At 34.3% G+C, this 44829-nt stretch carries 36 protein-coding genes, 2 tRNA genes, 1 other RNA gene and 1 pseudogene; 18 read left to right on the plus strand and 22 right to left on the minus strand.

Annotated elements, in window-relative coordinates:
• Positions 1-76: 76 nt before the first annotated feature.
• The 12 genes from JR053_RS01860 to rpsL all read right to left on the minus strand — a co-directional run bounded on the left by JR053_RS01860 (position 77) and on the right by rpsL (position 15984).
• Positions 77-8596: a DNA-directed RNA polymerase subunit beta/beta' gene (locus JR053_RS01860; protein WP_416603354.1), complete on the minus strand. Its 8520-nt coding sequence runs from the start codon at positions 8594-8596 to the stop codon at positions 77-79.
• Positions 8597-8654: 58 nt separating this feature from the next.
• Positions 8655-9056 (minus strand): 50S ribosomal protein L7/L12, encoded by a 402-nt coding sequence (rplL, locus tag JR053_RS01865; protein WP_007301986.1) that lies wholly within the window; start codon positions 9054-9056, stop codon positions 8655-8657.
• Between the two features lie 26 nt (positions 9057-9082).
• On the minus strand, positions 9083-9601 hold the full coding sequence (rplJ, locus tag JR053_RS01870) for a 50S ribosomal protein L10 (protein ID WP_010406822.1): 519 nt from the start codon (positions 9599-9601) through the stop codon (positions 9083-9085).
• 12 nt (positions 9602-9613) lie between these two features.
• A complete protein-coding gene (gene rplA / locus JR053_RS01875) occupies positions 9614-10267 on the minus strand; it encodes a 50S ribosomal protein L1 (protein ID WP_010406826.1) in 654 nt (217 codons plus the stop codon).
• A 4-nt stretch (positions 10268-10271) separates the two neighbouring features.
• On the minus strand, positions 10272-10712 hold the full coding sequence (locus JR053_RS01880) for a 50S ribosomal protein L11 (RefSeq protein WP_010406829.1): 441 nt from the start codon (positions 10710-10712) through the stop codon (positions 10272-10274).
• 2 nt (positions 10713-10714) lie between these two features.
• Positions 10715-11551 carry a transcription termination/antitermination protein NusG gene (gene nusG / locus JR053_RS01885; RefSeq protein WP_010406831.1) on the minus strand — a complete coding sequence of 279 codons (837 nt, stop codon included), beginning with the start codon at positions 11549-11551 and terminating at the stop codon, positions 10715-10717.
• Positions 11541-11750 carry a preprotein translocase subunit SecE gene (secE, locus tag JR053_RS01890; RefSeq protein WP_012481857.1) on the minus strand — a complete coding sequence of 70 codons (210 nt, stop codon included), beginning with the start codon at positions 11748-11750 and terminating at the stop codon, positions 11541-11543. The genes nusG and secE overlap by 11 nt, the downstream gene beginning before the upstream one ends.
• A gap of 10 nt (positions 11751-11760) precedes the next feature.
• Positions 11761-11833, minus strand: a tRNA-Trp gene (locus tag JR053_RS01895).
• 12 nt (positions 11834-11845) lie between these two features.
• The gene (tuf, locus tag JR053_RS01900) at positions 11846-13018 is read right to left on the minus strand and encodes an elongation factor Tu (RefSeq protein WP_010406834.1); all 1173 of its coding nucleotides are present in this window, start codon (positions 13016-13018) and stop codon (positions 11846-11848) included.
• 12 nt (positions 13019-13030) lie between these two features.
• Positions 13031-15106, minus strand: a complete 2076-nt coding sequence (fusA, locus tag JR053_RS01905; protein WP_010406835.1) for an elongation factor G — start codon at positions 15104-15106, stop codon at positions 13031-13033.
• A gap of 21 nt (positions 15107-15127) precedes the next feature.
• Positions 15128-15604, minus strand: a complete 477-nt coding sequence (gene rpsG, locus JR053_RS01910) for a 30S ribosomal protein S7 (RefSeq protein WP_006014699.1) — start codon at positions 15602-15604, stop codon at positions 15128-15130.
• 5 nt (positions 15605-15609) lie between these two features.
• Positions 15610-15984 (minus strand): 30S ribosomal protein S12, encoded by a 375-nt coding sequence (gene rpsL / locus JR053_RS01915; protein WP_010406837.1) that lies wholly within the window; start codon positions 15982-15984, stop codon positions 15610-15612.
• Between the two features lie 433 nt (positions 15985-16417).
• Here rpsL and prmC point away from each other — a divergent pair, with 433 nt between their 5' ends.
• Both prmC and JR053_RS01925 read left to right on the plus strand, forming a co-directional pair.
• Complete coding sequence (gene prmC, locus JR053_RS01920) at positions 16418-17269, plus strand: peptide chain release factor N(5)-glutamine methyltransferase (protein WP_139686898.1); 852 nt, start codon at positions 16418-16420, stop codon at positions 17267-17269.
• 81 nt (positions 17270-17350) lie between these two features.
• Positions 17351-17774, plus strand: a pseudogene (locus tag JR053_RS01925) (transposase); the annotation flags it as partial.
• Positions 17775-17985: 211 nt separating this feature from the next.
• On the opposite strand, the gene JR053_RS01930 reads toward JR053_RS01925, so the two are convergent.
• Positions 17986-18585, minus strand: a complete 600-nt coding sequence (locus tag JR053_RS01930; protein WP_010406846.1) for a BON domain-containing protein — start codon at positions 18583-18585, stop codon at positions 17986-17988.
• Between the two features lie 256 nt (positions 18586-18841).
• Here JR053_RS01930 and JR053_RS01935 point away from each other — a divergent pair.
• From JR053_RS01935 to lon, 5 genes are all read left to right on the plus strand, one after another.
• Positions 18842-18923: transfer RNA gene (locus JR053_RS01935), tRNA-Leu, on the plus strand.
• A gap of 155 nt (positions 18924-19078) precedes the next feature.
• Positions 19079-20422, plus strand: coding sequence for a trigger factor (gene tig / locus JR053_RS01940; RefSeq protein WP_010406848.1), 1344 nt, complete (start codon positions 19079-19081; stop codon positions 20420-20422).
• Between the two features lie 11 nt (positions 20423-20433).
• Positions 20434-21060, plus strand: a complete 627-nt coding sequence (gene clpP, locus JR053_RS01945; protein ID WP_029237688.1) for an ATP-dependent Clp endopeptidase proteolytic subunit ClpP — start codon at positions 20434-20436, stop codon at positions 21058-21060.
• Positions 21060-22337 carry an ATP-dependent Clp protease ATP-binding subunit ClpX gene (gene clpX / locus JR053_RS01950; RefSeq protein WP_010406852.1) on the plus strand — a complete coding sequence of 426 codons (1278 nt, stop codon included), beginning with the start codon at positions 21060-21062 and terminating at the stop codon, positions 22335-22337. The genes clpP and clpX overlap by 1 nt, the downstream gene beginning before the upstream one ends.
• A gap of 15 nt (positions 22338-22352) precedes the next feature.
• Positions 22353-24809: an endopeptidase La gene (gene lon / locus JR053_RS01955; RefSeq protein ID WP_010406854.1), complete on the plus strand. Its 2457-nt coding sequence runs from the start codon at positions 22353-22355 to the stop codon at positions 24807-24809.
• 99 nt (positions 24810-24908) lie between these two features.
• Here the strand turns inward: lon and JR053_RS01960 are convergent, their stop codons facing one another.
• Both JR053_RS01960 and JR053_RS01965 read right to left on the minus strand, forming a co-directional pair.
• Positions 24909-26465 carry a penicillin-binding transpeptidase domain-containing protein gene (locus tag JR053_RS01960; RefSeq protein ID WP_010406855.1) on the minus strand — a complete coding sequence of 519 codons (1557 nt, stop codon included), beginning with the start codon at positions 26463-26465 and terminating at the stop codon, positions 24909-24911.
• Positions 26420-27256, minus strand: a complete 837-nt coding sequence (locus tag JR053_RS01965; protein ID WP_010406857.1) for a polysaccharide deacetylase family protein — start codon at positions 27254-27256, stop codon at positions 26420-26422. The genes JR053_RS01960 and JR053_RS01965 overlap by 46 nt, the downstream gene beginning before the upstream one ends.
• Positions 27257-27376: 120 nt before the next feature.
• Here JR053_RS01965 and JR053_RS01970 point away from each other — a divergent pair, with 120 nt between their 5' ends.
• From JR053_RS01970 to JR053_RS01995, 6 genes are all read left to right on the plus strand, one after another.
• Positions 27377-28888, plus strand: coding sequence for a YifB family Mg chelatase-like AAA ATPase (locus tag JR053_RS01970; RefSeq protein WP_010406860.1), 1512 nt, complete (start codon positions 27377-27379; stop codon positions 28886-28888).
• 77 nt (positions 28889-28965) lie between these two features.
• The gene (locus JR053_RS01975; RefSeq protein WP_010406862.1) at positions 28966-29487 is read left to right on the plus strand and encodes a hypothetical protein; all 522 of its coding nucleotides are present in this window, start codon (positions 28966-28968) and stop codon (positions 29485-29487) included.
• A 234-nt stretch (positions 29488-29721) separates the two neighbouring features.
• Positions 29722-30906 (plus strand): cell division protein FtsZ, encoded by a 1185-nt coding sequence (ftsZ, locus tag JR053_RS01980; protein WP_010406864.1) that lies wholly within the window; start codon positions 29722-29724, stop codon positions 30904-30906.
• Positions 30906-31304, plus strand: coding sequence for an EVE domain-containing protein (locus JR053_RS01985; protein ID WP_010406865.1), 399 nt, complete (start codon positions 30906-30908; stop codon positions 31302-31304). Before ftsZ ends, JR053_RS01985 begins: the two co-directional genes overlap by 1 nt.
• A 339-nt stretch (positions 31305-31643) precedes the next feature.
• Positions 31644-32102, plus strand: a complete 459-nt coding sequence (gene ybeY / locus JR053_RS01990) for an rRNA maturation RNase YbeY (protein WP_010406869.1) — start codon at positions 31644-31646, stop codon at positions 32100-32102.
• 54 nt (positions 32103-32156) lie between these two features.
• The gene (locus tag JR053_RS01995) at positions 32157-32945 is read left to right on the plus strand and encodes a succinate dehydrogenase iron-sulfur subunit (protein ID WP_211908529.1); all 789 of its coding nucleotides are present in this window, start codon (positions 32157-32159) and stop codon (positions 32943-32945) included.
• A gap of 3 nt (positions 32946-32948) precedes the next feature.
• Here JR053_RS01995 and JR053_RS02000 read toward each other — a convergent pair whose 3' ends face one another.
• From JR053_RS02000 to JR053_RS02015, 4 genes are read right to left on the minus strand one after another with little or no spacing between them, the layout of a single operon-like run.
• A complete protein-coding gene (locus JR053_RS02000; RefSeq protein WP_010406874.1) occupies positions 32949-34085 on the minus strand; it encodes a hypothetical protein in 1137 nt (378 codons plus the stop codon).
• Positions 34086-34120: 35 nt separating this feature from the next.
• Complete coding sequence (locus tag JR053_RS02005; RefSeq protein ID WP_416603368.1) at positions 34121-34912, minus strand: GNAT family N-acetyltransferase; 792 nt, start codon at positions 34910-34912, stop codon at positions 34121-34123.
• On the minus strand, positions 34902-35384 hold the full coding sequence (locus JR053_RS02010) for a phosphatidylglycerophosphatase A family protein (protein ID WP_029237689.1): 483 nt from the start codon (positions 35382-35384) through the stop codon (positions 34902-34904). The genes JR053_RS02005 and JR053_RS02010 overlap by 11 nt, the downstream gene beginning before the upstream one ends.
• Before the next feature lie 19 nt (positions 35385-35403).
• Positions 35404-36381 carry an NAD(P)H-dependent glycerol-3-phosphate dehydrogenase gene (locus tag JR053_RS02015; protein WP_010406880.1) on the minus strand — a complete coding sequence of 326 codons (978 nt, stop codon included), beginning with the start codon at positions 36379-36381 and terminating at the stop codon, positions 35404-35406.
• A 323-nt stretch (positions 36382-36704) separates the two neighbouring features.
• On the opposite strand from JR053_RS02015, the gene JR053_RS02020 reads away from it, so the two are divergent.
• The gene (locus JR053_RS02020) at positions 36705-37475 is read left to right on the plus strand and encodes a response regulator transcription factor (RefSeq protein ID WP_010406882.1); all 771 of its coding nucleotides are present in this window, start codon (positions 36705-36707) and stop codon (positions 37473-37475) included.
• Between the two features lie 338 nt (positions 37476-37813).
• Here JR053_RS02020 and rnpB read toward each other — a convergent pair.
• Both rnpB and JR053_RS02030 read right to left on the minus strand, forming a co-directional pair.
• Positions 37814-38163: RNase P RNA component class A (gene rnpB / locus JR053_RS02025), an RNA gene on the minus strand.
• 157 nt (positions 38164-38320) lie between these two features.
• The gene (locus tag JR053_RS02030; RefSeq protein ID WP_416603372.1) at positions 38321-38731 is read right to left on the minus strand and encodes a hypothetical protein; all 411 of its coding nucleotides are present in this window, start codon (positions 38729-38731) and stop codon (positions 38321-38323) included.
• Between the two features lie 42 nt (positions 38732-38773).
• Here JR053_RS02030 and JR053_RS02035 point away from each other — a divergent pair, with 42 nt between their 5' ends.
• A complete protein-coding gene (locus tag JR053_RS02035) occupies positions 38774-39862 on the plus strand; it encodes an IS481 family transposase (RefSeq protein WP_416603176.1) in 1089 nt (362 codons plus the stop codon).
• Positions 39863-39891: 29 nt separating this feature from the next.
• Here JR053_RS02035 and JR053_RS02040 read toward each other — a convergent pair whose 3' ends face one another.
• Positions 39892-40356 carry a hypothetical protein gene (locus tag JR053_RS02040; RefSeq protein ID WP_416603375.1) on the minus strand — a complete coding sequence of 155 codons (465 nt, stop codon included), beginning with the start codon at positions 40354-40356 and terminating at the stop codon, positions 39892-39894.
• Positions 40357-40945: 589 nt separating this feature from the next.
• Between JR053_RS02040 and JR053_RS02045 the strand changes: the two genes are divergently transcribed.
• The 3 genes from JR053_RS02045 to tgt all read left to right on the plus strand — a co-directional run bounded on the left by JR053_RS02045 (position 40946) and on the right by tgt (position 44813).
• The gene (locus tag JR053_RS02045) at positions 40946-43009 is read left to right on the plus strand and encodes an ankyrin repeat domain-containing protein (RefSeq protein WP_416603378.1); all 2064 of its coding nucleotides are present in this window, start codon (positions 40946-40948) and stop codon (positions 43007-43009) included.
• A gap of 97 nt (positions 43010-43106) precedes the next feature.
• Positions 43107-43607: an NADH-quinone oxidoreductase subunit NuoE gene (nuoE, locus tag JR053_RS02050; protein WP_010402402.1), complete on the plus strand. Its 501-nt coding sequence runs from the start codon at positions 43107-43109 to the stop codon at positions 43605-43607.
• Positions 43608-44813 carry a tRNA guanosine(34) transglycosylase Tgt gene (tgt, locus tag JR053_RS02055; RefSeq protein ID WP_416603381.1) on the plus strand — a complete coding sequence of 402 codons (1206 nt, stop codon included), beginning with the start codon at positions 43608-43610 and terminating at the stop codon, positions 44811-44813.
• Positions 44814-44829 lie beyond the last annotated feature (16 nt).

Consider the following 44829-nt stretch of genomic DNA (forward strand, 5'->3'; position numbering starts at 1 on the left):
TTCTGTCAGTTAATTCATGCTTGTCAGATCAAGTCTAAACTATTACAGATTAAACATACTACCTCATTAGCTATATTCAATTTGACTGATCATAGTGCGATGCCACCACACTCTCTTCTTCATCAGAATGTAATTGATAACTATTATCACTCAGCAATTTTTCGTCATAAGTCTCAATATCAAAATATTTTTCATATTTATCTATATTTTCACAAAGCGAAAGTGCTTTCACCTTATTCATAATCAGACCCGTACCAGCAGGAATTAACCTTCCTACTATAACATTTTCTTTTAACCCACTCAAAGGATCACTCTTTCCGCAAAATGCTGCTTCCGTAAGTACTTTTGTTGTTTCTTGGAAAGAGGCAGCAGAAATAAAGGAATTAGTTTCAAGGCTTGCTCTAGTAATTCCCTGCAGAATAGGAAGATAATGAGCAGGTCGTTTTCCAGAGTTATTCATAGCATCATTTTCTCTATCAATTTCCAGCCTGTCGATATTTTCTCCAATTAAGTACATAGTATCACCAGGATCGGTAATTTCTACTTTTTGTAGCATTTGCTTTAAGATCACTTCTAAATGCTTGTTATCTATGCGCACACCTTGCAATCTATAAACTTGCTGTATTTCAGAAATCATATAGTGTGCTAACGCTTCTAACCCAAGCACACGTAGAATATCATAAAGATCAGGATCGCCATCCATCAATAAATCACCTTTACGCACAAAATCACCTTCATTGACTATTACATGCTTACTTCTTGATACTAAATACTCAACTTGAGAAGCTTGCTCATCTACAGGTTTAATTACTACACTGCGTTTTCCTCTACGGTCTTTTTCAGAGAACGTTACATAGCCATCTATTTCACTAACGATAGCATGCTCTTTAGGACGACGTGCTTCAAATAATTCTATAACCTTAGGCAAGCCACCAGTAATATCACGAGTTCTAACTGACTCTCTCGGCGTTCTTGTGATAACATCACCTGCATGAACCTTTTGGCCATCCTGTACATTAAGCACTGCACCAACTGGTATAAAGTAACATGCTTCCACACCACTTGAAAGTGTTATTACTTTTTCATTATCATCAAGCAGTGCAATACGAGGACGTAAATTAGCTACACCAGAGTGCAATTTCCAATCTTTTACTACTCTATTTGATATTCCTGTAGATTCATCCATCACTTCAGTGATTGAAATTCCATCTTTTAAATCCTGGTAAGATATTGTACCACTCTTTTCCGTAATAATAGGTAGTGTATACGGATCCCATTCCGCAACTTTATCACCAATTTTTACTAACTCACCCTCATTTACATAAAGTTTAGCACCATAAGGCACACTGTGCTTCAATTTTTCACTACCAAGGCTATCAATTAAAACGACTTCACAGGAACGGCTTATCACAATTTTATTTCCGTTTTTATCTATAATTATATTACTATTGTTTAGTTTTATTCTAGCATTAATAGAAGCTATAATATTTGAGGACTCAATACCTCTAGTCATTACCCCACCTATATGGAAAGTACGCATCGTTAACTGAGTACCTGGCTCTCCAACAGATTGAGCAGCGATAACACCAACTGCTTCACCTATTGAAACAATTTTACCAGTTGCAAGGTCTCTTCCATAACACAAAGAACACACACCAGGACTTATTTCACAAGTTAAAGGCGATCTAATTTTTATAGCATCAAGACCTGCAATGTTGATTTGCTTTACTTTACCTTCATCAATTAATTCCCCTGCTTTTAATAATAACTCTTTGGTTACTGGGTTATATATATCATTTGCAGCTGTTCTACCCAGTACAACACTCTCTAGAGATGCAACTATAGTACTACCTTCAACTATAGCTCTTACAATAAGGCCATTTTTCGTTTTACAGTCATGTTTTGTAACTATGCAATTTTGAGATACATCAACCAAGCGACGAGTTAAGTATCCAGAGTTTGCAGTTTTAAGTGCAGTATCAGCTAAACCTTTACGCGCACCGTGAGTAGAATTAAAGTATTCAAATACATTTAATCCTTCGCGAAAATTAGAAATTATAGGTGTTTCTATAATTTCACCAGAAGGTTTGGTCATTAACCCTCGCATTCCTGCTAACTGCTTCATCTGGGAAGTAGAACCTCTTGCACCTGAGCTAACCATCATATATATTGAATTGTACTTACTATTTTCATCATACACAGATATCGCTTTTAACATATCATTCGCTATTATATCTGTGCACTTAGACCACTCATCTATAACTTTATTATACCTCTCACTTTTAGTGATTAGTCCGTCTTGATACTGTGCAGAAAATTTCTTAATTTCACCCCTTGTATAATCAACGTGTGTAGCTTTAGTTTCAGGTATGACCATATCGCAACGACTAAAAGAAGTACCAGAAAATGTAGCATACTCAAAGCCAAGTGTCATCAATTTATCAGAAAATACCACTGTAGCACTTTGACCGCAGCTACGATATACTAAATCAACAATACTAGTTATTTCCTTAACTGTTAATACCTGATTTATTAAATCGAAGCTTAGATTCTCATGTTTAGGAAAAATCTGCCATAATATTAAACGTCCAGGAGTTGTACAAATAGTTTTATACTGAATGTTTCCATCGCTATTGATGTGTTCCATTTTGTACTTTATATGAGAATGAATATGCAGAGTACCGTTGTTTAAGGAATGCTCAACTTCACAAAAAGCACAAAAAAGTGGTAAATCATCCTTCTTAAGTTGCTGTAAAGTTAGGTAGTATATACCAAGCACTATATCTTTACTAGGAACTATAATCGGTCTTCCATTAGAAGGACTTAAAACGTTATTAATTGACATCATCAACACTCTAGCTTCAAGTTGAGCTTCCAATGAAATTGGCACATGTACTGCCATTTGATCACCATCAAAGTCAGCGTTAAATGCTGTACAAACAAGTGGATGAAGCTGTATTGCTTTACCTTCAATAAGGACTGGCTCAAAAGCCTGAATACCAAGCCTGTGTAGCGTAGGCGCTCTATTTAGTAAAACAGGATGCTCTTTTATTACTTCTTCAAGCATATCCCAGACTTCTGGCTTTTCTGCTCTTATTAACTTACTAGCAAATTTAATAGTTGGAGCGATTCCATATATTTTAAGCCTTGAGTAAACAAAAGGCTTGAATAACTCAAGAGCCATTCTTTTCGGTAATCCACACTGATTTAGTTTTAAAGTTGGACCAACAACTATTACAGAACGTCCAGAATAATCTACCCTTTTTCCTAAAAGATTCTGACGGAAACGACCTTGCTTTCCTTTCAGCATATCGCTAATAGACTTTTTATACCCAGTAGCGCCAGCTTTATTTACCAGAGCATTACGACGACTATTATCAAAAAGAGAATCAACTGCCTCTTGTAACATTCTTTTCTCATTACGAATCATAATCTCAGGAGGATTCAAACTTAACAATTTTCTCAATCTATTATTTCTATTAATAATAGTTCTATAATGATGATTTAAATCAGAAACTGCAGGTCGACCACTTTCAAGCGATACCAAGGGACGCAAGTCAGGTGGTAAAATAGGTATAGCTGTAAGTATCATCCACTCAGGTCTGTTTCCAGACTTGATAAAATTTTCAACAATACGTAATCTCTTTATAATTTTCTTTCTTCTCATTTCAGAAGCAACAGACTCTAACTCCTGTCTTAAATTCTTCCTAATTTCATGTAAATCAAGGCGTATTAGCAATTCTCTTATAGCTTCAACACCTTGCATAGCTATAAAGCTATCGACCCCATAGCTATCTTTAGCTTCATTATAAGCTTTCTCACTAATAATTTCACCTTTTTCAAAAGAGGAAACAAGAGGATCTATTACAACATAATTATCACTATATAAAATACTTTCGATATCTCTAAGAGACATATCTAATAATGCTCCAATTCTTGAAGGAAGTGACTTCAAAAACCATATATGAGCAACAGGAGATGCAAGCTCTATATGACCCATTCTTTCTCTTCTTACTTTAGAAGATGTAACTTCTACTCCACATTTTTCGCATATACGGCCCCTATGTCTTCTTTTTTTGTACTTTCCACATAAACATTCATCATCATTGACAGGACCAAAAATTTTAGGACAAAATAATCCACCTTTCTCAACTTTGAATGTACGGTAGTTTGCAGTTGAAACATCTGTTATCTCTCCATAAGACATACGTTTAATACTTTCAGGGCTAGCAATGGAAATGCTAACCTCATTAAAAGATTGTGCGATATTAGTGTGAGATATATCTTCAATTACTATGTCATTTTGCTTCAAATCCACATTAAAACACAAGGAACGCAACTCTTTTATCATGACATTAAAGGATTCAGGAATTCCACATTCAAAGTTACTGTCACCTTTTATTACCGATTCATAAATCTTAACCCTGCCATTAATGTCATCAGACTTCACAGTTAACATTTCCTGCAAAGTGTAAGCAGCACCGTAGGCTTGCAGTGCCCAACATTCCATTTCACCAAAACGCTGACCACCAAAATGAGACTTTCCTCCAAGAGGTTGTTGAGTAACCAAACTATAAGGTCCTACTGAACGCGCATGAATTTTACCATCTACTAAGTGATGCAACTTAAGCATGTACATGTAACCAACTGTAACTTTGCGATCAAACTTCTCACCCGAGCAACCATCATATAATACAACTTGCCCAGAGTTATCCAATCCAGCAAGTTCAAATAGCTTTACTATTTGTTCATCTTTTGGACCTTCAAATACAGGTGCAGTAACAGGAATGCCATCACGCAACTTATACGCAAATTCAATGAGGTGATTATCATTAATATCGCGAATGTTATTACAAATAGATAAATTACTGCCACAACTATAAACCTCAATCAGGAAGTGACGTAAACTACTGTGTGCATCTTTACAAGAGTTGAAATAATTCTCTACTAATGTAGTCAATTCATTATTTAATTCATCCTTATTAGGCGTATCTAAAATAGAAGCCGTTATTTCATCATCATTAATATCCTCAAATTTTTTATTATCAAGATATAATGCTGCAAATTTTTCAAAATCATCATCACTGAGAGATCTAATTGCCTCACAAAAAGCACGTTTGATTTTATTGATCTCATCAAGAATATTGCCTACTTTTTCTCCTAATTTTTTACAAGCCCAACCTACATGCGTTTCCAATATTTGACCTACATTCATTCGCGAAGGAACGCCAAGAGGGTTAAGAATAATATCAATAGGAGTACCATCTTCTAAATAAGGCATATCTTCTACTGGAACAACTCGAGAAATCACACCTTTATTTCCATGTCTACCAGCCATTTTATCCCCTGGCTGCAAACTATGTTTTACAGCAATAAAAACTTTTACTGACATCGACACACCTTGAGGTAGATCATAGCCTTCATGCAATTTTTCTACTTTTCGCTTAAAGTTTGCTATCGCATGTGATACTTTTTCATCAAAATCTTTTTTTAAGCTCTCAACTTGCTTAGAAATAGATTGGTTTTTCAATCCTATATCCCACCATCCCTCACGTTCAATAAAATTAATACTTTCTCGATCTTGCGAGCCAGAATTAATAAGAATTTTTCTTAATTCATCATAGAAATATTGATTAATAACATTGATTATATGGTCCCGCTCTTTCTCAAAATCATTTACCTCTTTTTGCTTAATAAGAAACGCCCTTTCGTTTTCTTCTTCCCCTCTGCGTGTAAAGACCTGCACATCAATCACTATCCCTTCAATATCTGGAGATGTATATAAAGAGGAATCCACACAATCAAATGACTTTTCACCAAAAATTGTCATTAACAATTTTGTCTCAGGAGGCAATGAAAGAGAATGCTTAGGTGTAACTTTCCCCACCAAAATATAACCTGGACCAACTCTTGTACCAACCTTTACTATACCACTATCATCCAAGTGATAAAGATTTTCTTCATTAACACCGGGTATGGCACGAGTTATTTTTTCCGACCCTAAAGGAGTGTCATGTACAACACATTCAAATTCTTCTATATGAATAGAAGTAAATAGATCTTTTTTAACAACTTCACTAGAAATAATGATTGAGTCTTCAAAATTATAACCTTGCCAAGACATAAAAGCGACTAGCAAGTTTTGGCCAAGTGCCAATTCACCGTTATTAATAGCAGGACCATCAGCTATCACATCACCTTCCTTAACACAATCACCTACATGCACCAGTGGTTTCTGGTTAATACAAGTATTATGGTTAGAACGCTGAAATTTTCTTAGATGATAAATATCTACATCCAAGTAGTTAATTCCTCCTTTGTCAAAAGCACGTATAACTATAGAGTTACTATCTGAGCTGTCAACTATGCCACCACGTTTTGCTAAAACTACAGCACCAGAGCCAGAAGCTACGAAAGACTCCATGCCAGTAGCAACCAAAGGAGCAGTAGGCTTCAATAAAGGTACAGCTTGACGCTGCATATTTGAACCCATTAACGCTCTATTAGCATCATCATTTTCTAAAAATGGAATTAAAGAAGCAGCAACCGATATTACCTGCTTAGGAGATAAATCAATGTAACTTACTTGATTACTATTTACCATTACAAAGGTACCAGCATACCTACAGTATAACATATCATCAACAAAGCAGTTGTTCTCATCAAGCTTTGCGCTGGTATCGGCTATATAATATAAACCTTCATCTATAGCAGACAGATACTCAATTTGATCAGTAACAACCTTATTAACTACTTTCCTATAAGGACTTTCAATGAACCCATATTTATTAATACGAGCGTATATAGCTAAGCTATTAATTAAGCCTATATTCTGCCCCTCAGGAGTTTCAATAGGGCAAATTCTTCCGTAATGAGTTGGATGAACATCACGCACTTCAAATCCCGCCCTCTCTCTTGTTAAACCACCAGGACCTAACGCTGACAACCTTCTTTTATGTGTTATTTCAGATAATGGATTAGTCTGATCCATAAATTGAGATAATTGGGAAGAGTTGAAAAAATCTCTTAAGACATTGGTTAACACTTTTGGATTTATAAAATCAGATGGAGAGACTTTATCTAAACTAGAAGTAGACATAGAATCAACTACTGCCCGTCCCAATTTTAATAATCCAGTTCTAAATTGATTTTCTATAAACTCTCCAACTGAACGGACTCTTCTATTTGCTAAATGATCAATATCATCTACAGATCCTTGACCATCACGTAACAATACTATTTTTCTTATAATTTCAATAATGTCTTCATGTGTTAAAGTAGTTAAATTTTCCTCATAATTTAACCCAAGGCAAGAGTTAAGTTTTAATCTACCAATGTTAGACAAATCATAATATTCCGGACTGAAGAAAAGATTACGAAAAAACTCCTCTACTATCTTTAAAACAGGAACTTCACCAGGACGCAAAACCTTATATATTTCATATAGAGCGTTCTCATAAGACATGTTTTCATCTAAGAAAAGTGTGTTTAATATGTAAGGTCCAACAGAAACATTATCTATGTTCAACACTGATATTTTATCTATAGATAATAATTCAAGCTTTTTTATATCCTCTAATTTTATAGATTCACCAGCAGATAAGACTTTTGTAGAACTAGCACTATCTATTAAATCTTCTGCAAGAAATAAACCACATATAGAATCATAAGGAATTAGATACTCTTTCAATCCGTTATCATATAGATTTTTAGCTAATTTTGAAGTAATACGAACATTAGCTTTAAGTAACACATTGCCTTCAACATTCTTTAAATCAAAAGGAAGCCTCACTCCCTTGAATTTATCAGGGGAAAAAGGTACTCTCCAGCCACTTTTATGTTTTATATACTCTATTTTTTCATAAAATTTATTAAGTATGTCATTATTTGATAAGCCCAAAGCCTTTAATAAAACTGATATTGGCAACTTTCTCTTTCTATCAATACGAAAATACAAATGATCTTTAACATCAAACTCAATATCAAGCCAAGAACCTCTATAAGGAATAACTCTAGCAGAATAGATCAATTTGCCAGAATTGTAAGTTTTTCCCTTATCACTATCAAAAAAGACTCCAGGAGATCTATGCATTTGTGAAACGATAACTTTCTCTACGCCATTGATGATGAAAGTACCTTTATCAGTCATCATAGGCAGTTCACAAAAGCGAACCTCCTGCTCTTCAGCAGATTTTATAACAGTTGCAAGCTTAGAATGATCATCATCTTCTTTAATCTCTTGATATTTTTCAAGAGAAACACCATCCTGCATAATAACAAGACGTATAGAAGCAATAACCTGAGCAGAAAAAGTTATACCACGTTTTATACATTCAGACTCACTATACTTAAGATCATCTACCCTACAATTCAAAAATTCGATAGTAGCCCTATGCAAAGGATCAGATATTGGAAAAATTGTATGAAAGATAGCTTCAAGTCTTTCATTACTTTCATTATTAGGAGTAAAGGAATTATATGACCCCTTTTGGACTTTAACCAAATCCAACAAAGAATCTTTTAAATCAATCGACCTGGAATAAGAAACTCTAGGAACAAAAGCACTAGAAGCACACATATAAGAAGAATCAACCATTAAAATACCTTCACTAATTAAAAGAGCTATATCAACATAAAATTAATATACTAACATTTTATTCAAGCTCAACTTTAGTTGCTCCTGCTTCAATAAGTTTTTGCTTTATTTTTTCTGCTTCGTCTTTAGAAACATTAGCAGTCAAATCTTTGGGTAAAGACTCAACTAATTCTTTCGCTTCTTTTAAATTCAATGTAGAATTAACTTCTCTAATAGCTTTAATCACTCCTATTTTTTTGCTTGCATCAATCTCTTTGATTACAACTTTATATTCAGCTTTTTCTTGAGCAACAGGAGCATTAGCATTATCACTAATAGGCACCCCAGCACCAACAGCTCCACCAAGAAAAGAACCACTAGGCAACCCTATTTTTTCTTCTAGAACTTTTACAAGTTCAGAAGCTTCTAATAGATTTAAAGATAATATTTTATCAACCAAATCACTTGTTACATTATTCATACTGACCACCTTATTTAACAACAAATTTATTTTTTAGAACTATAGTAATCCAAAACTCTCATAAGCCTCATAGAAGATGAATTAACAGACAATGCTAACCGAGCAGGAATATCATAAGATATTAAACGCATAATTTTAATACGCAATTCATCCAGAGAGGGAAGCTTAGCCAATTTGTTAACATCTTCCACTGTTAACAATTCATTTATATGAGCCGCACAAATCACAGACATTTTTTCTTTGTTAGCATTAATAAAATCAACTATTAACTTTGCAGCTTCTACTATAGCACTAGAATATATAATAGCAACAGAACCAGAAAATTTACCTGATAAATAAGAAAATTTACCAGTCCTTTCCAAAGCCAAGCAAGCTAGAGTATTTTTAACTACTAACATCCCACCCATTACAGATTTTAGACTATTCCTAAGAATTAATGAATTGCTAACATTCATAGACTTGAAATTTACCAATATTAAGAAATCATTATTTACAAACACATTCATTATGTTTTGTATAAATTCATCCTTATCTTTACGCTTCACAATTTCGCTCCCTTAAATTATATCTTCTACTTTGTTTATTTTATGAGCTTTACCCATAGTTGAATTTAAAAAAACGCTTTTAAAGTAAACTCCTTTCACAGAAGCAGGTTTATTGTCTCTAATTACTTTAAGAAAGGCTTTTAAATTTTCCAGCAAATCATCAATATCAAATTTAATACTTCCTAATTTACCATGAATAACCCCATTTTTATCCGTCCTGAATTTTATTTGACCAGACTTAATGGTTTTAGTAGCTTCAGCAATATTAGAAATCACAGTACCAAATTTAGGGTTAGGCATCAGCCCTTTAGCACCCAATACTTTTGCAATAGGAGTGATTTTTGCCATGAAATCAGGAGTAGTGATGCACCAATCAACATTCAACTTTCTACCTTTTTTTATCTCTTCAATTAAATCTTCTCCTCCTGTAATATCAGCACCAGCTTTTTCAGCTTCTAATAAATGTTTATCTTGAGCAAAAACAGCTACTTTAATATTCTTCCCGATACCTTTAGGCAACACTACTGTACCACGCACCTGCTCTTCAGATTTACGTGAATCTACACCTAAATTGACTGCGATATCAACTGATTCATTAAATTTTGCTGAAGCAGACTCAACAATCTTCTCCAAACACTGCTTAAAATCATCATTATATGTACTCATTTACCTAACCTTCCACAACTTCTATACCCATAGATTTTGCAGTGCCTATAACCATCTTCACTGCTGAATCTTCATTATCCACTTTCATATCAACCATCTTACACTTTGCCACTTTAATGATAGCAGACATAGATAATTTAGCCACTAATTCTTTACCAGAATTACCAGAACCTTTACTTAATTTAGCTTCCTGCTTAAGCAAATAAGCCACAGGCGGACCGCTGACAGTAAAATCATGAGAGCGATCATCCTTTATGGAAATTCTCACTGTTACTAAATCACCTACTTTATAACTAGCGTTAGCAGCGCTAGTAGCTTTATTAAAAGCTTCACAAAATTTAGGAACAGGTATACCACGCGGGCCAAGTACTGAAGCAATTTTCGGTCCTGGAACTGCTTTTCCAGCTTCCATAAGCAAGTTAATCTTAGCAACTACATTACTCATAATTAATCCTCTATTTTCTCTACTTGAGCCAAATCAAGCTCTATTATTGTTGGCTTACCTAAGATTGATACTTCAATATTAATAATTTTTTTCTCATCATTTACCATATCTACCTTACCAGTAAAATTTTGAAAAAGACCATCATTAATTTTTACTTTTTCACCTTTCTCATAACCATAACTCAACTTTTTCGTTTCTTGAGCATTGTAAAGCGCACTACACATTGAGCGAATCTCATTATCCTCAATCACCTTTGGAACATTACCATTTTTCAAAAATCCATAAACCTTAAGAGATTTTGGTATATTATTAATAAAATTTAATACCTCATCGCATAAATTCATGTATAAAAAGACATAACCAGGAAAGGACTTCCTTCGTTTAGCATTTTTTTTAGATTTTAAATCCATCTCACTTAATTCTTCACAAGGAATAAAAACCCTATTAAAATAATTATTAATATTCAATCTCATAGAATTTTCTAATATATATTGGCGCACTTTCTCTTCATAATTAGAGGCAACTCTTAAAATGTACCACTTATATCTATTAAATTCCTTACGTTTTAAAATTACCTCATCATCTGAAATCATCTCAAAATGACCAGACTCATCACCACAAAACCCAGTCATTTGATTCAAAATATTTTTGCTTTCATCACACAGATGCATACATATATATACTTCACATAACTCTTTTATATCAGATTTTACATCACATACTGTCTGATAAGGAATAAACACCTCCTTAAAGTAAACAGTATTGGTTGCCAACTCGCATATATCCTTCTCATACCCGTAATCGACTTTAATGATATACCATTTATACTTATATTCCATAAATAATTCCAAATAAAGTCTTAATTACGTAAAGAGACATAAAATCTACGAAGCAAAAGAAAATCGAAAAGCATAATATAACAGTTATTACAATAAACAAAGATGACAATACCTGCTGTTTTTTTATCCAAGCAATTCTCCTTATTTCTTGCTTTATATCGCAAAAAAAAACATACAGGTTTTTTAACATTTCTACCATAATATTAATGCAGGAGCGATAGGAATTGAACCTACAACCTCTGGTTTTGGAGACCAGCGCTCTACCAATTGAGCTACACTCCTATAATTCAAAGTTTACTCTAAAATTTCCGAAACAACGCCAGAACCAACAGTTCTACCACCTTCTCTTATCGCAAAACGTAATCCTTTATCCATTGCTATTGGTACTTGCAACTCCACTTCTATACTTACATTGTCCCCTGGCATTACCATCTCCTTTCCATCTAGCAATTTTATGCTCCCAGTTACATCCGTTGTCCTTAAATAAAACTGTGGCTGATAATTTCCAAAAAATGGTGTATGCCTTCCTCCTTCTTCTTTCTTCAATATATACACCTCCGCATTAAATTTCTTATGCGGGGTTATTGTCCCTGGTTTTGCCAATACTTGCCCTCTCTCCACTTCTTCTCTCTTTGTTCCTCTTAGTAGTATTCCTACATTGAGTCCTGCACTTCCCTTATCTAGCAACTTCTTAAACATCTCAACACCAGTACATATCGTCTTTTGCGTCGCTTTCAGACCTATTATCTCTATCTCATCCCCTGCCTTTATCTCCCCCTTCTCTATTCTTCCTGTTACTACCGTCCCTCGGCCCGATATTGAAAATACATCTTCTATTGGCAACAAAAACGGCAAATCTACAGGCCTTGGAGGTACTGCCACATACTCATCTAACTTCTCCATCAATTTATCTATTGATTTCTTTCCATACTCACTACTATCATCCTCTAATGCTTTTAACGCAGACCCAACTATCACAGGCACTTCATCACCTGGAAATCCATACTTACTCAGCAACTCTCTCACTTCCATTTCTACCAAATCTATCATATCAGCATCAGCAACATCAGCTTTATTTATATATACCACGATATATCCAACACCCACCTGTTTTGCCAGCAATATATGCTCTCTCGTTTGTGGCATCGGCCCATCAACCCCTGACACTACCAATATCGCTGCATCCATCTGTGCTGCACCTACTATCATATTCTTTACATAATCAGCATGTCCAGGGCAATCAACGTGTGCATAGTGTCTCTTTTCTGTTTGATATTCAACATGCGCTGTTGCTATTGTTATACCTCTCTTTCTTTCTTCTGGCGCTTTATCTATTTGATCATATGCTACAAAATTACCATAATGCTTTGTTATCGCCGCTGTTAACGTTGTCTTCCCATGATCCACATGTCCTATCGTTCCCACGTTTACATGCGGCTTTCCAAATGCTTCTACTATCGCTGTCATAATTACTAACCTTTAATTATACTTTAACTTTAACTCATCAACCACATATTGTGGCACTTGTTCATAACAAGAAAAATGCATACTATACTGAGCTCTTCCCTGAGATATAGAACGCAAAACATTTATATAACCAAACATATTTGCAAGAGGAACCGAAGCAGTAATTATTTTGCTATTATTACCTAAATCCAGCATATCAACAACACTGCCTCTTCTACTATTTATATCACCCATAACATCACCCATATATTCTTCAGGAGTAATGATTTCCACTTTCATTATAGGTTCTAGCATTTTTGGACCAGCTTTATTTGCCATTTCCTTAAAAGCACCTTTAGCAGCAAGTTCAAAAGCCAAAGGACTAGAATCAACATCATGAAAAGCACCATCAAGAAGAGTAGCCTTAAAATCAATCAATGGAAAGCCGGAAATTATACCACCTTCTTTTATCAACTCTAAGCCATTTTGCACTCCAGGTATATACTCTTTTGGAATAGCACCGCCTACAATTTTACTTTCAAACTGAAAGCCAAAACCAGGCTCAAGAGGTTCGAATTTTATTTTAACTTTAGCAAACTGACCAGCACCACCTGATTGTTTTTTATGAGTGTAATCAATTTCAACAGATTTAGTGATAGTTTCACGATATGCAACTTGAGGCGCACCAACGTTAGCTTCAACATTAAACTCGCGCTTCATTCTATCAATAATAATCTCAAGATGCAGCTCACCCATACCTTTTAATATAGTCTGCCCACTCTCTGCATTTACTGACATCCTTAAAGAAGGATCTTCTGCAACCAATCTATTCAAAGCAACACCTAATTTTTCCTGATCTGAGGTGGTTTTCGGTTCTATAGCAATTTCAATAACAGGATCAGGAAATTCCATACGCTCTAATAGTATAGGAAAATCAGATGAACATAAAGTATCACCAGTAATTGTTTTCTTTAATCCAACTAAGGCAACTATATCACCAACTTTAGCTTCGTTTATATCTTCTCTGTTATTTGCATGCATAAGCAACATTCTACCAATTCCTTCAGTCTCATTCTTTCCAGCATTTAACACAGCAGATTTAGATTTTAACTTACCGGAATAAATACGAATAAACGTCAAGCTACCTACAAATTTATCCGTCATCACTTTAAACGCAAGAGCAACGAATTTCTCTTTTTCTGAAGGTTTGATCTCAATTTTCTTTTCTGAATCTTTAGGATCAGTTCCAATAATTACATCAACATCAATAGGAGAGGGTAAAAAATCAACCACACCATCTAAAAGTGATTGCACGCCTTTGTTTTTAAAAGCTGACCCACATAATACAGGGACAAATTTTCCTTTAATGGTCCCGCTTCTCACACACTTTTTCAACAAATCAATTGGCAGATCGTTAGATTCAAAGTAAGTATTTATCGCCTCATCATCCATTTCAGCTGCAGCATCTAATAAAAGATTTCGATACTCTTGAGCCTTATCAAGCAAATCAGAAGGAATATCTTCATAAGAAAATTTAGCGCCTAATGTTTCTTCTTGCCATATAATAGCTTTCATAGAAATAAGATCGATTATGCCTTTAAAATCTTTCTCACTTCCTATTGGCAACTGAATAACTAAAGGTGATGCGCCAAGCTTCGTTTTTATCATATCGACACATCGATAAAAATTTGCCCCGATTCTATCCATTTTATTAACAAAGCAGATACGAGGAACGTTATATTTATCAGCTTGACGCCAAACTGTCTCAGACTGAGGCTCAACTCCAGCAACTCCATCAAATACAGCAACCGCACCATCCAAAACCCTCAAAGATCTCTCAACTTCAATAGTGAAGTCAACATGACCAGGAGTATCTATTATATTAATCCTATGATCATTCCAAAAACATGTTGTTGCAGCAGAGGTAATTGTAATGCCACGCTCCTTCTCTTGCTCCATCCAATCCATAGAAGCTGCACCATCGTGCACTTCACCAATCCTATTTTGTTTGCCAGTATAAAATAAAATACGCTCTGTTGTGGTGGTCTTGCCAGCATCTATATGAGCCATTATTCCTATATTTCTATACCTAGATATTAAAACTTCCATACCACAATCAATCAGCTAATATTAAAAACGAAGATGAGAAAATGCCTTATTAGCTTCAGCCATTTTATACTTTTCTTCACACATCTTAAATGCACCACCACATTTATTATAAGCATCTAATATTTCAGACTGCAAACAATAAACAGTAGTTCTACCGCTCTTTTTTCGAGCAGCAGAAGTTGCTCTAGCAATCCACCTTAATGCCAAAGAAATTGCTCTATCTTGACGAATTTCAACAGGGACTTGATAAGTTGCACCACCAATACGCCGAGAGCGTACTTCTATAGAAGGGGTAACATTTTCTACTGCTGTTTCAAAAATTGATAAGGCATCTTTGCCTATTTTCTTTTCAGCTAAGGACAAAGCACTATAAGCAATCTTTTCTGCAATAGATTTTTTACCACATTTCATAATTATATTAATAAAACGCATAAGCAAGACACTACCATAACGAGAGTCAGGGCTTGTTCTTTTTTTTGCTTTATTACGACGTGCCATAAATTTTAACCAGATTTCTTTACACCATATTTTGAACGAGCTTTCTTTCGATTTTGCACACCACGTAGATCAAGAGCACCTCTTATTATGTGATAACGTACACCCGGCAAATCCTTAACTCGCCCACCACGTATTAAAACAACAGAATGCTCTTGTAAATTATGACCTTCGCCAGGTATATAAGCCGTCACTTCACCGTATCCACTAATCTTTACTCTAGCTACCTTACGTAGTGCTGAATTAGGCTTTCTAGGAGTTGTAGTATATACCTTAGTGCAAACACCCCTTCTTTGAGGATTGCATTTTCCCAAAGCTGGCACCTTCTTCTTGCGAGTTAACCCTGATCTACCTTTACATATTAATTGATTTATCGTAGGCATATACTGTAAACTTAAAACTCTAAAAATAACTAAGTCTTAGTTATAAAATAATAAACCTCAATAGTCAATATAAAAATAAACATTACTACTCTAATAATCTCAGCCTAATTGCTTTGAAAGCTACTGATAATTATATGCTAAAGCGCATATTGGTTTTAATATTAAGAAATTATCACTTGCTGTGGTCTAATTAATATAGATATGGAACAAGTAATATACTGTGATGGCTATCAAAGAATATGCAGAAAATAATGCTTATAATAGAGCCAAGAGCTTCTAACATTAATGCAAAAATACCAACCGAATTACCAGTAAAGCCGGATGATTTTTACAATCCTACTCTTGACACTTAGATTTAATGCAGCTACCCTAAGTTCAAAATTCTATACTCAATTTTGCTGTTCTTGCATACAAGGAACACGTTTTTAGAATAATGAAAACAATCAGCGCTTTAATTAAAGAAGGGTCAAAGCTACTATCATCACATAGAATTGAATCACCACATTTGGATTGTGAAATCATCATGCAGTACGTACTTGGAGTAGAAAGATCATTCACAATCATGAATCACATCAATCAGGTACCAAGAAACAAAGAACTTCTATTCTGGAAATTAACAAAAAAAAGAGCAGAAAGATATCCAATATCGCAAATAATAGGTAATCGTGAATTCTGGAGTAAAAATTTTATAGTTAACCAACATGTTCTAGATCCAAGACCAGATAGTGAGACAGTAATTTCAACAGTGTTAAAATATTACCAAAATAAGAAGCAAAAAATAAAAATTGCAGATTTTGGCACAGGCACAGGCTGTTTGTTGATCTCCGTACTTAGTGAGTATGAATATGCTATTGGAGTTGGTTTTGAAAAAAGCCTGGAAGCATACAAAATTACCTGCCAGAACACAAAGAAACATAATCTTCTCAACAGAGCTAAAATATTTCCAAATTCGTGGACAGAATGCAGAGATTTATTTGATCTCATAATAAGCAATCCTCCATATATTAAAAGAAGTAAGTTAAAAGATCTGCAAGCTGAAGTGCAAAAAGAGCCAAGAATTGCTCTTGATGGCGGTATCGATGGATTGAGCTGTTACCTGAGTATTTTTCCAATATTGAAAAAGTGCCTTAAAAAAGATGGGTTTGCGATATTGGAAATAGGCGAAGATCAAAGCAATATTGACAAAATAATACCCTTATATGGACTGGCTTTTCAGGAATACGTATACGACTTGGCTGGAATGAAAAGATGCATTGTTGTAAAGCAAGATAAAGAACATGACTAGTAGAACGCTAGCTTTCTAAGAACCTGTTCATAATCTCAAGAAAGGCATAAAGTAAGAAATAGAGTGTATAAATTAGGATATATGAGGAGTGTATACCCAAGTGACATAAGTCGAGAGAAGTTTGAGATTATTTCACCAGATCTGGAGTCTTGTGGAAAAAACAAAACCAAGAAAACTTGATTTGTATGATATATTTTGCGAAGTGTTGTACGCCCTAAAAAGTGGTTATCAGTGGAGGATGCTACCAAAAGAGTTTCCAAAATGGCGCAATTGTTATGATTATTTCAAAAATGGAGTGAAAAAGTAAAAGGAAATAAAAAAAAGTATTTTGGAGTGCATGTTAAAAAAAATAGTTAGTGTGGTCCGACAAAACAATGTTTGGAAAGAAAAAATCAGCTTTTGCATAATTGACACTCAGAGTGTAAAGAACGCAGACACTGATGAAGAAAAAGGCTATGACGCTGGTAAAAAAATCTCAGGAATAAAACGCCATATCGCACGAGATATAGATGTTTGCTATTTATTCTTAAGCTTGGGAGTGTTAAATAGCATTTTACTTTTTTTAGTATGTAGAGATTTTCTAGGAATTATTCTATTGAATTCTATGATATTATTTTTTGTAACATTGTTATACATACCATAAGAGTGAACTGACGAAATTTGTAAAGGAGTTTTATGACTTAGCTACATGGTACTAACACTCAAGTAAATTTTCATCAATGACGCAATTTGCTATGTCTATATCTCACATAGCTTACAACTTGCTTTACTCCTTTTACTTTTCTTGCAATTGCTATTACAGCTTTTAATTCCGCCTTATTTTGAGCTATACCCATCAAATAAACGACTCTATCAACTGTATTAACGCTATAATTAATTGATTTAATATTTCTTTTTCCCAGAAGCCTCGTGCTTATCTCTGCTGTTATCATACCATCTACAGTAACATCTAGCATAGAAGCCATTTTAATTGGTGTGACTCTTATTTCATTTATCACTTCTTTAATCTCTTTTTGCTGCCAAGCTATTTTCTCTGCTGTGAGTTGCTTTTCATGATTATCAACATTTCCAATGAGTAATACTCTTCCTTCACTCACTTTAACTTTTATAGATGAGAACAGTCCGTGTTTTAAGAGTCCCTTATTGATTCTTATTACTATAGTTGTATCATCAATAATGTTTCCCAAGGATTTATCTTGCATTGTTATTGCTGTAGCCGCTGCAGTTGCTGTTACCACTATACCACTCACAAGAGTCGTACAGCCACTCTGTGTAATCAGAAAAATTGCGAGTAAGAAGCTTGCTATTAATCTCATTATTAATTTCCAGAGTTTAGAGCTTTAATTAAAGAATATTAATAAGCTTTTTTTATTGTGTAAATACTATAAATTGAATAAGCCTTGAATATTTCTAAGACAGTACTTATCTCAATAATGTTAGTTAAAGTAATTCAGGCTTAGATTCATAGTGGAGTTAACCAGTATTATAAGTTCAGTCTGTGGTACTAAAATCTAATCTTTAAATTGCATAAGATGACAGAAGTGGTTATCTATAAGTTAATGAAGGGTTCTTGCGGATATGGCGAAATTGGTAGACGTGCCAGGTTTAGGTCCTGGTGAGCTTGCTCGTGGGGGTTCAAGTCCCTCTATCCGCACTTAAAGTCATGTAACTCAGGTTTTAAGAGAAAATTTATAATCACTAAGTACACTTTTGTTTGTATAAGAACCTGTTCTTAAGGATTGTATTTAACTTAAATTCTGGTAAAATGGCTTTATTAAAACATAAATAAAATATTGATAACAGGTTGTAATGTCTAGTAATATAACTCAAAATGCAGTCGAAGCAGATACATTAAGTAATATATATACCTATAAGGAACTTAGTGTAGATAAACTAAAGTATGAGTATGAAATCACAGTTAGTAGTGATTATATAGAACAAAAGATAAACTCTAGATTACAAGAAATAGCGAAGGATGCAAAATTGCCTGGATTTAGATCCGGAAAGATGCCTTACGATCTTGTTGTTACAAATTATAAAAACGAAGCTTTGGAATATGTGATAAAAGATACGATTGACTATTGCTCAAGTGATTTAATGAAAAAAATCGAAGTTAAGTCTCACATCCATCCTAAGGTTGATATTATGTCATTACCAAACCTGGATAAAAAGGATGAAAAAGGCGACTTTCTGTACAAATTATCTTTTGAATCGATGCCAAAAGTGCCAGTAATAGATCTTGATAAAATAAATTTGAAGAAAGTTAAGGCAAAAATCAAAGAGGGAGACATAAAAGAATTTATTGATTCTATAAAAACAAAATTTCCTAACTTTGTCTCTGTTGATGATGCTTCTTATCAAGCAAAAAACGAGGATAAACTGATAATTGACTTTGAAGGGCGAATTAGAAATAAGCTCTTTCAAGGTGGAAGTGGCAAAAATTTTACTGTTAATTTAGGATCTGGAACATTTATAAATGGTTTTGAAGATCAATTAATTGGCATGAAAAAAGGGGAAACAAAAAGCTTTAAGTTGAGATTTCCTGAAGATTACCAGGTAATTTCCCTTGCGGGGCAGGAGGCTGCTTTTTCTGTTCGAGTTAATGATATTCAGATTGCCGAAGATTTGCAAAGTGATAATGAAATAGCTAGGAGAATTGGTTTTGAAGATCATTCTTCGCTAATAAATCATGTAAAAGAAGTAATTGATAATCAGTGTAAAGAAATGGGAGATCTCTTAATTAAGAAAGAGCTATTTGATTGTTTGGATGCTAGTTATAGTTTTGATTTGCCTATAGAAGTAGTAAAACAGGAACAGCAGAGAGTGGAAAGAGAGTTGAATGCTAAAGATGATTCTTGTAAAGAAGCTGAAAAACGTGTAAAGCTTGCAATGCTATTTATGGAGTTCAGTAAAGAACATGAAATATCATTAACTCAAAGTGATATTATGAATGTTATTGTAAATCAATATGTCAGTAAAGATGTATCATTTGACAGAGTATTTAAACATTTTAAATCAGACGGACAATTTCAGGAATTAGTTAGAGGGCAAGCGCTTGAGTATAAAGTGACAGATTATATGATAGAAAAAGCTAGTAAAGAAGAACAGATTGTTTCTGTGAAAGAATTAAAGGAATTATTTGATAATATTTGATAGGAAAAGGTATGACTCTTATACCAATTGTAGTTGAACAAACTAGTCGCGGTGAGCGGGCTTATGACATATATTCAAGGCTAGTAAAAGAAAGAATAATTTTCGTAACTGGCCCTATTGAAGACAACATGGCCAGCGTAATAGTAGCACAGCTTTTATTTTTAGAATCGGAAAATCCTGATAAAGACATTCATATGTATATTAATTCGCCAGGCGGTGTTGTAACTGCTGGTTTATCAATCTACGATACAATGCAGTACATAAGTCCAAACGTTTCAACTTTATGTATAGGTCAAGCTGCATCTATGGGTTCTTTGTTGCTTGCAGCTGGTGCGAAAGGTAAGCGCCACTCTCTACCTCATTCAAGAATTATGATACATCAACCATCTGGTGGTTATCAAGGTCAAGCAACTGATATAGAAATACATGCTAAGGAAATTTTGCGAATTAAGAAAAAGCTAAATCAAATTTATGAAAAACATACTGGGCATTCACTCAAGAAGATTGAAGGAATGATGGAAAGAGATAAATTTTTGGATCCTATAGAAGCAATGAAACTTGGCTTGATTGATAAAGTAATAGCTGAGCGTAAAGATATGAAGATTGAAAATATTAAAGTTAAACAAAAGGTAGTTTAATGGATAACAATAATGATTTACACTACTGTTCTTTTTGTAACAAGGCACAAAACGAAGTAGATAAATTGATTACTAACTCTTCAGATGGTTTAAAGGTGTTCATTTGTAATGAATGCATAGAGTTATCCCATAAAGCAATAAGTCAAAAGAAAGAGAGAGCTTTTAATTCAGATCATATATCTGATATGAAGCTATTACTAAAGAAACCTGAAGATATAAAAAATTTTCTTAGTAAGCATGTTGTAGGTCAGGAACATGCGCAACACGTTTTATCTGTGGCTATGTATAACCATTGTCAATCCATGGTGCAACTTCATTCTATAAGTGATATTGAAATTGAGAAGTCAAATATAATGCTTATTGGCCCTACTGGTTCTGGTAAGACTTTGCTAGCAAAAACACTTGCTAAAGTTTCAGATGTGCCATTTGCTATGGCCGATGCGACAACTTTGACTGAGGCAGGTTATGTAGGTGATGATGTAGAAAGCGTGTTGTCACGTCTATTACAAGCTGCAAATTATGATGTTGCAAAGGCACAGCATGGTATAGTGTTTATCGATGAAATAGACAAGATCACAAGAAAGTCTGAAAGCGCTTCAATAACCCGTGATGTTTCAGGTGAAGGGGTCCAACAAGCTCTACTAAAAATCATGGAAGGTACGGTTGCTTATGTTCCTCCACAAGGAGGGCGAAAACACCCGCAACAAGAGTTTATACAAGTAGACACTAGTAACATACTATTTATTTGTGGAGGAGCTTTTGAAGGCCTAAATAAAATTATTGAGGCAAGAAAAAAGGGAACATCAGTTGGCTTTGGAGCAGATATAAGTCAGTCTAAAGCACAAAAGAAAAAAAATGCTTTACGCGATGCTCAACCTGAGGACTTAATCAAATTCGGTTTGATACCCGAATTTGTAGGACGGGTTCCAATAACTGCTGTTCTAGATGAGCTGGATCACGAGGATTTAATACATGTGTTGACAGAGCCAAGAAATGCGCTAGTAAAACAATATAAAGCATTGCTTGCATTTAGTAAAGTAAACCTTGAGTTTTCAGATGAAGCAATATCAGCTATTGCTAAAAAAGCTATAAGCTATAAAACAGGTGCAAGGATGTTACGTGCTATCTTAGAGTCACTTTTGCTTGATGTTATGTATATATCCGGCAACGGAGGTTTTGAAGGTAGCACTATAACGGTTACTAAGAAAATGGTAGAATTAGGCAAAGCGACGATTAATCATAATAATAAGGGTAGTGTTATAACGGTTAATGATTAATTTGAGGCATATATTATGAGTATTGGACGTGCTGTAAACTTTAATTCTACTGTATTACCAGTATTACCTCTAAGAGATGTAGTAATTTTTCCAAATATAATGTTGCCTTTATTCGTAGGTAGAGAAAAATCTGTTCATGCACTAGAGTATGCAATAAGTAGCAGTAGTCACCAAAACGAGATTTTTCTCATAGCACAAAAAGATGGTTCTATTGATAATCCAGAGCCAGAGAATCTTTATGAAGTAGGCGTGTTAGCAAACATTATACAACCATTAATAAAACTGCCTGACAATGCAGTAAAAGTCATGATTCATGGGGTAAGAAGGGGAAGAGTTATAGAATATATTAGCTCTCACACTTTGTTACAGGCCAGAGTAGCGTTAGATGGTCATTATGAGTATGGAGAAAATGAAGATAATATTGATTTAGAAGCTTTAAGGCGTTCTGTTATAGATGCATTCGACAATTGGTGTAAACTAAGCAAGAAAAGTCGACCCGAGATTATTATTGACCCCATTGATCAAGTTAAAGAGGTTAATCAAATTGTAGATATGATAGCTTCGCACTTAAATATAAAGGTATCAGATAAGCAAAACATACTTGAAGTTTATAACCCAAAAGAGCGTTTAAAAAAAGTTTTTGCTCTTATTGAGAGAGAAATAAGTATTTTGAGTGCACAAAACCGCTTGTATAAGACAATTAAATCACAGGTTGAAAGTACTCAAAAAGTTTACTACCTTAATGAGCAATTAAAAGCTATACAGAAAGAATTAGGTGAGTTTGAAAATGGAGATGAAGGGAATATACTCAATGAATTTGAAAAAAAGATAAATGAAACAAAGCTTTCTGAGGAAGCAAAAAAGAAAGCCATAACTGACTTAAAGAGATATAAGAAAATGAATCCCATTTCTCCTGAAGCAACAGTTATATCTAGTTACTTGCATTGGTTGCTTGATTTGCCATGGGGAAAGTACAAAGATGCAAAAATTAACTTAAATGCGGCTAAAAAAATCTTAGATGAAAATCATTATGGCATAGAGAAAGTAAAAGATAGAATAATAGAATTTTTAGCAGTATTAAAGAGAGTAAAAGAGATAAAGGGTCCTATACTTTGCTTAGTTGGACCACCTGGTGTTGGTAAAACTTCTTTAGCTAAGTCTATGGCAAAAGCAGTAGGAAGAGATTTTGTTCGCATATCTCTTGGTGGTATACGTGATGAGTCTGAAATACGAGGACACAGAAAAACTTATATTGGCTCAATGCCTGGTAAAATCATTCAACACATGAAAAAAGCTAATTCATGCAACCCGCTTTTTCTGCTTGATGAAATAGATAAGATGGGTTCTGATTCGCGTGGTGATCCTGCATCTGCATTACTTGAGGTTTTGGATACTGAGCACAATAAACACTTTACGGATCATTACTTGGAAGTTGAATTTGATCTTTCAAGTGTAATGTTTGTAGCTACGGCAAACAGCTTAAATTTGCCACATCCTTTGCGTGATAGGATGGAAATTATACAATTATCTGGATATAGCGAAGATGAGAAGATCAGTATTGCTACGCATCACCTTATTCCAAAATTAAAAAAAGAGCATGGTTTGCATCAGAAGGAGTGGAAAATAACTAATGAAGCATTATACGAGTTGATACGTTTATATACACGTGAGAGCGGCGTGCGAAGCATGGAAAGGGAACTTGCAAAGCTCATGAGAAAAACAGTTAAAGCAATATTAACTGATAAAAATAAGAAAATATCCGTAGAGGTTGGTAATTTACAAGATTACCTAGGGGTACGTAAGTATACCTTTGGCATTGCAGAAAATGAGAGTTTGGTAGGGGTAGTAACTGGTCTCGCCTATACTGAAACAGGTGGTGATATTTTAATGATAGAGTCAGTCCTAATTCCGGGCAAGGGGGAAATAAAATACACAGGAAAGCTTGGAGAGGTTATGCAAGAGTCTATAAAAGCTGCGTATAGTTATGTGCGATCAAATTGTTTATTTTTCGGTATAAAACCCGAAAAATTTCAAAATAATGATATACATTTGCATGTACCTGAGGGTGCTGTGCCAAAAGATGGTCCCTCTGCTGGCAGTGCAGTATGTACATCTATTGTTTCTCTTATGACAAATATACCAGTTAACAAAAGTGTTGCTATGACAGGTGAAGTAACATTGCGTGGTAGAGTGTTGGCTATTGGGGGTTTGAGAGAAAAATTGCTTGCTGCGCTAAGAGGATCAATCAAAACTGTGATTATACCAAGTGAAAATGAGAAAGATATGCAAGAGATTCCTGCAAATATAAAAGAAGAAATCAATGTAATTTTTGCTGAGAATATTGATGAAGTTATAAAAGTTGCTTTGATGCACCCTATTACTTCAATTGATGATAATAACGAAATTAGTGTGTCTAGCTCCATAGAAAATAAGGATAATACCTTCCCTTCATCAGAAACATTAAAGCACTAAATTGAAAAGGTTTATGCAATTTTCGTTTCTTTTTTTTAACCTCAAAGCTCTGATTTGAATATATAAATTACAAGTAACATATATGGCAATTTCATAAGTTCATTTTTCAAGCATATATTGCAATATCTCACTAGCAATTGCAACATCTTGGCGTGGAGTTTTACCATGTTCTATAAACACTGAGATTGCATAGCACGGATCATGGTAGGGGCCATAAGCGATAAACAATTTATGACTTTCACCTTTAGAGTTTATCTCTGGTGTACCGGTTTTGCCAGCAATTTGTATACTGCCTAGTCCTTTTCTATAGTTAGAATTCACCACGTCAAACATAGCTTTTCGAACCACACTAAGATGCTCATGATTCACATCAATATCAAGAAAGTCTTGCCCTGATTTACTCATCTCAATGTGGGGAATTACCTCCTTTCCTGTTGCAACCCTCGCTGCAAGAACCGCAAGCTGTAATGGCGTTGTAAGTAAATACCCTTGTCCTATAACTAAGTTAATGGTATCACCTAAATACCACTCTGAATATAGCTTGCGTGCACGCCAATTCATGTCAGGCAACAATCCCGGAGCTTCTTCCTTAAACATTCCAATTAATGGTCCACTTCCTATACCAAATTTGCTAGCCATTTCTAGTAGAGAATCTACATTTATTTTTTTTCCTATATTATAAAAGTAAGTGTTGCATGAGAAGGCCATTGCCTCGTTTAAAGATACATATCCATGGACTTTGCTTTTTAGGCAACGAAATTTTCGTTCACCTATTTTCATATAGCCCCTACACGAGAACTTTTCTTCTGGTGTTATTATTCCATCTTTTAAACCCGCAAGCGCATCTATTATTTTAAATATTGAACCAGGTGGAATTTGATATGATAATGCACGGTTTACAAGCGGTAACGAAGGAATATTTAAACTTTCCCAAGTTTCATTTGATAATCTGCTAGTGAAAAGATTATTATCGTAAGAAGGTGAGTTATACAATGCTAAAATTTCTCCGTTATTTACATCAATTACCACTGTGGAACCTTGGTGGTCTTTAAATATCTCTGCGATTTTTTTCTGTAAATCAACATCAATTGTCAGCTGTACATCTTGTCCGTCTTGTTGAGGTATGCTAGACAACTCTCTCATGATACGCTTCTTAGAATTTATTTCCTGCTCAGACTTGCCTGTCCTGCCTTTTAATATATCATCATATGTATATTCAATGCCACTAACCCCTGCTTCGTTTATGCCTTGCTGTCTTTTCGTGTATCCGATTATATGAGAACATATCGAACCAAATGGGTAGTAACGTTTATAAAGAGCAGTTATTCTTCTTTCTGATGATTTTATCGCATCAGGTTTAATTTCCGATAACATCTGCAAGTCAACTTCCCTAGTAAAGTTTTTTTGCCCATCAAACAAAACAATATACGAAATTTTGTTTACTGCGAGTTCAACGCTATTCCTATCCAAAATCCTGCCTCGTTTAGGCACAATAGTAACAACTTTTATCCTATTATTATTGGATAGCACTTCATATTTTTGTCTATCTCGTACTTGTAAAGTATACAACCTATAACTAAAAATAGCAGAAATAGTAAGCTGAATACCACCTAATATGAATGACCTACGGTTGAAGACCTTGTTTTTTGTCCACATAGAATTCCTTTAGAACGCACTCCTTCTCCTTTTATTGGCATATTTCTAGCTTTCACCACATCACAAATCCTCTTTTCCCAATCACTTAAGGTAACAAGCTCATAACCCGATTTTTTTAGTATTTCAATAATCTGAGGTAAAGCTTCAACTGTATTTGATTTGTTATCGTGATCATGGAACAATATAATCGCTCCATTATGTACATTGCTTAAAACTCTTTCAACCAAAATCTCTGATTTATCACCTTGCCAATCCAGAGAATCGACTGTCCATAATATGGAATACATATTTAATCGATTAGTATTTTCGATCAAATTATCGTTATGACATCCATATGGTGGGCGAAACCATTTTACATTCTGTTCTGTTGCATTTTTAATTGCCACATTTGTCTTTTCCAGTTCTTGCAATTGCTCCTCACTTGAAAGTGATGTCAACTTCCTATGCGACCAAGAATGATTACCTAATTCATGACCTGCTTGATGGATCTTTTCTACTATTTTAGATGTTTTTTTATTTATGCGTTCACCAAGCAAAAAAAATGTCGCTTTTGTTTTATTGCTCTCCAGAATATTAATAATATCTCCCGATCTATTATAAGATGGACCATCATCAAACGTAAGCGCAACGAACTTATCGTTGTTATTCAATAATTTCTTTATATTACTTAAATTTTTATATGATAGATCCAAATCACAATTGAGCCCACGATACGGTAAGTTAAAGTTACAATCACTACAGAAAACTGCGCTTGAATATAGCAAAAGAAAAGCGATTATTCTTATAAACATATATAATCAGCAAAGTGATAGAGTACTACACTTTTTTGCTAAATTAAACCACTTTTAACAGCTACTGTTTACTTCGTTACTTTGTCAATATATTATATTAATAACTTTATATAATATAGTATGATTGCAAATATAAATACCGTTGCACTTCAGGGAACCAGCACAGTAAATGTTAATGCACAAATTCACATGGCAAATGGTATTCCAGCTTTTAATATTGTTGGACTGCCGGATAAAACTGTTGCAGAATCCAGAGAGCGTATCAGAGCAGCGTTAAATTCAATCAATCTTCTGTTACCTCCAAAAAGAATCACAGTTAATCTTTCCCCTGCGGATTTGCTTAAAGAAGGTAGTCATTATGACTTAGCTATTGCTGTTGGATTACTTGTTGTAATGAATGTGATACCAGTTGAAAAAGTTCAGTCTTATATAATTATGGGCGAGCTTGCACTAGACAGCAGAGTCATACCAATCTCAGGAGTACTTCCAACAGCAATCAATGCAAAACAGGCAAATAAAGGAGTAATTTGCCCAAGGGGAAATGGAGTAGAAGCTTCATGGGTAAAGAATGTTTCTATTCTAGCTATAGAGAAATTAACCGATATTATCAGACATTTTAAGGGTGAGCAGTTAATTCAGCCGGTAACTTTTAACTATAGCGCTGCACCCAAAGAAAAAAATTCAGTTCCAGATATAAAGGATATTAAAGGTCAAGTTGTTGCAAAAAGAGCAGCTGAAATTGCAGCAGCAGGTGGACACAATATGCTTCTTGTTGGACCTCCTGGTACTGGAAAGTCAATGCTTGCTAAGCGATTTATAGGGCTATTACCCGATTTGACTGAACAAGAGATGATTGATGTTAATATCATCTCTAGCATAACAAAAGCCGGTAACGAAACATTTAAAGTAACTCGTCCCTTTCGTGAACCTCATCACTCATGCTCGATGTCAGCGATGACAGGGGGAGGGAAAAATGCAAAGCCTGGGGAAATCACCATGGCTCACAATGGTGTGTTATTTCTTGATGAGCTACCTGAATTTCCAAGGCTTGTACTTGATTCTCTACGTCAACCACTTGAAGATAGAAAAGTTACTATTGCACGTGCAAATGCTCACATTACTTATCCAGCTAATTTTCAACTTATAGCTGCAATGAATCTCTGCAGGTGCGGTTATTTAGGTGATGCAAGTAGATCGTGCAACAAAGCTCCAAAGTGTGGCACAGATTACAAAAACAAAATATCAGGACCATTGCTTGATAGAATAGACATATGCATTGAAATGCCAAACGTTAGCATACTTTCTCCTGAAATCTCTGTGGAGGGAGAAAGTACCGAGGTTATAAGAGGAAGGGTGATAGCAGCGAGAAAAATTCAAACTGAGCGTTATAGTAAATTTAATATTCGTTGCAATGCAGAAGTCAGTGGTGAAGCATTAAATAAATTCACTGAACCAGATCAGGAAGGGTTAGAATTGCTAAAATACGTACTGAAAGAAAATTACATTTCCAATCGAGGCTATACACGTGTATTAAGAGTCGCAAGAACCATTGCAGATCTTGCGAAAAGTGAGGAAATAAAAAGAGCACACATCGCAGAAGCGCTGAATTACAGAATAAGAATATATAAATAAGTTAATTGACTTGACAGACAACTTTTTTTTGCCATATACTATCATTAGTGAAATTTTAATATTTTTGGAGTAGAATTATGAATAAAATTGAAGCAATAAAAGATAAATATAGAGATGAAGGACTTTTGTCAGCAGCTAAAGAAGTTCCTGTGCAAGGTTGGGACCTTGTAAAAGAAAATTATAAAACAACTGTTACTTTTGCAGCAATTGCACTAGTAACTTCACTTACAGCTGCTTATTTTTTAAGTCCAGCTTATGCAACCTTTGTTGGTACAGTTGGAACAAAAGCTGAAACACTTGTTAATCCTGCGATTACTGCAATGTCTAAATTTGCATTTGCTCATCCACTTGTTGCTAGTTTGGTAGTTCTTGCTGCAGTAGCAGCTTTAATAACTGCACCTGTGTATGTATATATGAACAGTAGTAAGGCGGGTCAAATTGAGAAAGTAAAGCAAGGTATACGTAATGCTTGTGAAAAAGAAGGTAATAACTCTAAATTTGATGGTAGTGAGCTGAAATTTAGTAATGATGAAAATGTCCGTACAATATTCTTTGATACTGTTGTCTCAGCAGTTGGGGGAGCAAAAAGCATTCTCTAAGTAACTTTGACAAAGCAAAGGGATAGGCTTCTATCCCTTTTTCACAATTTTTTTTTGCATTCTAAGTAGTGCTGTTTGAAAGCCTGCAATTATTATACCTACTGATTAACAATGTTAAGAATAAGTAAATCTTGTTTACTGTTTGCGTATGTCAAAATGAAAAATGTTTGCATATTGTTAAAAAAGCAGTAACTTGTTATCAAGTGAATTCACTAATATTTGAGTAAAATTTAAATGTCAATCGACCTTAGTTTACCAGAGCTACCTGTATTACACCCAAGGATTACCGTTGTGGGAGTGGGTGGTGCTGGCGGAAATGCTGTAAACAACATGATCCAATCCAATTTGCAAGGGGTAAATTTTGTCGTAGCAAATACCGATGCTCAAGCGTTAGAGAAGTCATTGTGTGATAAAAAAATTCAACTTGGTATCAACTTAACTAAGGGTCTTGGTGCTGGTGCTTTACCTGATGTTGGTAAAGGTGCAGCAGAAGAATCAATTGATGAAATTATGGAGCATATAAAAGATAGCCATATGCTCTTTATCACAGCAGGGATGGGTGGTGGTACTGGAACAGGTGCTGCACCGGTAATTGCAAAAGCAGCCAGAGAAGCAAGAGCGGTAGTTAAAGATAAAGGAGCAAAAGAAAAAAAGATACTGACTGTTGGAGTTGTAACTAAGCCGTTCGGTTTTGAAGGTGTGCGACGTATGCGCATTGCAGAGCTTGGACTTGAAGAGTTGCAAAAATACGTAGATACACTTATTGTCATTCCCAATCAAAATTTATTTAGAATTGCTAACGAGAAAACTACATTTGCTGACGCATTTCAACTCGCCGATAATGTTCTGCATATTGGCATAAGAGGAGTAACTGATTTGATGATCATGCCAGGACTGATTAATCTTGATTTTGCTGATATAGAAACAGTAATGAGTGAGATGGGTAAAGCAATGATTGGTACTGGAGAGGCAGAAGGAGAAGATAGGGCAATTAGTGCTGCAGAGGCTGCGATATCTAATCCATTGCTTGATAATGTATCAATGAAAGGTGCGCAAGGAATATTGATTAATATTACTGGTGGTGGAGATATGACTCTATTTGAAGTTGATGCTGCAGCCAATAGAGTGCGTGAAGAAGTGGATGAAAATGCAAATATAATATTTGGTGCCACTTTTGATCAGGCGATGGAGGGAAGAGTTAGAGTTTCTGTTCTTGCAACTGGCATTGATAGCTGTAACAACAATTCATCTGTTAATCAAAACAAGATCCCAGCAGAGGAAAAAAATTTTAAATGGCCTTATAATCAAATTCCAATATTAGAAACAAAAGAATATGCTTCAACTGAGCAAACAAACGAAAGAGTTAAGTGGGGTAGCAATGTTTATGATATACCAGCTTATTTAAGAAGAAAAAAATAATGCAATTTTGGCTACTCAAGTCAGAGCCAAGCGAATACTCGTGGCAAAAAATGGGAAAGGAGCAGGTGACGCAGTGGAATGGTGTATGCAATTATCAAGCTCAAAATTACATGAGAGCTATGAAATTAGGCGATCTTGCATTTTTTTATCATACAGGTAAAGAGAGAGTTATACTTGGAATAGTTGAAGTATTAAAGGAGTATTATCATGTTTATAATTCCAAATTTGGACTAGTGAATGTAAAACTTTTGAAACCTTTAAGTAACCAAGTGACGTTAAACAGTATAAAACAAAACCCACTTTTGAAAAATATGGTTATATTAAAACAATCACGTTTATCAGTTTCTCCGGTTTTAGAGGCTGAATGGAATGAAATAATAAGGATGAGTGATGTGTAATACCTGTTGCCAAACAATATTACCTCAGCACACAACATACAGCTGTATGAGTGTTTGTTTCGAAGTAGCAAATTTTTCATCAAACACAAAGCAGTGCTTGACACTGGAATCCAGCTGTAATGCAACCACATTAAAAATGTTGTGTTTTAATATAGCTTTTATATTCACTCACCTAATGTCTAATCAGAATTCCTGGATCCCAATGTCGGAGCACTGGGATGACATACTTCTAGTGTACAATATTCGTATAGTTGTGTGTATGATACGATGGTCTATAATTCTTCTTTTTTGGGTTCCAATGTCAAGTGATGGGATAATGTCCTTTCTGGTGCTTTATTCATGTTAGAAGTAAATATTCTTGATAAGAGGTGGCATAGTATTACGAAGGACCCACAGAGTTTTGTATTAAATATTATTAACGCTTCTCTAAAAGAATTAAAAATAGATCATTATAAACCAAATATATCAATAGCTCTCGCTGATGATAACTTGCTACATCAACTTAATCTTAAGTTTAGAGAAATAGATAAGCCAACTAATGTACTATCATTTCCATGCGAACAGTTATCTAGTGAATGTGATCTAGGAGACATAGCAATTGCAGTAGATACAATAGAAAGAGAGTCTCATGAGTACTGTATATCTATCCTCACTCACACTGCACACATGTTAGTTCATGGATTGCTGCATTTACTTGGCTATGATCATCAAAAAGAAGATGAAGAAATTATAATGAAAAGTTTAGAGAGCAAGATTTTAGCTTTGTTTGAATTTGAAAAGGAAAAGTATGGTAGATAATACCAAAATATGTTATTTACAAAAAAGGGTTTTTAGCTGTAAAAGGTAAGCAATATGGTTCAGTTTTCTTTACCAAAAAATTCTAAAGTTAATAAAAAGGGCAAGGTTTATCCTACTCCTACTGGAGCAAAAAATATTAGAAGATTTCAAATTTATCGTTGGTCTGCTGATGATGATAAAAATCCAAGAATAGACACATTTTTTATCGATATGGATAATTGTGGCCCTATGGTACTTGATGTATTAATAAAAATAAAGGATGAAATAGATTCAACCTTAACTTTTAGACGCTCTTGCAGAGAAGGAATATGCGGATCTTGTGCAATGAATATTGATGGTACCAACACTCTTGCATGCACTAAATCTATACATGATATAAAAGGTGAAGTAAAAATATATCCACTACCTCATATGTATATAGTAAAGGATCTAGTTCCAGATCTAAGCCAATTTTATGAGCAATACAAATCGATTAAACCTTGGTTACAAACAGATAAATCTGCCTTACAAAATAAAGAATACTTTCAATCTCCTGAAGATAGAAAAAAATTGGATGGTCTGTCTGATTGTATACTATGTGCTTGCTGTTCGACTGGTTGCCCAAGCTATTGGTGGAATGGTGATAAATTTTTAGGGCCAGCGGTATTACTGCAAGCTTATAGATGGATTGCTGACAGTCGTGATAATAAGAAAGAAGAAAGACTTGCTTCTTTAAACGACCCATTTAAGTTGTATCGTTGTCATACAATAATGAATTGTACAAAAACCTGCCCGAAAGGGCTTAACCCAGCAAAAGCGATAGCGAAAGTAAAACAGCTTATGGTAGAGAGAGAAGGAATTTGAGTGTTATTTCTGGCACTCTTCGTAAGAAAATAGTAGACCCTCTGAAGCATAGGGTATTGTTAATACTCTAAACGTTCTTCCATTCATGAAATGTATTGTTTCACCATATGATTCCAGTAATCTTTTAAACAACTCATGTCTTTGATTATTAATAGTTTGAAAATCCTTTTTTCCTAAAAGCTTTTTAGATTCAAATAGGTGAAGCATAATCTCGTGATAAGTTGGATAAGACTCCAAAAATTTTGGATCAAACTGAAAAGTTTTTATAAAAGCATTATTATAAAATTTTAGCTTTTGATTCTTACTATATATCGCTACAGCAATCGATAGCTTCTCAAGCAAACTTTCTTGTGCAGCTAAACAATTGCTTAGCTCAGTATGTAATTTTTTTTCATCACTAATATCTTTTCCATACATTACTATGCTATTAGAATTTTGCACTGGAATTTCAACAAAATTAAAAACCTTAGGTTCGTTCTTGTAAGTTATTACACACTCTCCTGGTTTTACGTTATAGGAGCCACTTGCAACAGTAAATTTTTTAGAGCTGCCTATATATTTATCATAAAATAAGTTATAAAACCTTACTTTTTTATTCTTATTGTACTTCAGTATTGGAAATGGTAAAGAGTCAAAAATTTTTTTATAGTTCTCCAATTCTCGCATAAGCTTACTATTTTCTAACTCAAGTTCATTAGCTTTTATCTTATAATCGGAGATATTCCTTATCCATAACAACACACCAATCACATTATTAGAATAATCTATTATGCTTTTACCATAACATGTGCAATAAACCTCACTGTCTTTTGACTTTAAATCTAGAGTAAAAGATTTATTTATTTCCTTTGCCTCAGCAAAACTTTTAATTAAGCTTTCTGATTGCTCAAAAAAATTTACAAATTCATTAAATGAATAAAAAACAGTATTAAGCAAAATTAGTAAATTGGGAGAAAATTTTTCTATACGTTTTTTTGCGTCCCAAATATAAAATCCATCATTCACAGTATCTATTAAATTATTTATGATAACATTTTGATGTTGTAAGTCCTTAATTTTATTACTAATTTTTAATTTAGAATATGAGAAAAAGAAGAATACTAGAATTAGTAGTAAAACTATTTCATACAAAAAAAACATAGCATTCTAAAACAAATATAAAAATTTGTAACCTCTCAGCAAAGAGATTGTACTGAAGAGGTATATAAGTGAAGATTGCCCAATACCCTAAAGCCTAATCTCTTATAAAGGTTTACAGAAGGTTTCATGCAATGTGCTACTATGTATTTGCACTCAAATTGCCTAGCTATCTTTATTCTTTCTAGAACCATTTGAGTTCCTATTCCACGACCCCTGTAAATTGGTAAAACTCCATCGCTATAAAAACCAGCTATGCTGTCTTGAATATAAAGACCGCATGTTCCAACAATTTCGTTATTTAGCATTACAAGAAAAAATCTTAACCTTGAGCTCTTATCATCATAATTCGATAATTGGCGAAAAAATGTGCTAACAATACTAATTCTATGATAAAAAATTTTAGAAGTGTGTAAATCTAATTGCTCTAAGAGCTCACTACTATTTACAACATTGAACTTCAAATTTGGAACAGCATCATCAGGCAAAAAATAATCTTTTATATTGAGTAAAACTTTTTTTGGTGTGCTAACGTGTTTTATTTCGCATTTTTCTAAAATACCCCCTATTTTTATACTTGGACTTATTATCCATGTTGCTTCTATATTTCGTGCTTTGAGATAATCTAGAGTTCTGCATATGGAAAGCTCAGTACATTGATCTTCACAAAACACAAAATTAAATAACGATTCTCTGGTACCATTTACTGTAAATATAACATTATCAAATTCGTCATGTATTTCCCACTTGGACAAATTCGTTGCATAAAGTATATAATCCTTTAGGTTCTGAATAATTAAGCTTGAATAACAAATTTTTTTATTCTGCATAAACCAACAATAAACAATAAAAGGCTCCTATAAAAACAAAGGCTAAAATTGCAGCTACAACATCATCTAGCATAATACCTAAAGGACCTTTTGTATTTTTATCAATCAAATTTATAGGCCACACTTTTATTATATCAAAAAACCTAAAGGAGAAAAAGCACACCAACAATACAGAGCTATTCATTTCTTGTTCTAATAATATTGAAACTAGAAGTACTGTCAGCAATTGACCAACTACTTCATCAATTACTACCTCTTTTGGATCATGCGGAGCTTTGTAATGTTGTATATAATTGCCTGTAGACCATAATCCAACTAAGAATAAAAAAAAAATAATTGCTGTACCTAAAATTCTGTCATTGAGTAATATAGGAACAATTGGGTAAGCAGCCAAGCTGCCTATAGTACCTGGCATGTGTTTTACCGTGCCAGATAGCCACCATGTTGATATTAATTTATATAAAAATTTCACAATATACCGAAATATAAAACTAATTTACAAGAACAGAAATAGTATCTTCTATAGAAGTATTTTCATATAGCAATCTATAGATCGCTTCACATATGGGCATTTTTATCTTTAGCTTTTCTGCTAAATCAAATGCAGACTTAGCAGTGTTAAAACCTTCAATTACCGACTTACCTTCTGATAAAATCTGCTGAGCACTAGAACCATTACTATTAGCTACTTTAGATCCAAAAGATAGATTTCTTGAATTTAATGATGTGCATGTCACAACCAAATCGCCTAAGCATGCTGGTCCAAGTAGTGTATTTATATCTACATTGCCGTCACCAACTTTTGCTGAGTATAAAGCCTTAATTTCACTCATACTTTTCGTAATTAATGCTGCATGAGCATTAAACCCAAACCTACCTAGAACAACCCCACATGCTATAGCAAAAACATTCTTTAACGCTGCACAAACTTGTATTCCTATAACATCGCTACTAAGGTACAATTTAATATTTCCTTGCTGTAGCTCTGATACTAATTTTGAACCTAATACTTCATTTTGACATGCAAGAACCATCGAATATGGTAATTTTCTTGCAACTTCTATAGCAAAGCTAGGACCAGAAAAAACAGCAAGAGGATTATTAGGTAAAACTTCATTGACTACTTCACTAGGTAATTTTAATGTAGATTTTTCTATTCCCTTACAAGCCAAAATTATTGCTACATTTTTTTTTAGGTTACAATCATTCAATTGATGACATATCTCCCTTAGAGACTGAGTGGGAACAGCTAGAATTATTACTGAAGCATTAACTGCATCTTCAATAGCTAATTTTACTGATACATTATCAGAAATTGGACAATCAGGTAGCTTGTCACTTTCTCTTTTCTCTTTAATTGATTCAAATATGGCCTTATTGCGAGTCCACAAAATTACATTTTTCTTACTACTTAATGAAATCGCAATTGCTGTACCCCATGCGCCAGCACCTAAAACTGATATTACCACTCAATATTCCTGAAAGTATTACTTATAATTTAAAACTGTAGAATAAGTAAATTAAAAATATAACATAAAAGTATAAAATAGTTTAAATATCTATTAACCTAAGTATTCTTTTAATAAAAATAGCTTCTATTCAATATTTACTAAAAATAGTATTATTATAGTATATCTATTGTATTTTAGATCTATTTGTATAATTTTGGAACGACACATTAACTATTAATTAATAAGTGTAATTTCTATTATTCATTAATAAAAATTTGATTTGTTACTTTCCTTGGTTATATATATTACTAAAATTATAAATTATTTATGGGGTGTAAAATATGCGTATATTATTAATTGAAGATGATCAAGTAAGTGCAAGGACTGTAGTTAATGCCTTAACTTCTGATGGACATTTTTGCGACGTTGTTACTTCTGCACAAGATTATAACAATAATATGGTTTCCTCGGGTGGAGACTGTTACGATCTAGTTATTCTAGATATACACCTGCCTGGTGATATTGATGGATATGATATACTGTTAAGATTAAGAAGTGCAAAAATCAAAGTTCCTGTTTTAATACTTTCGTGTATCTCCGCTGCCAACCATAAAGCTAAAGGACTTGGGTATGGTGCCGACGATTACTTAACCAAGCCATTTCACAAGAGCGAATTATTAGCTCGAATTAAGGCCATAGTCCGACGTACTAAAGGCCATCCCGAATCAGTGATAAAGATTGGTAATATGAATATCAATTTTGATCACAGGATTGTTGAGGTAAAAGGCAAAACAGTTCACCTTACTAACAAAGAGTATTCCATGATAGAATTGCTGGCATTGCGTAAAGGAGCAGTGTTGACAAAAGAAATGTTTTTAAACCATCTTTACAATGGCTTGGACGAACCTTCAGACAACAAAATAGTTGATGTTTTTATGTGTAAATTACGTAAAAAACTTGAAAGTGCAAATGATGGAATAAGCCACATAGAAACCGTTTGGGGTAGAGGATATGTTCTAAAAGAGTATGTTGACGATGAAGAATACTCTAGTGTTAATATAAGCGAAAGCAGTAGTGACTATCAAGCAGAACAAGTGAAGGACAACGCATGAAATGCTTTATTCACCCATTCATTGAAGCAACAAAATAGGTAGATGAAATAAGATAAAAACCAATCGTAAAAGTGAGGTAACATGGTTAGTCTTTTAGAACTTTACAAAGACTTGCAGCAAAAAATAGAAAAGTTGGAAGCTAAGCTAAAAAGTTATAGGTAAGAAAATAAGGTTTTAGAAATAGAGGATGATGAGTTAAAGGAAAAGCTTTGTTAAGTTCAAAAGGAAATACAAAAAGAGATAAGCCAAGAAGTAAAAGGAATATAGGTGGTCAAATTGAGCGTACAGGATATGTGAAATGTTTGATACATTTACATAGTACGGCTGACATTCATGTATTGCCTAGGTGAAATATAAGCCGAGTTCTGTTTATGTAGCTATTTATCTAGAGTAAATGTTACCATTTACTTCATGCGATTTACCCGAGTAGATATGAGAAAAACATAGAATCTACTTCTATTTAATCTTGCTCCTAGTGTTGGTTACTTGACTACCAATGTTGCCATTGTTATGGTGCGCTCTTACCACACCTTTTCACCCTTGCCTAATAATATTTTAGGCGGTAATTTTCTGTAGCCCTATAACTGGAGTTACCTCCGGCGGGCGTTACCCGTCACTACCTTTTCTTGGAGCTCGGACTTTCCTCTGCTGTGTTTATCACACAACAGCAGCTACTTATTTCACCTAGAAATTATACTTTAACATTAAAATCACAAAAGCAAAAGAAAATTTCCTAACAGTCTACATACTAAAAACATTCAGACAAATAGCTAAAGGTGATATTCCGGTACATCATCGCTATCCCAAGATAAGCTTTTTTCACTTTTAGACTCTAGCTCAGTCAGTCAAGATCCTGGTCCACCGCTTGAAGACGATGAGCTACTTCTTGACCGACTACTACTCTCCACCGATATACTGTTTAGCACTGTTTCAGATTGATCCATAGTTCGCATAGATATATGTCTCATTCTGTTATTAGCGATAAAAATTTCTTCATCGCTATTGCCACTTGAAGATGATCGCCTTCTATCATTGAAATTAGTTAGTTCTAACACAGGGGCAGAATTACGACCCTTAACATATTTGTATGCTATGAATCCTATAATTCCAGCAATACTTATTATCGCTCCAACCAAAGACCCACCTATCATTCCTGCCCTATTAGACTCTATAGCAAGCTGAGCGGGCTGTGGTGAAGGAGTAGTTTGAGGAAGTAAAGTTTGTAATAGTTTAGACTTGATCTGACAAGCAAACAAAGTAAGATAAAAATATAGACAAGTTTTAAAGGAGTGTCAGATATGAATACAACACAAGAAAAAATACTAAAACCAAAGTTGGGATTGCTAGAACTTGCAAAGCAATTAGGAAATGTATCACAGGCGTGTAAAGTAATGGGATATTCAAGGGATACATTTTACCGCTTCAAAGAACTGTATGAAACAGGAGGAGAAGAGGCTTTACACGAGATAAGCAAAAGCAAGCCATTGTATGCAAATAGAGTGTCGGAGGATATAGAAAAAGCAGTAGTTGAAATAGCAATAGAGTTTCCAGCATACGGACAAGAAAGAGCAGCAAACGAACTGAAAAAGAGAGGAATTCTCATCTCTGCAAGTGGAATAAGATCAGTGTGGCAAAGAAACGATCTTGAAAATTTTAAAAAGAGGTTAAAGGCATTAGAAGCAAAAGTAGCTCAGGATGGTATCATTTTAACAGAAGAACAGATAACAGCTCTAGAAAAGGCTAAGGAAGAAAAAGAGGCCCATGGAGAAATTGAAACAGAGCATCCAGGATACTTAGGTAGCCAAGACAGTTATTATGTTGGTAATATCAAAGGTATTGGACGAATTTACCAGCAAACCTTTGTTGATACCTATTCCAGAGTTGCTTTTGCTAAGCTTTACACAGAAAGGACTGCTATCACAGCTGCAGATCTTCTTAATGATAGGGTAGTACCGTTCTTTGATGAACAGAAAGTATCATTGCTACGTGTTTTGACGGATCGTGGTACAGAGTATTGTGGCAGACCTGAAAATCACGCTTACCAGCTATATTTAGGGGTAGAAAATATTGATCATTCTCGAACCAAAGCTCGTTCTCCACAGACTAATGGCATATGTGAAAGGTTCCACAGAACTATGCAAGATGAATGTTACAATATTATCTTTAGAAAGAAAATTTACACCTCTTTGGCAGAACTTCAGTTAGACGTAGACCATTGGGTGCATTCTTACAATAGATCTAGACCGCATTCAGGTAAATATTGCTATGGTAAGACTCCTATGCAAACCTTTTTTGATAGTATGCATATTGCTTATCAGAAAAATATTGATAGCATTAAACAGGATGCTGATTTTGGTTTTGACTTTGTTAATTCTTCTGTCAGTTAATTCATGCCTGTCAGATCAAGTCTAAACTATTACATATTACCTGTATTTGCAAGATTCTTGTTATCGTCATTTTTTTGTAATTTTACTTTTCCTGAATGTTCAACTGAAGGTGCATTAGTTGAATGTTGAATTTTATAAGTGTGAAACATTAAACTTTTTATGTATTTTTTTCCTTCTTCGTTAGTTTCTTCTGTAGGAAAAATAACTCCAACTTTATCTACTTCAGCTGAATTTTCTATTAGTGTGGGAGATAATTGGCCCTTGAATTCATTTGCTACGTTGACACATGTATCACACTCGTATGTTTTCGATTGATATAATGGACTAATAAGTAACTTTACTCTACTGCTTCCATTGCCGTTATCTTGATAGCTGAGTCCATAAGTAACTCCATTTCCTTCAATCAACCCTACGTTTACTGGGTTAAAACCTATCGCTTCTTTAACTTTCAGTGTAGTTGTATTAACTCTAAATAATCTACTTAATATAGACATAATTATATTTAAAATTTTAATAAAACGCTATTATGATTATTTCTATATGTAACGTCAATAAAATTTTAACTAAAATTAAGAAATTAATTTTTAAGTACTCTAAGATAATACGCTAATAAACCCAGATTTCCCATAGACAATATGTTTCCTTTGAAACCATATAATAAATTTAGCAGCTTGTTGACAACAGAAATTCCTTTACAAATCCCCCAAATACCCTTACCATGACATCAAGGGTATTTATGACTCAAAACTTGTTTTTGATCTGCAGAGTCAATGACAAAATTCAGTAAAAAACTCAGGGTATTTATTGGCGAATTACATAAAATTATAGCGGCTTTTTTTATTTTTTCTACATTCAGCCAAAATCTGCTTAAAATAAGCGTTAGAACATTATTACAATGCCAATTTACATTATAAAACTCACTACTAGGGGATTCTTTTGCCTTTTTTCCATCTGGTTAATTTCTTAATGTTTATAATCCCGCTACGTGTTAGTGATATAACTATACAAGAAGTAGTAGAAAGCTAGCTTGCATTAGCTTTATTTGTTATAATTACATTCGGTTTTATAAAGTGAGGAGTAAATATGCCAGAAGTTACTGGGGAAGATTCTAATAAGGAAAGTAGAATAGAAAACGAGCTACAACAGGATTATGAATATGAATTGATTAAAAGTTTATTCATGTTTCCTGATAGGCGTCATTTGGTAGATATTGCTGAAGCTACAAAAGGCTCGTTTGATAATTTAATGTGTGCGTGGCTTGTTACAACTGAGTTGACAGACAGTCAAGAAGAGTTAGATGAGGAATTGCTATCTATTTTTAGTGCAATGAGATCTTTGAGTGCAGGAGATAGTTACCGACAACTTCAAAAGTTTTTATTAAATAATAAAGATAATCAAAATCTAAAAACCGTTCTTAATTGTGAAAGGGGAGAGTCTAGTTTGACGATATTGCACATAATATCAAGTATGGCTTGGGCAAGAAAACAATATGATTGTGCCGTAAGTTTGCTTTTAGAAGCAGGAGCTGACCCTAATATCAAGAATGATAAAGGAAGGACACCATTACACTATGCTACTGGACCTTATAGTATAGCTGCTCTCTTAGAAAAGGGAGCTGACCTTAATGCAGAAGATAATGAAAAAAAAACGCCTTTGCATCATGTTGCTAGTGTTGGTTGTTCTGAAGGCGTAGTTTTACTCTTAGAGAAAGGAGCTATTTCTGATCAAGGTGATAAACAAGGAAAAACTCCTCTGCAAGTTGCACGTGATAATCATCATGAACATATTGAAAAGTACTTTGTGACTTATAAGCGAGAGAAGTTGAGTGATAAGTTACGCTCTATAATGGAAACAAAAGACTGGTTCGAAGATGGTTCAGGTTACGTTTTAACTAAGAGACAGGGGGGCTTGAGAAGAAAGTTGTTGGATATAGTAAATAACTCAGAAGGTGATTCAGTTGTTGAAGATCTACAAGAATTCTTAGATGATTTTGGGAATGATCAAGATCTAAGAATGGTTTTGAATCTTCGAAGTAATGAAGGAGAGTTGCAGGTGCATCAACATGCTAAAAATCTTGATTCTTTTGCTCGTTCAGGTACTGATGAAAGAGCAAATAAATTTGAAGTAAAAAGATTACTTTTGAAAGCAGATGCAATCAATTTACAATGGTCAAGTTATGATGAGAAGGAGTATTATTCTAGGGATTTATGGAGTAATTTACCGCCGAATCGACAGATAAAGCTAAAAGAATTTTTAGATAAAGTTTCTAAAGCTCAAAATATGGATGAACTAGAAGGAGTTGTAAATGAGGCTATTCTCTCAGGAGGAAGGATTAATAGACGATTTTCTCAAGATAAGAAGCGTAATTTTACAGATTGTGTTATGGAAAGGATTGGTGAGTTAGGAAAGAATCCTGAAGTTGCAAGCAAGATAGTATGCAAGTTGGTATCAATAGGGGCAGTGTTATATAATAAAGATAATATGAAAGTAATTGATACACTAGAATCTGAATTTAAAGAGCACAAAGAAAATATGATAGAAGCTTATCTAGATTATCTAGAGAGTACCCTAGATTTTATGGAAGTTATAAAAGGAGCAGTTATTAATGGTATGGTAAAGAATGCAAAAATAGATAACACTACTTTATACTCGGAATATTCCGAAGATAGTATAATAAATGTTGCAAGGCTCACAGAAAAAGCTAGTGAGTTAAGGCGAGCTCAGGGAAACATAGACTATGAAAGAGATATAATAAAGATTGGTAAAAGTGAGGTAGCAATTATAACAAAGAATGGTATAAGGAATTACACCAATCTTGCGGACGATAGTGATATAGTGTTGACTTTCCCTACCACTAAGGGAGAGTTAGACGTTAGGTTATATCCTGATAAGCAAAATAAAGACTGGATAAAGGTAGAAGTAAGAGATCAAGAGAGGTTGAAAGAATTAAAAGATTGTGGAGAAGAAATAGGAAAAAATTGCTTATTTGGTGGTTACTCAGTTTACAATGCTATTGAACGTGGGTACTTTGAAAGGCCTGCAGGAATTTTCCAGGGAGAAAGATTACAAAGTGGTGAAAAAGTTTCTCATGTAGATCAATTACAAAGTAAAAAAAATAATAAGGTACGTCAAATTGGATTATACTAAGCTTGGTTTACAGTAGGTCTTAGATTATGCAAGAAGTCTAATTGCAATTGTTAACTCTTCAAGTATAATTTGTTGAGATTTACATGAACCTTATTAGATGAAAGAGAAAGAAGAGCAGTTTAGTTTTACACCAGACAATCTTAGCAAAGCAAAAAAGTCTATAGAGATGTATCCTAAAGGTAGAGAAGGAAGCGCTGTTATGCCTTTACTGTATCTAGTACAAGAACAATGCGGATGGGTTCCTGAATCTGCCATGCGCTACGTTGCTGACATGCTTCATATTCCACATATTCGCGTGTATGAAGTGGCAAATTTTTATACCATGTATAATTTAAAGCCAGTAGGTAAATATCTAATACAAGTTTGTAGAACAACTCCTTGCTGGTTATGCAATAGCGAGGAAGTTTTAAGTACCTTTAAAAAGAAGCTTGGAATCAATATCGGTGAAACCACTAAAGATAATCTATTTACTTTAAAGGAAGTTGAATGTCTTGGTGCATGTGTTAATGCCCCTGTTGTACAGATCAATAACGATTTTTATGAAAACCTCACTCCTGAAAAAGTAGAAAACATCATAGCAGAACTTTCAAGTAAATAGATGAAAGAAGAATTTGCATTTAAGATAACCAAGCAGTCAGGTTCTGCAAGAGTTGGCGTTATTAAAACTCCAAATGGAAACATAGAAACACCAGCATTTATATTTTGTGCAACCAAAGCTGCTATTAAAGCTGCAGATATCGAGAGAATCAGAGAAGCAGGTACTCAGATAATACTTTCCAACACCTATCACCTAATGCTCCAACCGGGAGAGGATACTGTGGCAAAGCTTGGTGGCTTGCACAAGATGATGGGATGGAGTGGGCCAATGCTCACTGATTCTGGTGGATACCAGATATTTAGTTTAGGACACGGATCAGTTTCAGAAGAGATAAAGGGAGTAAGACAGAAACAAAAAACTCTGATCAAAATTAACGAGGATGGGGCAATTTTTCGTTCTTACATAAATGGTAAAACTTATTGTCTAACTCCTGAAAAGTCGATACAAATTCAACAAAAATTAGGTGCAGATTTAATCTTAGTTTTAGATGAATGTACTCCATTTCACGTCAGCAAGGAGTACACAAGGAAATCGATGCTCATGAGCCATAGATGGGCTGAACGTTCTTTAAATGAATTTGAAAAAAATAATAATGGCAAACAGGTGCTTTATGGAATTAGTCAAGGCGGAGTGTATCAAGATTTGCGTAGAGAAAGTTGTGATTTTATCAACGATTTGCCATTTTTTGGTCAAGCAATAGGTGGATCACTTGGTCAAAGTAAAGAGCAGATGTATGATGTAGTTTCCTTTACTATGGAACATTTAAAAAAAGATAGGCCTACTCATTTGCTTGGTATTGGTGGAATTGTAGACATTTTTCGTGGAGTAGAGCTTGGAGTTGATACATTTGATTGCGTGCATCCAACTCGCCTCGCAAGACATGGTGGCGCGCTTGTTAAAGTAAAAAATAGAGATTCTATTTCTTCAAAGTGCAAAGAGCATATTAATTTGCGAAATCAACGATTCGAACTAGATGATAACCCAATTGAGAGTGATTGTTTGTGCTTTACCTGCAGAAAACATTCAAGAGCTTATATACACCATCTACTGAAAGCTAAAGAGTTGCTGGCTTATACACTCGTTACCATTCACAATGTTTTCTTCATGAATAAGTTGATGGAATCAATAAGACAAGCAATATTGAATGATAGGCTAGATCAGGAAAAAAATAATTGGATTAGTTGTAATAGTTTAGACTTGATCTGACAGGCATGAATTAACT

This window comes from Wolbachia endosymbiont of Nasonia vitripennis (assembly GCF_048054115.1).
Lineage (GTDB): Bacteria > Pseudomonadota > Alphaproteobacteria > Rickettsiales > Anaplasmataceae > Wolbachia.

What these genes read in the sequence shown, in the direction of transcription:
- JR053_RS01860 (WP_416603354.1), bottom strand. Translation starts at nt 8,596, where the DNA reads ATGGTTGATTCTTCTTATATGTGTGCTTCTAGTGCTTTTGTTCCTAGA.
- rplL (WP_007301986.1), bottom strand. Translation starts at nt 9,056, where the DNA reads ATGAATAATGTAACAAGTGATTTGGTTGATAAAATATTATCTTTAAAT.
- rplA (WP_010406826.1), bottom strand. Translation starts at nt 10,267, where the DNA reads ATGAGTACATATAATGATGATTTTAAGCAGTGTTTGGAGAAGATTGTT.
- JR053_RS01880 (WP_010406829.1), bottom strand. Translation starts at nt 10,712, where the DNA reads ATGAGTAATGTAGTTGCTAAGATTAACTTGCTTATGGAAGCTGGAAAA.
- nusG (WP_010406831.1), bottom strand. Translation starts at nt 11,551, where the DNA reads ATGGAATATAAGTATAAATGGTATATCATTAAAGTCGATTACGGGTAT.
- secE (WP_012481857.1), bottom strand. Translation starts at nt 11,750, where the DNA reads ATGGTAGAAATGTTAAAAAACCTGTATGTTTTTTTTTGCGATATAAAG.
- tuf (WP_010406834.1), bottom strand. Translation starts at nt 13,018, where the DNA reads ATGACAGCGATAGTAGAAGCATTTGGAAAGCCGCATGTAAACGTGGGA.
- fusA (WP_010406835.1), bottom strand. Translation starts at nt 15,106, where the DNA reads ATGGAAGTTTTAATATCTAGGTATAGAAATATAGGAATAATGGCTCAT.
- rpsG (WP_006014699.1), bottom strand. Translation starts at nt 15,604, where the DNA reads ATGGCACGTCGTAATAAAGCAAAAAAAAGAACAAGCCCTGACTCTCGT.
- rpsL (WP_010406837.1), bottom strand. Translation starts at nt 15,984, where the DNA reads ATGCCTACGATAAATCAATTAATATGTAAAGGTAGATCAGGGTTAACT.
- prmC (WP_139686898.1), top strand. Translation starts at nt 16,418, where the DNA reads ATGAAAACAATCAGCGCTTTAATTAAAGAAGGGTCAAAGCTACTATCA.
- JR053_RS01930 (WP_010406846.1), bottom strand. Translation starts at nt 18,585, where the DNA reads ATGAGATTAATAGCAAGCTTCTTACTCGCAATTTTTCTGATTACACAG.
- tig (WP_010406848.1), top strand. Translation starts at nt 19,079, where the DNA reads ATGTCTAGTAATATAACTCAAAATGCAGTCGAAGCAGATACATTAAGT.
- clpP (WP_029237688.1), top strand. Translation starts at nt 20,434, where the DNA reads ATGACTCTTATACCAATTGTAGTTGAACAAACTAGTCGCGGTGAGCGG.
- clpX (WP_010406852.1), top strand. Translation starts at nt 21,060, where the DNA reads ATGGATAACAATAATGATTTACACTACTGTTCTTTTTGTAACAAGGCA.
- lon (WP_010406854.1), top strand. Translation starts at nt 22,353, where the DNA reads ATGAGTATTGGACGTGCTGTAAACTTTAATTCTACTGTATTACCAGTA.
- JR053_RS01960 (WP_010406855.1), bottom strand. Translation starts at nt 26,465, where the DNA reads ATGTGGACAAAAAACAAGGTCTTCAACCGTAGGTCATTCATATTAGGT.
- JR053_RS01965 (WP_010406857.1), bottom strand. Translation starts at nt 27,256, where the DNA reads ATGTTTATAAGAATAATCGCTTTTCTTTTGCTATATTCAAGCGCAGTT.
- JR053_RS01970 (WP_010406860.1), top strand. Translation starts at nt 27,377, where the DNA reads ATGATTGCAAATATAAATACCGTTGCACTTCAGGGAACCAGCACAGTA.
- JR053_RS01975 (WP_010406862.1), top strand. Translation starts at nt 28,966, where the DNA reads ATGAATAAAATTGAAGCAATAAAAGATAAATATAGAGATGAAGGACTT.
- ftsZ (WP_010406864.1), top strand. Translation starts at nt 29,722, where the DNA reads ATGTCAATCGACCTTAGTTTACCAGAGCTACCTGTATTACACCCAAGG.
- JR053_RS01985 (WP_010406865.1), top strand. Translation starts at nt 30,906, where the DNA reads ATGCAATTTTGGCTACTCAAGTCAGAGCCAAGCGAATACTCGTGGCAA.
- ybeY (WP_010406869.1), top strand. Translation starts at nt 31,644, where the DNA reads ATGTTAGAAGTAAATATTCTTGATAAGAGGTGGCATAGTATTACGAAG.
- JR053_RS01995 (WP_211908529.1), top strand. Translation starts at nt 32,157, where the DNA reads ATGGTTCAGTTTTCTTTACCAAAAAATTCTAAAGTTAATAAAAAGGGC.
- JR053_RS02000 (WP_010406874.1), bottom strand. Translation starts at nt 34,085, where the DNA reads ATGTTTTTTTTGTATGAAATAGTTTTACTACTAATTCTAGTATTCTTC.
- JR053_RS02005 (WP_416603368.1), bottom strand. Translation starts at nt 34,912, where the DNA reads ATGCAGAATAAAAAAATTTGTTATTCAAGCTTAATTATTCAGAACCTA.
- JR053_RS02020 (WP_010406882.1), top strand. Translation starts at nt 36,705, where the DNA reads ATGCGTATATTATTAATTGAAGATGATCAAGTAAGTGCAAGGACTGTA.
- JR053_RS02035 (WP_416603176.1), top strand. Translation starts at nt 38,774, where the DNA reads ATGAATACAACACAAGAAAAAATACTAAAACCAAAGTTGGGATTGCTA.
- JR053_RS02040 (WP_416603375.1), bottom strand. Translation starts at nt 40,356, where the DNA reads ATGTCTATATTAAGTAGATTATTTAGAGTTAATACAACTACACTGAAA.
- JR053_RS02045 (WP_416603378.1), top strand. Translation starts at nt 40,946, where the DNA reads ATGCCAGAAGTTACTGGGGAAGATTCTAATAAGGAAAGTAGAATAGAA.
- nuoE (WP_010402402.1), top strand. Translation starts at nt 43,107, where the DNA reads ATGAAAGAGAAAGAAGAGCAGTTTAGTTTTACACCAGACAATCTTAGC.
- tgt (WP_416603381.1), top strand. Translation starts at nt 43,608, where the DNA reads ATGAAAGAAGAATTTGCATTTAAGATAACCAAGCAGTCAGGTTCTGCA.